The sequence below is a fragment of the Turicibacter sp. HGF1 genome, from assembly GCF_000191865.1.
Taxonomy (GTDB): Bacteria; Bacillota_I; Bacilli_A; order MOL361; family Turicibacteraceae; genus Turicibacter; species Turicibacter sanguinis.
This window is the reverse complement of sequence record NZ_AEXQ01000029.1, coordinates 57,672-111,652: the sequence shown is the minus strand read 5'-3', so window position 1 is coordinate 111,652 and position 53,981 is coordinate 57,672. Positions and strand designations below refer to the sequence as shown.

Sequence of the window (53,981 nt, the reverse complement as noted above, 5' to 3'; positions counted from 1 at the left end):
AAAATGTTTTTTTTTTTTTTTTTTACTAAAATTTATGATAGGATTCGATTTGAATTATAAAATATACCAATTTGAGGAGAAAATAATGAGAACAAATCATCAAAAGACATCAAGAGTTATCATGATGTCATTAGCGATTTTGATTGAATTATTACTTCAATTATTAGTAGGGAATATCGACCACTATTCAGTTGGATGAGTGTGCCTAATACGGTCATTGAACAGGCATGTCTTTATTTAAAAATAGTCGGTGCTTTTATCTAAGTTCAAGGATGATACATGACATTCACTGCTATTTTACGAAGTTATTCATGACTCAAAGAAGTGATGATTTCAGCTATCGTGATGAATCTTATCAATATTCTAGGAAATGCCATCTTAATTAATGGGGTATTCGGTTTTCCACAACTTGGAATTCCCCGAGCTGCCATTTCAACAAAATGTGAGTAAAGTTATTGGTTTATTGATTGTTATCTATTTATTTATAAAAAAATTGATGAACACATCTCATTGAAGACTGTAAAACCGTTTCCAACTGATGTTTTTAAAAAGTTATGAGTGGTCGGGCTACCGGTAGGTGCCCAAGAATTTTCCTATAATTTATCTCAGAGGGTTATTTTAAAATTTATTAATTTATTTGGTACTGCAGTCATTGCGACAAAGGTTTATTGTAGCATGCTAGCTAGCGTTGCCTACGTTTATTCAATTGCTATCTCTCAAGCCAGTCAAATCGTTGTGGGGTATTTAGTGGGAGCGCATCAGTTTGACGATGTAGAAAAGCGTGTCTGGTCAACCTGTTTGATTTCAATTGTCATTTCACTGTCTATTACTTTTATGGTTTATTTAAATAGTGATGCCATCTTTTCACTGTTTACAAAGGATGCACTCCTTATTACGCTTGGCAAACCACTTATTTTTGTTGAATTTTTCTTAGAAATAGGACGTGCGATTAAAATGACCATGACCAAATGCTTAGTAGCAACCGGTGATGTTAAGTTTGCCGTAATTATTAGTTTAATTGGATGTTAGTTAATTGCTGTAGGATTTGGTTATTATATCGGGGTTTTACTAAATTATGGATTAGTTGGAATTTGGATTGCCATGGCTATTGATGAATGTTTGAGAGCCTTCGTTTTTGTGATCCGATTTAAGTTAGGGACGTGGAACAGTAAAGCCTTAGTTGAAATGTCAGAATAAAAAAAGAGAGACTAAGCTCTCTTTTTTTATAGATACATCAGTATAATTCCTTGAACGAGTCCGATGACACCACCTAAAATAAACCCAAGAATTTCAATATGTTTTAATTCTTTTTTAGCTACTTGCAAAATAATGCGTTCGAGTTCACGTAAGTCTAGTGCCATGATATTATCTTCCACAATTTTAGCAATGTTAACACGCAGTTCAATCATGTCTTTAATATTCACAATAATATCGGTCAAGCCATTGTTCACTTCTGTTTCAACTAATTCATCAAGTGGACCTTGAATCATCCCTTTGAAGGGAAACGGAATGATGTTTAATTTTTCATCAATGACTGCTTTAATTTTGCGTTTTACGAAAAATCGAATTTGGGTTAAATCCTCTTCTGTGACTGCTTCATCCATCAGTTCACGAATTGAAATTAACTCATTTGCGACGACTTCCCCAATGTTTTTAGCAATTTCTTTTTTGCGTTTTGGAATTAATCCGACTATCGTAAAACGAGTCAGCGGAATTTTAATTGGCTTGATGGGGCGAAATAAGAGCTTGATTGCAAAAATATTTGTTATCCATCCAATTAAGGCTCCAACAACCGTTAATAAAAGAACGGTAAAAAAATGATTCATGATGAAAACCTCCTCTGTATATCGAGTCATCTAATTTTTATTTTGTTTGATGAAATCTTGGATTTAAGACTTACTTTGCTAGAAGAATAAAAATAAGTTTATCAAACTTCATTTGAGATGTAAATGATAAAGTGTGACATTTATCGATAACTAAAGACAGGTATAGCTTGCATTTAATGGAAGATTTCTTCTATAATGAGTGCAGATCATTAGAAACCAAAGATGTTTAGTTTTAAGTAAAGAAAGGGAAATTATACGTATGAAAAAATATAAATCATTTTTAGTTGGAGTTTGCGTAGGAGGAGTCATGGGAGCTTTCATCACAAAAAAATGGATGGACTCAAAGTCAAGCGTCAATGTTAAACATCAGGATGTCACACCGCAAAAAGAGGAAATTGATTTAGACGAGTTAACTGATGAACTTGAACGTCTATCACAGCGTGTAGATGCTTTACAATAGGAAAATGAGTAAATTTTATAGAATGTGTCAAATAGGGTTGAAACCTTTAATTTACAAGGTTATAATTACAAACAATACTAGTATTTAGTAAATAAAGGGAGTTATATGATATGCAGCTAAATGATTGGTTAATGCTAACCTCGATTGCCTGTGTCATTGTTGCAACGATTAGCGCTGTTTATCTCTTATCTCGACTTCGTCAAGCCATTAATACTCAAACGGAACAAATTAAAACATGTAATCAAAAGATGAAAGAAGTACCGTCAGAGTTGAAGCGAGAAATGAATACAACGGTTCAGGAGTTTAAACAAAAAATTAAAATGGGATGGAAGATTGTTGCTTTCATTCGAAGAAGACGTCAAAAAAGAAAACTTAAAAGATTACAGAAACAGGGGATGAGAGGATGAAAAAACGTTATATTTTTGGATTAGGTGCCTTAGTAGGTGGAGTCGCAGCTTTATTATTAACGCCTAAATCAGGAAAAGAGATGCAAGCTCAGTTACTTCAAAATGTTGAAGATTTACAACAAAAAGTAAAAGAGTTTGATCAAGATGCCTTTAAAGAAAAATGTAAAGAACAACTTGAAGAGATTAAAGCATCAATCAATGAATTTGACTGGAGCCATAGCGTGCAACAACTTGAGGAAAAAGTATCTCAATTAACAGGACGTTTACAAGAATTAAAAACGGTGATAGAAGATCATCAAGTTGAAGAAATGCCTTCTCTTCGTTTGCATGATGAATTAGAGGACATTGAAATGTTAGAGACGTTACAAACACTAGAAGATTTAGAAGAAGTTGAAGCTTCAGAAAAATAATTAAAAAACACATGCACGAGAGCGTGCATGTGTTTTTTAATTGCTAATGATCGCTACGATATACCCTATTGATAGGGTCACAAAATTCCAAATGAGAATTCCACCTGTTGAATAGATGGCATATTTTGTCAACGGAATTTTGAAGATACCAGACATTAATGAAATGAATGTTCGAACCGTTGGCACAACTCGGCCAATCAAACACATCAGAGGACCGAATCGGTGACTAAGCTCAGTGGCTTTATCTAGACTTTTTTGAGTAGAAGGAAATTTTTGATAGAAAAAATCGTAAAGTGCTCCTCCAAATTTATAAGAAACCGCATAATAAGCCAGACAGGCTAAAATAGCTGCTAAGACACTGATTAGATAAATGAAGAAAAAGCTATATGAGCTCGTGTAAATAGAAAATCCGATGGCAGGCATAATGACGATGGCAGGGATCCCCGTTAAATTTAATCCTTCTAAAAAAATAAGCAAAAAGATTAAATAAGGGCCGAATAAATCGAGTTTTTCTAGAATTTCAGTGGTAAACATTTGATTCTCCTCAATAATAAAGATATGGGTTGATTATAACATATTTCCTATTATTTATCACTTAAAGAATAGAAATCCAACAAGTCACCATATTAAAAGAGCGTATCTTCATTGACAAATAAGTTAAAAAACTATAATATATTCCTGATTGGGAATATTCTGATATGGGAATATAAAGGAGATTAAGCCATGTATGTTGAAATATTAAAGGCGTTAGCAGATGAAAAAAGGTTGCAGATTATGTGTCTGTTATTTCATGGTGCGCGCTGTGTTTGTGAAATTGAACCCGCTTTAAAATGTTCTCAATCTTCAACCTCGAAACATTTAATTAAATTAAAACAAGCAGGGTTAATTGAAAGTCAAAAAAAAGGACAGTGGGTGCACTACTATATCCCAGAGAGTGTGTTTTCCAAGTATCCTTTTTTAAAATCACTAATTGAAGAAGTCGAACAGTTGAGGAGTAGATAAAAATGAAAAAAGTAGCTTTTGTATGTGTTCATAATTCATGTCGGTCACAAATGGCTGAAGCCTTTGGACGTGTGATGGGATTAAATGTCTTTGAATCTTATTCAGCAGGAACAGAACAGCGTGACGTGATCAATCAAGATGCCGTGAAAATCATGAAAGAAATTGGCATAGATATGGAATTGAATCAAAGACCAAAATTATTAAGTGATATCCCACAAGTTGATATTGTCATTACGATGGGATGCAATGTGTCTTGTCCAAATTTACCTTGTACTCATCGAGAAGATTGGGGAATTGAGGACCCGACAGGAGAATCTGAGGAGGTCTTTCGTCAAACCCGTGATGTTATTTTTCAAAAAATGGAGCACTTAGTAAATCGTTTAAAACATAACGAAATTTAATGAGGAGGCCAAACGGTGAAAAAAGTGGATTTAACGGAAGGGAAAGTATTGACCGTCCTATTAGCGTTGGCATTGCCCATTATGGGAAGTTCTGTTTTGCAATTGACGTATAGTTTAGTGGACATGTTACTAGTGGGGCGTTTAGGAAGCGATGCGGTGGCTAGTATTGGGACATCTAGTTTTTTAATTGGAATTGGAACGGCTATTAATACTTGCGTGGTCATCGGAACAGGAATTAAAGTTTCACATGCCCTTGGAAAAAAGGATGAACAAGAACAACAGGATTATATAAATGCTGGTTTTCGGTTAAACTTCTTAATAGGGATTATTTTTGCCATGATTTTGATTTTTACTGGAAAAGCTTTTATTTCATTTTTGGATGTTGAGAATGCTTATGTAGAAGTTGAGGGATACAAGTACTTACTTGTTAGTGCCCCAATGGTGTTCTTTTCTTTCTTTAATTTTTGGTATACGCGTCTTTATAATAGCTTTGGGCAAAATAAGGCAGCGTTGAAGATTAGCGCTTTAGGTGTGCTTCTCAATATTGTTTTAGATCCGATTTTTATCTATACACTGAAATTAGGCGTAATGGGTGCTGGATTAGCAACCTTAATTGCGAATGCCTTCATGAGTGGTTTGTTTTTTAAACAATCTCGTACGTTAATCAAACTAGATTACAAATTGAAAATAAAGCAATCGGTTTATTGGGATATTATTTCATTAGGTCTACCAATGTCAACTCAACGTATCTTATTTACGCTTGTAAGTATAGTCTTGGCGAAAATGATTGCAGTTTTTGGAACAAATGCCATTGCCGCACAAAAAATAGGCTTACAAATTGAGTCTATCACCTATATGGTCATTAGTGGATTAAATGGAGCTATTGCAAGTTTTGTCGGTCAAAATTATGGGGCAAAAGCTTATGAACGTATTCAATCGGGGATGAAGGTAGCCATGTGTTTGGGTGTCGGATATTCCTTATTAACGACGATGGTATTTCTATTCATTCCTGATAGTCTAGCCTCATTATTTGTCAGTGAACAGCAAACCATTCAAATGACAGCTGATTATTTAAAATTAGTTGGATTAACACAACTTTTTATGGCGGTTGAAATTATTTGTAATGGTGCATTTGTTGGAATGGGATTACCTAAAATTCCCGCTATGATTGGGATTAGTTTTACATTATTAAGAATTCCGATGGCTTATTTTTTCATACAGTGGATTGGAGTTAATGGAATTTGGATGAGTATTAGTTTGAGCATGTTATTTAAAGGAATTGTTGCATTTAGGATTTATTGTAAAAAAGAAAAGGAAGGTAATTGGTATGTTAATGCAGCTAAAGTCACTCCTTAATTCTCGGGAGTTAATGGAAGGAAAATTTGGAATAGAACGTGAATGTTTACGTGTAAATCCAGATGGATCGTTGGCCCTTAGCCCACATCCAACTGCCTTTGGGGAAAAGCAATTTAATCCCTACATTACAACAGACTTTTCAGAAAGCCAAATTGAAATGATTACACCAACATTTAAAACATTAGAAGAGGCTCATCAGTTTTTAAGTATGCTTTATGATATTGTGAGTGTTGAGGTTGGAGACGAATTATTATGGCCTCAATCAATGCCATGTTTTATTAAACCAAATCAAGAAATTCCGATTGCGATGTTTAGCGATAGTGAAGAAGGTCAAAAGTTAATGACTTATCGCGAATCTCTCCTAAAAAAATATGGTGGTAAACGCCAACTTATCTCGGGATTACATTATAACTTTTCTTTTAGTGAATCACTATTGGTGAAGTTGTTTGGCGCACAACATGATTATTCGGATTTTCGCTTGTTTAAAGATGCAATCTATTTAAAAGTAGTTCGAAATTATATTAGATATCGTTGGTTATTAATATATTTATTAGGGGCATCACCCATTGTTGATGAGAGTTATTGTAGTGAATGTAGTGTTTCATCCAATGAAGTGGCTCCAAAAAGTTTTTCTCGATCAGGGGCGATTTCGTTTCGAAATAGCTTATGTGGGTATCAAAATAAAAAACCAATTTACGTTGATTATACCTCTGCTAAGACGTATGTCAACTCATTAAAGGCTTATATTGAAGCGGGTGAAATTTCAAGTTTTAAAGAATTTTATAGTCCGATACGTCTAAAAGCAATCCGACCGAATCAATTACTAGAGTCACTTATTGAAGATGGGATTGAGTATTTAGAAATTCGCTCAATTGATTTAAATCCATTTGCAAAAGAAGGGATTACGTTAAATGATTTACATTTTATTCAGTTATTTGTGCTCTTCTTATTAGATGAAGAAGAGTCAAATGATCCTAATTGGCAAGAAGAAGCTAATGAAAATGAAAGAAGAGTCGCTGTTTCAGGTTTAGACGAGAAGTTAATGTTACTTTATAATGGAAATGAAGAGAGCCTAAAAACGTTAGCGACGCGTATCCTTAAGAAAATAAGTCTAATCAACGACACGTATGATTTAAATCAAACGTCGATTTTAAATCGAAAACAAGACGAAATCAAAAATCCTAATTTAACCTTATCTGCGAAGATGATGAAAATGGTTCAGGAGACAGATTATTTAAGCGCAAATTTAGAATTAGCCAGAACGTATAAACAAGAAGCGAGTGACGCACCATTTCAATTGCCTGGTTTTGAAGATTTAGAGTTATCGACTCAAATTTTGATGAAAGAGGCTATTAAACGAGGCGTAAAATTTGAAGTGTTAGATCGAGCGGAAAATTTTATTAAATTATCTAATGGGGAGCACTGTGAGTTCGTCAAACAAGCAACGAAAACGTCCTTAGATAGTTATATTACGATTTTAGCCATGGAAAATAAACAGGTAACAAAAGAAATTTTAAGAGATCATCATCTGAATGTTCCAACGGGTGCATTGTACGAAAGCATAGAAAAAGCCCAGTCAGATTATAAATGTTATCAAAATCGAGCTATTGTCATTAAACCCAAATCGACCAATTTTGGAATTGGAATCAGTATTTTTGAAGAGGGAGTCAGTGAATTAGAGTATTATAGAGCTTTAAAAGAAGCTTTTTCACATGATAAAGAAGTCATCGTTGAGGAGTTCGTTTCAGGGAAAGAATATCGATTTTTGGTGATTGAAAATGAGGTGATTGGAATTTTACATCGAGTTCCAGCCAATGTAATTGGAGATGGGGTTCATTCAATTACCGAGTTGATTGAGTTGAAAAATAAAAATCCACTTCGAGGGTATAAGTATCGACGTCCCCTTGAAAAAATTCAATTAGATGAAATTGCTATTCGTTTTTTATACGAACAAGGATACACACCAGATACGATCTTACCGATGAATGTGCAAGTCTTTTTACGAGAAAATTCGAATATCTCCACGGGTGGCGATAGTATTGATATGACTGATGATATTCATGATTATTTTAAAAAGATCGCCTGTGAAGCAACGAAGGCAATCGGTGCTAAAATTTGTGGGGTTGATATGATGATTGAAGATTTTCAAAATCCTGCCTCAGCTTACTCAATTATTGAATTGAATTTTAATCCAGCGATTCACATTCACACGTATCCATTTATTGGTCAAAAACGTGAAGCGGCTTTGGCAATATTAAAAGCTCTTTCGTTAGTTCAATAAAAAAAAAACAGATTGAATTCAATCTGTTTTTTTATTGTGTCACTTCTTCGATTTCAGATAAGATTCCACTTAGTTCTAAAATAAGTTCATCTAACTCAACGTATTTAGTTGAAATCGCATCTTCTGTCGCTTTTTGTTGGCGTTTTGTCTTTTTAAATGCCTCAAGGTTAGAGTCATTTGATTGAATACTTTGGCTAAATTGGGTCATAAGGTCGTTTACCTTTGAAAGCTTCAAGCTAAGTTTTGTTTGAGTCATTCCTGATTTTAAAAATCTAGAAGCTGTTTCAATCCATCCCGAGGTTTCTTGAACCTGAAGTTCTTCATTTAATTGACTTAATGTATCGTTGAGTAAATGGTCATAGTCGGATTGGTTAGGATTTTCAACAAAAGTTGAAATCGCATGGATACAGTTCGTGATTGCGAGTAACGGAAGATCAATATTTTCTGTTTCAAGTGATTGAATTTCATTTTTAATGGTTTCAAGAGGCTCTAAATATGTTTTTTCAAGTGATTCAGTATAGGCACTACTTTCTTCAATTAAAATATTTTTTTGTATTTTTAAAATTTCCAATTCGTCTTGCGCATTTTCGACTTCTTGTCTCACTTCTTCTAAATGATCTTGCAAGATTTGTTGTTGTGAGGTAGCACCAGCTAGTGTTGGAATTGATTCATCAGGGATTAAAGGACTATAAGAAATCGGTTGACCAAAATCATCTAACTTAATGGTGAATAAAGCGCGATTATTCATGCGATTAGCAATGAGTGAGATGTCTTTTTCTTCTAGTAAGTGAAGAGTAGGAGAGGATATTAAAAGGGGAAGGCCCAAGGCGATGACACCAGACACTAATAATAGTTTAATTAATATTTGTTTAGGTTTCATAAAATCCTCCATGTCTAAGTCTAAATGATTTTCTTATATTATGGACGATTATAAAAATTTATAACAGAAAATATAAAAAATAGTAAAATTTAACGTTTTCAATATAGTTAACGACGAAAATCAAATTTAATGAAAGTTTAGAGTCTTAAGATGCTTCATACCAAGAAATAGGCATATCAGAGAGAAGGGTGCAGCTGTATCAATAGGAAGGTCATTTTTTAGTGAGAGACTAATTAACCTAATTTGTCTTTTATATGTTGAATTGGAAAATATTGAAAGGGCGTCGAATATTGAAGAAAAAACAATTATTTTCTATAATAAAAAAGTCTACTTTGGAATGTAAGTAGAAAAGAGGTAAAAAAATGAGTCAACACACAAAGAAGAAGGTTAAAGCAGTTAGTTTAGAAACCTTTGTGTTTTTAGCTATTCTTCTATTTGGCTTTGGTTATATTGCAAGTCAAATGGGAGTCGGAATTATGTTTGAAGTCATCATGAATACGGCCCATGATTTATTGTTAAATACGGTCTTTTTCATTATGGCATTAGCCGTATTGGCAGGTGCTTTAAGTGCTTTATTATCAGAGTTTGGTGTTATTGCCTTGATCAATAAATTATTATCTGTTTTTATTAAACCATTGTATGGATTACCAGGTGCTAGTATTATTGGGGCAATTGCCACGTATTTGTCAGATAATCCTGCCATTATCTCCTTTGCAAAAGATAAGGAATTTCAAAAGTATTTCAAAGATTATCAAATTCCCGCATTGTGTAATTTAGGAACTGCTTTTGGAATGGGGTTAATTGTGACAACCTTTATGATGTCACTTGGAACAGACTATATTTTGCCTGCTTTAATTGGAAATTTAGGAGCAATCGTTGGAAGTATTGTGAGTGTTCGATTAATGATTCACTTTACCAAAAAATATTATCATCATAACTCTTCAACATTAGAGACCATTCCTCAAAGTCAAGATTTAACACAGTATCGTGAAATTCGTGATGGAAATTTATTTCAACGTGTCTTAGATGCCATGTTAGAAGGAGGAAAAGCAGGTGTTGAAATGGGAATGTCTATTATTCCAGGCGTTTTAATTATCTGTACACTTGTGATGCTTTTAACGTTTGGTCCATCTATCGATCCGGTAACGGGGGCATCAGTTTATACAGGCGCAGCTTATGAAGGGGTTGCTTTATTACCTGCACTGGGTGAAAAATTGATGTTTATTCTAAATCCGATTTTTGGATTTACGGACTCACAGGCTATTGCCTTTCCAATTACATCTCTTGGAGCTGTAGGAGCTGCGATGTCACTCGTTCCACGATTTATTCAAGAACAAGTCATTACACCAAATGATATTGCTGTTTTTACAGCAATGGGGATGTGCTGGAGTGGTTACCTAAGTACACATGTTGGAATGATGGATGCTTTGGGTGTTCGAAAATTAAGTAGTAAAGCCATCTTATCTCATACTATTGGAGGGATTTGTGCCGGGATGGTAGCGCATTTTATCTATTTACTAGTCGTTTAAATATCCTAGAAGAGTGAAACCTATCTCAAATTTTGAGATAGGTTTTTTATTTGAAAAGATAATTCAAAAAAATAGAACAGTGGTATAATAAAAATAGAAATTAAGCTTAAAATAAAAATTAATTAGGATTAGAAACAGGTAGAGAATAGTCGGAGGTGTAGTCTGTTGAAAGTGATGACATTTAATTTACGTTCTGATTCTATTTTTGATGGGAAAAATAGATGGCATAAACGTAATCACATTGTATTTGATGTAATAAAAAAGTATAATTGCGATATCATTGGTTTGCAAGAAGTGACCAATAAAATGTATAAAGATATAGAAGAACAATTAAGTGATTATTATATCATTGGACAGCCACGATGCAAACGTTTCTTTGTGGAGCATAATAACATATTAATATCAAAACGACATGAAATTTTAGAAGAAGAGACCTTTTGGTTATCGAATCAACCTAAAAAAGTAGGGAGCTCGATTTGGTATTCAGTGTTTCCACGAATTTGTACAACAGCCAAAGTTAGACTAGATAGTGGGGAGTTGGTTCGCATTTACAACACGCATTTAGATGTTTATTTATCTCCCGCCCGCGGATATGGATTAAAAAAAATTAGTGAATACATCGAAAGACAGCAAGAGATAGATCAAATTCCAGTAGTTTTAATGGGGGATTTTAATGCAACCCCCAATCATCGTATCATTAAGACTTTTACTGAAGGTGAATTGAGTCATAAACGATTTGTTGCTGTTCAAGAGTATGATAAGTCGATTTATAATAAACCAACGATGGGGCGATTTAAAGATTCTGAAAAAGGGATGCATTTAGATTATATTTTCGTGTCAGAGGAATGTGCTGTATTACATGCTGAAATTATTAAGGATAATGTCAATGGACAATATCCATCAGATCATTATCCATTATTAGCTCATGTTCATGTTACACTTTCTTGAAAAAAATTTTTTCGACATAAAAAAGACACAAATCGACATTAAAAATATGTGATAATGAATATGTCTTGAAAAATAAGACACTACCCTAATTTAATTGTTATGAAGTTCCCCCAAAATACTTCATAACATATTCTCTCTTTTCATCCCAATATTTATAAATCATCCCCTGTTTTTGAGGTTCCTTGTGAACCTCCTTTTTTTGTTTTTTACAAGAAATAAACTGAAAAATTTTAAAAACTGATGGCTAAATTAAACACGTCTTGGAAAGATAAAAATAAAGTCTAATAAGTATTTTTTAAAATTCGACAAAAAACTCTAAATAGTAACAAAAGAACACAAAAAAGACACGTTTTTAGAAGATTAATATGCGATAATGAGTATGTCTTGAAGAACAAGACACTACCCTAATTTAATTGTTATGAAGTTCCCCCAAAATACTTCATAACATATTCTCTCTTTTCATCCCAATATTTATAAATCATCCCCTGTTTTATGAGGTTCCTTGTGAACCTCCTTTTTTTATTTTTTATTTATTGTAAATTTAAGGTTTTTATGTTATAAATAGTATATTCAAATAAAGACAGTTCATTCAGACCATCCTGTCTCTAAATAAAACTAGGCTCAAATAGAATGATGATATTGGGCGCTTTTGCGCCCTTTTTTTCTGTAAAAATCAGAAAGCTTCCTTTTATGTGCCGAGTTTTGCGCAAGAAGGAAGCTTTTTTTTTATTGTTGAGGAGAGATTATATGTTTACTTTAAAAAGTGAAATTGAATTTGATGCAGCACATTACTTAAGTGATTATGAAGGGAAATGTCACAATATTCATGGGCATCGGTACCGAGTTGTCATCAAAGTGTCGGCAGACTCACTGCATGAAACGGGACAATGTCGTGGGATGGTGGATGATTTTTCAACTATCAAGCAAGCCTTAAAGAAAATTCATGATTTATTTGATCACCGATTAATTCTTGAAGAGAATGAAGAGGGAAAAGAGCTTGCTAAAAAAAATAGCAGAGACAAAGCTAGGCTTTGAAATATATTTTGTTCCATATCGTCCAACAGCAGAGGAAATGTCGCGTGATATTTATCAGAGATTACAAAATCTAGGAATAAAGGTAACCGAAGTAGAGTTATTTGAAACGCCTAAAAATAGTTGTATTTATACGGAGGTTTAAGATGTATCAAGTCATTGAAAAGTTTATTTCCATTGATGGTGAGGGGCCATGTGCGGGACAGTTGGCTGCCTTTATTCGATTTAAAAATTGTAATTTAAGATGTGATTGGTGTGATACGTGCTATTCATATGATGGAAGTGTTGAAGGGGAAAATTTAAGTCCGCTAGAGATTTATCACTTTGTTAAGGAAAATAAAGTGAATCACGTGACTTTGACAGGGGGAGAGCCGCTGATTCAACCACAGATAGAAGTTTTGATAGGGATTTTAGCAGCCGATAAAGAGTTAACTATTCACATTGAAACCAATGGGTCTGTGAATATCCAGAGATTTAAGAAAAAGTTTTCAAAGTCTAATGTTGTTTTTATCTTAGATTATAAATTACCAAATAGCTTAATGCAATCAAGGATGGATGATGAAAACTTTAAATGGGTGACAAAGACAGATGTTTATAAATTTGTAATTGCAAGTCAAGAAGATTTAAAAGTTGCACATGAAGTGATTAGAGAACAGGGTCTATTAGAACGTTGTCTAGTTTATTTTAGTCCGGTAGTGGATTATATTAACCCAAGTTTGATTGTTGACTATATGAAAGATCATCAATTAAATGACGTGAGATTACAGTTACAATTGCATAAATATATTTGGCCAAAAGAAATGAGAGGTGTTTAAGATGAAGCGACAAATTGATACGAAACTGATTGAGCGCAGTATTAGAGATATTTTAGTTGCTCTTGGGGATGATCCAGAAAGAGAAGGATTAAAAGAAACTCCAAAACGTGTTGCTAAAATGTTTGAGGAAGTCTTTGAGGGGATGACGTTATCTAATGACGAAATTGCAGAGTTTTTTGGAACAACTTTTGAAGATGAAGCGCTCGATGAATGTCAAAATAACTTTGTCATCATTAAAGATATTCCAATTTTTAGTTATTGTGAGCATCATTTAGCCTTAATGTATAACATGCTTGTTACAGTGGCATATTTGCCGAAAGAAAAAATAATCGGCTTAAGTAAGGTAGCGCGAATTGCAGATATGGTTGGTCGTCGATTGCAGTTACAAGAGCGTATTGGTGAGGAAATCGCCGAAATCGTTGAAAAAGTAACAGAAAGTGAGGCGATTTGTGTTTTGATTAGTGGCGAACATAGTTGTATGACTGCAAGGGGGATTAAAAAACAGGGAACGACAACCACCACAGTGACTTATCGTGGAAAGCGAATGGAGGAAGAATCAGACTTGAGACAAGAGTGTTTATTATTAATGAAATAAAGGAGAGAATAAAAATGAAACAGGATAAAGCGGTACTTGTTTTTAGCGGTGGTCAAGATTCAACCACATGCTTATATTGGGCACTTGAAACATTTAAAGAAGTGATTGCTGTTACGTTTGATTATGGACAACGTCATCATTTAGAACTAGAGTGTGCTAAAGCGATTTGTCAGGAACTTGGTGTTGAACATCATGTGTTAGATATGTCTTTATTAAATCAATTAGCACCCAATGCTTTAACACGAGATGAGATTAAGATTGAGTTAGGTGAAGAGGGGCAGTTACCCTCAACTTTTGTACCAGGCCGTAATTTACTATTTTTAAGCTTTGCTGGAGTCTTAGCAAAGGTTAAAGGGGCTAAACATATTATTACAGGTGTCTGTGAAACTGATTTTTCTGGCTATCCAGATTGTCGAGATGTTTTTATCAAGTCATTAAATGTGACATTAAATTTAAGTATGGATGATGATTTTGTGATTCATACCCCACTCATGTGGTTGAATAAAGCACAGACTTGGGAGCTAGCAGACAAACTTGGAAAATTTGAGTATATACGAGAAAAAACTTTAACTTGCTACAATGGTATCATTGGAGATGGATGTGGTGAATGTCCAGCTTGTGTTTTAAGAAGGCGAGGACTAGAAAGTTATTTAACAACTAAAGGAGAGATTTAGATGTCAGGAAGAAAACAAGAAGAATTAAGCGAGATTACCTTACTTGGAAATCAAGGGACAACTTATACATATAGTTATGACCCTGAAATACTAGAAGTGTTTAATAATAAACATCCTAAGAATGATTACTTTGTGAAATTTAATTGTCCAGAGTTCACAAGTTTATGTCCGATTACAGGTCAACCTGATTTTGCCACGATTTATATCAGCTATATTCCTGGAGAAAAGATGGTTGAGAGTAAATCGTTAAAATTGTATTTATTTAGCTTTAGAAATCATGGGGATTTTCATGAAGATTGTATGAATATTATCATGGAAGATTTAATTAAATTGATGGATCCGAAATATATTGAGGTTTGGGGAAAATTCACACCTCGTGGTGGAATTAGTATTGATCCTTACTGTAATTATGGACGTCCTGGAACAAAATTTGAAGAAATGGCTCAATATCGTCTGATGAACCACGATTTATATCCAGAAAAAGTAGATAATCGTTAACTCAAATATCGCCTTTCATCCGACTATGTTTCCCTTTAAAAATGTGGTAGAATATGTCACATCAAAGGAATCGAGGAGGAGGAAAATACAATGACGAAACAAGAAGCCATTCATTTTTTACAAGAACATTTAAAATCGATGAAATATTTGGAATCAGCGATGGGGGTACTCTCTTGGGATATGGAAGTCATGGCTCCAGTCAAAGGGATTGAGTATCGAAGTGAGGTACTTGGATATTTATCGGTTGAGCATCATAAGTTAGCGACAGATACACGTATTGGTTGTGCGCTAAATGCTCTAGAAAATGAAAGTGATTTAATGCAAGTCGAGCAGAAATTAGTTGATTTTTTTAAAGATTCATTTGAAAAAAATACAAAAATTCCCGAATCATTACAACGCGATCTAACGGTAGCAACCTCTAAAGGAGGCCAATACTGGAAACAAGCGAAGGAAAAACAAGATTATAGTATCTTTAAACCGTACTTGCAAAAAGTCATTGATTTAGTTATTAAACAGGCAGAGTGTGTGGGGTATGAAGGACATATCTATAATGCGTGTCTAGATGATTTTGAAAAGGGAATGACGGTAGAGGAGTTGGATCGTATTTTTCCACCGCTACGAGATGGCTTAGTTAAGTTATTAAATCAAATTAAAGAAAGCCGTGTGTGTATTAAACTACATCCAAGTGGGGAGTTTGATAAAGCAAGACAAGAAAAATTGACGAATCAAGTCTTAGACATGATGGGATATGATTATCATGAAGCAGGTCGAATCGATGAAACTGAACACCCATTCACGACCTCTCTAGGAATCGGAGACACTCGAATTACAACACATTATTATGAAGATAATCTTGAGAGTGGTTTATTTAGTTCGATTCACGAAGGTGGACATGCAATTTATGATCAAAATATGCCACATGAACTTTCCGATTATGGTTTAGATGAGGCGCCATCTATGGGAATTCATGAATCTCAATCTCGTTTTTACGAAAACATCATTGGGCGCAGTTTGCCATTTTGGAAAGGTTATTATAAAAAATTGCAAGAATTATTTCCTGAGTATGGTTGGACCACCCTTGAAGAGTTCTATGGAATGATTAATGCTGTCAAACCTTCTTTAATTCGAACAGAAGCTGATGAAGTCACGTATTCATTACATGTCATTATTCGTTACGAAATCGAAAAATTAATGATGAGTGGAGAAGTCACAGTGGATGAACTTCCTGCTCTTTGGAATCAAAAGTATGAAGAATATTTAGGAATTACGCCAACAAATGATTCAGAAGGTGTCATGCAAGATGTTCACTGGTCAGAAGCATTAATTGGATACTTCCCAAGTTACGCACTCGGAAATTTATATGGTGCACAATTTTATCATCAAATGAAAAAAGAGATTCCTAACGTTGAAGAACAATTAGAAGCGGGAGATTTAAGTCAAGTCTTTATGTGGTTAAAAGAGAAAATTCATTCACAAGGAAATCTGTATTCACCAAGCGAACTGGTAGAAAAAGTGACGGGTGAGAAGTTGAATCCGATGTATTTTCTCGATTATTTAAATGAAAAGTATTCAAAGATTTATAAATTATAATTAAATCGTCTTTTGTTGCATATACTCCAATGATGAGCCTTTTGACTTATGATTGGAGTTTTTTTGTTGAGGTGATCAGATGAAATTGAAAGTTGAGAAAATGACAGAACAAGATGCATTTCAAATTTTTGTCTGGAAATATAGTGAGCCTTATGATTGGTATAACTTAGAAGGCGATGAAGCCTGTATCCATGAATTTTTAGAAGATTCGTATTATGTCGTGAAAGATCAAGAACATGGATTAGTTGGATTTTTTTGTTATGGACCATCGGCACAAGTTACAAGTGGGAAATTGTTAGGTTTTTATGCGGATGAGACTTATCTTGATATCGGACTGGGAATGAATCCACTTCTTTGTGGAAAAGGATATGGAGCCTCCTTTTTAGAGTTAGGGATGCAATATGCCAAAGAAATACTAGGAGCCAAAAAGTTTAGATTGACGGTTGCTGATTTTAATGAACGAGGAATTAAAGTGTATCAAAAAGTTGGTTTTTATGAAGTAGGAACGTTTGAAGCAAGAAATAGAGTGGAGCAAATTCGCTTTAAGGTCATGTGTAAATCAAATAATTAATCATTTAATAAAGTTTAATAAAAAAATGAACCTAAAAATTTGAAAAAACATTGAAATTAGATCGGAAATTTAGTTCGCAGATTACATGAGAAAATAACGTGTCATAAGAATAAATTTAGGAATGAATTTAAATAGGATTTAGTTCTCTATTCCGAACAAAATTATGAAGTTAGAATAATGTAATAAAAAACTCAAGTGAGACCCTCACTTGAGTTTTGATTTAAAGATGAACTCATTAATGGCTTCACAAACGCCATTTTCATTGTGACTTTTTGCGATATAGTTACCGTGTGAAAACATATCTTCATTGGCATTTGCCATCACGAAGCTATATTTAGCAACTTTAAGCATTTCAATATCATTGTAATAATCACCAAAGACCATGGTTTCGTCTTGATTAATGTGTAATAAGGATTGGATTTTAGACAAGGCATTTCCCTTGTTGACTTCAAGGTTGGTAATATCGAGCCAAATATCTCCCGAGAGAGTCACCTTAAAATGTGAACCAAATCGGTTGCTTAAAATGGGATAACTGTTTTGCAACGGATGGTTTAAATCACAAATACAGATGCGGTGAATGGGATCGTGGATGTCTTGAAGATTAGAGACCACCTGGATATTAGAGAAGTAGTGCGCTAATATCTCTTCAAATTCGTTTTCGCATGGTGTTGCATACATTCCATTTGGACCAGATAAAATAACCTTGATATGGGTAATGGATTCACATTGCAGCAAGATGTCATCAATCGCTTTTTTTTCTAATAAGCTCATCTGTCGTTGATGATGTCGGCTCACCACAAACGCTCCGTTGTCACAAATGAAATCAAGATAAGGTGTGGCTTCTTTAAAAAAGTCTTTTAAATCATAATAAGATCGCCCACTTGCAATGACGAAGCAAATATTTTTTTGTAACAGGCGATTTAATAAATCGATAAATCCATCTGGAAGCTGTCCCGCTTCGTTTAATAGTGTTCCATCCATATCTGTCGCAATTAATTTAATCATGAAAGGTCCCCCCAGTACTGATCATGTTTATGTGCCTATTGTAGGGGATGACATGATTTTAAACAAGTAGAAGGATGATGAAATGAATAAATTGTTTCAGTTTTTCAAACGTCATTTGCGATTAAATAAAGCATCCAATCCGGATATTTAATGGTGAGGGACGTTTTAAATATTAAGGGAATCAATAGGCTTATTTTAATGTTAGCTATTTTTATTGAATTCATTGGTTAAAACTTGAATCCAACTGTCACGATTATTGGGGCATGTTGAGGTAGAATCATTGACGAAAGAATTTTGTGCTCTTTATCCCGAGATTAAATGGTTTTCAATCACATAAAGTACCCTTTATCACTCGATAACCTCCGGGGAAAAGATGTCATCTTGTCATTTATTCAGGCACAGTCTACTTTGACATAGGAGGATCGAGCTAAAATTTTATCCTCGTTAAAAAGTCGGACAAATCACGGGAAGCTCAGGTTATATGTAAAAAATAGTAAAAAATAAACTAAAAAATAAAATAGTTTTATTCATGTAAAAAAAATGTCGTATTTTGACTAAAAGTGATTCTAAAAAAACACTTGGAAAAAATATATATAAATGGTAATATTGTCACGTGAAAAGTAATAGATTGAAGGAAGATGTGATGAATGACCATGAAATTAAATGTAGCCTTAATTGCACACGACCGAATGAAGGATCAAATGGTAAACTTTTGTTACGCCTATGAACACATTTTAGAAAACTATGGCTTATATGCAACGGGAACAACAGGTGGAAGAATTGAAGCGGGGACAAATTTGAAAGTGAATAAACTGGCATCGGGTCCACTTGGGGGAGATCAACAAATCGGTTCTTTAATTGTGACGGAAGCGATTGATCTTGTTATTTTTTTAAGAGACCCATTAACACCGCAACCCCATGAAACCGATATTCAAGCACTGATTAGATTGTGTGATGTTCACTATGTACCGATTGCGACTAATTTAGCTTCAGCAGAAATCTTTGTTAAGGCGTTAAATCAGGGGGATTTAGACTGGCGAACTTTAAGAAAAATACACGGTTCGTGAAATAAATTTAGGGGGATGTTAAATGTTACAAATTGTAAGTGTCAAACAAAGTCCAGTAGGAACACAAGAAGCGTTAGATTATATTCATCGTGTTTGGAATGGAAATAATCAAGCATCAAATTTTTTTGATATGATTACAAAAGTATCTCTTGGGGATGAAGAGATGGGAAATTTCTATGTGCTACTTCAAGATAATGAGGTTATTGGATGTTGTGGATTAGTCACACATGACGTGGTAACCAGTCGTAATTTTTATCCATGGGTGACGTCTTTGTATATTGATGAGGCATATCGAGGACGTAATTATGGGCAGTTGTTATTAAATCATGTTGGACATCAAGCACAGTTGATGGGATATCAAAAATTATATTTAACAACAGGTAAAACGGACTATTATCGCCGAAACGGGTGGCAGGAACTTGATCAGTATATTAGTCGTAAAAAAACACACGTTTATTATAAAGTGCTTCAAGAACAAAAATAATTATATTTTTTTTACAAAAACAGGAAACCGGTTACTGGTTTCCTGTTTTTTATTGACTTTTAGTAAAAGAAAAGAAACCACAATAAAGCGATAGAATCAAACAAACAAGAGATGATGCAGCCAAAAAGCCACCCAAAACATCACCTAAAAAATGGACGTTTACATACATTCGACTAAATCCAATTAAACAAGCATATAAAAAGCTAAAAAAACTAAGGAGATGGGCCCATGAACGCTTTTGACAATATTGATAAAGTAAGAAGCTACAAAGAATTGCAATGCCAAAACTCATCATGGAATGACCACTTGGAAAACTGTAGCCACTTTCATCAATTAAATGTTCAAAGGTTGGACGTTCTCGCATGTAATGAAGTTTTAATAGTAGATTACTCAATGTTAAGGCTAGAACTGTGAACATGCATAGTAAGCTTTCTTTATATTTTTTGAAGAGAAGAAACATAAGGCAACTAGCACCCGTGACAAACAAAATAGGAAGAGGATTAGCTGACTTCGTTAAGCTGATGAGGATAAAATTAAAAAAAGGCGATCGAATAGAGGTCATCATGTGATAAATTTGGATTTGGATGGGAGTCAAATCATGTGAAAAGATATAGTCTGCTAAAGAAAAGAAAAAAAGGATACTGAGAATAGAAATAATCAATAAGAGACGACTCTTAGGGGTAAAGTGGAATTTTTTCATCGGGAACTCCTTTCAAGATTAGATTTTTTGAAAAATAGTCAGCCTTAAAAGGTCTAATTTTGAAATTTAGATACAAACTAATTCTGTCAGAATGTTTGATGCTTAGGATGGAATGGTTATAGTATAAACTATTTCGTTCTCTTAAATGACTTAAAATATCTCAAATTTTTTAGTTTTTTACCTAAGCGATATTTTGACACTTTTGTTGTAGTCGTGTTAAAAATTTAAAAAATAATTGAGGGGTATTGATGAAAAAGTTATTGTATATAACAGTTAATTCTAAACCAGAAAATGAGTCGGCAAGTAAAATGGTTGGACGTCGGCTCGTAAATCAAATTTTAGCAACCTATCATGATTTCCAACTTGAAGAGTTGGACTTGTATGAGGTTCATGTCCCAAGACTTGAATCCCAATATTTTGAGTCTCGTAACTGCATGATTAATCAAGAGGCCATTAATCAATTACCTAAAAAAGAACAAGAAGAAGTCCATAAAATTGTGAAATTATGTGACCAATTTGTTGAGGCTGATGTAGTGGTTATGGCTGCTCCGATGTGGAGTTTATCGTTTCCAGCTCCTTTAAAAGAGTATATGGATTGCATTATTCAAGTCGGACGCACCATTACATTCGAAGGACACCTTCCAAAAGGATTACTTGATGATAAGTTACGTTCAGTGATCTATGTCCAGTCTTCTGGAGCATCGATTCCGTTTATTTTAAGCCCATTTTTCAATAAAGGTTTAAATTACATCGAAGATATGATGAAGTTTATGGGAATTAAAAAGTTCGAGTCTTTACTCGTTGATGGAACTGGAACAACGGAAGAAGAAAAACAAAAAGCAATCGAAAAAGCAACAAATAAAATAGAAGAGATCGTCAAACATTTGACGTTTGAAAAGTAGGAGGTTTAACATATGCAATTTAAATTAGATGATACGGTTCAACAATTTAAACTTGATTTTAAAGGACTTTATGATGAGATTAAAGTAGATGAAAATTATTTTGAAAGTAAAGAAGGCCATGAAACGGTGGCCATTACGTTAACGAATGAATTAAAAGTTAAAGAATATATTCATTGTGTGGTGACATTCCCTGATGGTGGAGGGTACGATGTTGATTTTGTTTATCAAAATGATGAAGCAACGCCAGGGATTACAAAAGAGCATTATCCAACACTGGCAGAAGTGGTTGAAGGTTGGAAACGCTTCATTAGCTTATATAAATAACCAAAAAAGTTGGAACTTATGAGTTCCAACTTTTTTTGATATAATGAAGACCGTGAAAGGTAGGGAGTCAATGAATATGGAATCATTAGTGAATAAAGAGGGATTGAAAATTGTAGGGTCTTTAATCAAATTAAATCGTTTAAATCAAAAGATGTCTCAAGCGGCCTTATGCGAAGGGATTTGTGTTTCCTCTTATTTAAGTAAGATTGAAAATGGGGAAGTGATGCCTTCACTAGAAATGATTGAATTATTATTTGAACAGTTAGCAATTGAGTACGTGGCGAGTCCTGACTTTATCAAAGTCATGACGGATCGTTTTGAAGAATTTTTTGAAGAATTAAATTTTAATGGCTTTGTTCAATCAAAAGAGATTTTTAAACATCTCGAACAAGAGGAATTAAAATTAATTCACTCGCCTTTAATACTCGATTATTACTTAGTTAAACTCGCTCACTACTGTGCAACAGATGAACGTGAATGTCTTGAAGAAGCGTATCGTCTTTTAACGTCAGTTAAGCCGTTGTTAAACAAAACACAACGCTTTAGATATTACCTATATCAAGGAATTGACCTGCTTTATTATCATCAAGACTATGAATTAGCTAAACAATTTTTTGAACTTGCAAAACAAGAGCTTGAAACTGGCCGTTTGTACGAAATGCTTGCTAATGTTAGCTATAACAAGGCCAGTTTTATCAGGCGTTTCAGTTCGTGAGCGAAGCAAAACGGCGTTATGTTTTAGAAGGAAATTTAGTCAGTTTATCAGGGATATATGAATTTGAAGCGATGCTTGCGTATAAAACAGGTAGTTTTAAACAAGCCATTGAATTGTGTGAACGTTCAGGTGCCTATGCTCATAAAATGAATCGATTCGATTTGACACTGACGCCACTTCTTTGCAAGGCTTTTATCCACTACACACGTCAAGAATCGTTAAAAGTGAGTGAAAGTTTAGAAGAAATAGCAAACATTCAACAACACTTTCAAGCAACATGGCCGGTTTTGATTTTAATTGAATGTTTTGAAGCGAAAACAGTGAAAGACTTTGAAAATATCGAAAAACGATGTCATGAAGAAATGCGAGCGGCCATATTATTAATTGGATTTTGTGTCACAGGTGGTGTATTTAAAAAAGATGAATTATCATCATTAATTCAAAAGTATCAAACAACGCATCGCCGTTTTCTATTAATCGATGAATGGATTTTTTATTTGTTAAAAGAATACTACACTTCAAAACGCCAATATAAAGAGGTAGTAGGTTTACTAAAACGACAACAACTCTAGGTTGAGAAATAAGTCAACAATTTTGGGTGTTAAGGGTGAAGATAGCGTCCGTTTTTCCCAAAGCTAAGCTAGTGATAGGATCAGTAAAATGGTTTATAATGTGAAGCGAGGTGAGGGGAAATGGATTTAATTAGACAAAATAAAAATTTTCGATTAGTATTTTTAGGCGCATTAGTTTCAAGTGTAGGAGATGTGTTGTTCAATTTTGCCATTGGACTCTATATTTTAGAGTTAACACACTCAGCCTTTATGTTGTCACTATATGGAACGATCGGTGGAGTAACGTGGTTACTTCTAGCTCCGTTTGGGGGTGTCATGGTTGACCGAATTCCACGCGTTAAAGTGATTTATTTCACAGATTTTATTCGAGGAATTAATATCTTACTTTGTGGGCTCGTGATGTTAACCGTGGATCATGTGAATATCATCATGGCTTGTCTTTGCTTAAGTTCAGTCATTAGTTCGATAAATGGGGCTTTATTTGGTCCAGCTTCACAGGCGATTATTCCACTAACTGTAGAAGAAGAGCAACTAGTCAAAGCGAATTCTTTAATGTCTTTAATGTACGGCATTAAAGATGTGTTTGGAATGCTGCTGGCAGGGATTTTATACAGTTGGCTTGGACCTATTGTGATTATTTTTATTAATGGGTTTTCATTTATTATGTCAGGAATCACGGAGTTATTTATTAAATTAGATGAAAGTGAGCTACTAAAACGAGCACAAGAAAGTCATGTCTTAACCGATTTAAAAGAAGGGTGTCGCTATATTTTATGTCAAAATAAAGCCATCTTATGGTTGCTCATTATTTTGAATTTTAAAAACTTGGCACTAGGACCTATTCAATCGGTATTAGTTCCCTATTTAATGAATGAGCATCTTCACGTGAATGAAATGTATTTATCCGCTTTATATGTGGCGATGGCGCTAGGAGGGATTTTAGGATCGCTATGGGTCTCAAAAGAAAAAGTTTTAAAAACAAATGAAACCATAAAAAAATCACTATGGACGCTAATAATTTGTGTAGGGATACAGTGGGCGTTATTTGAATTGCTTGAATTAGGGCGCATTCCGTATCTGGGATTCTTTTTGTTCTTATTTATTCTCTTTATTATCTCAGGTGCGATTAATGTGTTACTTTATGTCCCAGTCATGGCTTCATTGCAACGTGTTGTGTCAGCAGAATTTTATGGACGTGTCATGTCTTTATTTACGATGATCTCATCGATTACTTCACCGCTTAGCTTGATGTTTGGCGGGATCCTCATTGATTATGTTGGAATTTCTATGATCTATCTCTTTTCTTTGTTTTTTTTAGCTCTTTCTATTTATTTGATGAAGGAATGGAAAACATTAAAACAACTTTAAGATGAACTGAAGGTAGTCAGTCAGAGTGGATTCATGTTATAATGCTAATCATGTAATCAAGATCAAGCACTTTGGAGGGATCAAATGTGAAAATAGGTTTTTTTGATTCTGGAATCGGAGGCTTAACCGTTTTAAGTGAAGCATTAAAACGATTACCACATCATGACTATTTATACTATGCTGACACGTTGCACGCACCTTATGGACCCAAGCCAAAGGAAGAGGTTCGTGGCTATATCTTTGAAGCCATTGAATTTTTAGTGCGCAAAGGAGCAGATATCATTGTGATTGCCTGTAATACAGCGACTAGTATTGCAGTCAATGACTTAAGAGAGAAATATCAAATTCCGATTATTGGGATGGAACCAGCAGTTAAACCGGCTATTGAATGGGTTCAAGAAAGCGGAAAACGTGTGCTTGTGACGGCAACACCGTTAACGTTAAAAGAAGAAAAACTACATCATTTAATTGAACGATTAGATCAATCACATGTGACTGATTTATTGCCATTACCTGATTTAGTTCGTTTTGCGGAATCGTTTGATTTTTCTCCCGAAACGGTTGTTCCGTATTTAAAAAAACAATTAGTTGATTATCAGATTTCAGATTATGGTGCGATCGTCCTTGGATGTACGCATTTTCCGCTCTTTGCGTCATCTTTTAAAGAGGTTTTTGAACCAGGCATCGAGTTGATTGATGGAAGTGTTGGAACGGTGACTCATTTAGCAAATATAATTGATACGATGAAAGGTGAGACGTCTAAAACACCGACGGTGACATTTTATCAATCGGGAAGAGAAATAACCGAAGCGAATGAAATCAAAGGATTTAATCGTATTCTCAATCAAATAGCGTCTTAAGTTTTGGTATATCTTTGTGACTTTTATCATATCTTTTTTTAGACTAAGATTTTAAGGTTTTGAAAGAAAAGATGAAGAAAAGTCGTGGTGATGAAATGGACTTTCAATCGGTTAATCCTGAATTATTTATTTTAGTTGGAGAATTACTCGGAAATGTTATTGCCAATGAAATTCCATTAAATGTCCAAAATGCGGTTGGAAACTGGCTTCAGTTGGTTGGACAGGCCATTTTAACATATAATGCACAACAACAGTATTATCAACAAGGACCTGGTCGGTATTTTACTCCGGATAGTTTTAATGTGGATAATCCCTTTTGTCAATCGAATCAATCCAATCAAGACGGGATGAGTGTTGAGCAATTGAGACAATTTCAAGAGACATTAGAACAATTAGTCAAAAGAATCGAAACGCTTGAACAAGAGCTAAAGACGATGAAGCAGAGTGGTTAAAATTAACAGTTTTTTCATTCATGAACTCATGATGGTAAGGGTATACTATACTTATCGGAGGTGATCATCATGAGACATTATAGTCATCAAGCGGCTAATCACACTAAAAATCAAATGGATGTTGAATTTGGATCTGAGTTTGCTCCAAAAGATCATTTTTTAGATCAAGAAGCACAACAAGCATTATTATCTGCTAAAGCAGGAGGAACGATTACCAAACGTTTAGTTGAGATTGGGGAACAAATGTTAATGAATGAACCTAAAAAATAAAAGGTTAAAACGATTAAAATGAAATAATGAACCATAAATGACGATGGAACTCATCTGATTTTATGGTTTTTTTATATGATATGTTGAAAAATAACACTTATTAAGATTAAATCTGAAAAGCGTTAATCCCTCTTTTTTCGACGCTGTCATTTTATATAATAATGATTAAAAGAATGAAAGATTAAGTTTAAAAGTGAAAGGGTTAGAAATATGCCTAAAAATCTCGGTATCTTCGTAATCTCGGGGATAAGTTAAGTGAAAGAAATGAAAGTTTAATGTTGAATAAGCGTTAATTATAAAAAAAAGACTTCTTTTTGACACAACTATGACACGATAAAGTCACAATTTTTACACATGAAAACACTTTTATTGGTAAAAACTATTTACTTTAGCAATAATTGGAAATATAATACACAATAACATCACATCAAACTAAGTCGTGATGAAATAAGGAGGGACCATATATGAATAAGAATTATTTATGGTTAGCTACTTGTTGTGCTTTAGTTGCCGGGGGATGTAGTAACAGTAATGATACTGCAGGTAATACAGAAGCGCCAAGTACTAATACATCAACAGAAAATGAAGGGACAGGAAGTACCGAAACAACAGACGTGTATCGTAATGATTATAACTACGTTTATAGTACTGATCCTGATACATTTGATTATGTGTATTCATTTCAAGCAGTTGATAATGAACATACGACTAACTTTGTAGATGGGTTGCTCGAACATGATCGTTATGGAAATTTAGTTGGAGCATTGGCAAAAAGCTATGAAGTAAATGATGATGCAACTGAATTTACGTTTCATCTTCGTGAAGGTGTCAAATGGGTGACAGACGATGGAGTTGAATACGCTGAGGTGACAGCTCATGACTTCGTCACTGGTTTACGACATGCCGTTGAATTTGATTCACAAACCTTATACTTAGTTCAATATACCATTAAAAATTTAGATGCTTATTATAATGGAGAAGTAGAGTGGGAAGAAGTAGGGATTAAAGCAGTGGATGACTATACATTAGTTTATACACTGGAGGCCCCAACGCCATATTTTCACACGATTACAACTTATTCAATTTTAATGCCAGTTAACCAAGAATTCCTAGAGTCAAAAGGAACAGGATGTAAATTAGGTGCTGCAGAACCATCTAGCTGTTCATTTGGGGAAGTTGCACCTGATGGAATTTTATACAACGGGGCTTATTTATTAAGTAACTTTACCTCAAAATCAGTCATTGAATACACAGCAAACCCTGATTATTGGGATGCTGAACATGTTTATATTCCAAATGTAAAATTAGTTTACTATGATGGTTCAGATCCAGATAGCTTATTCACATCATTTGATAAAGGAGAGTTCTCATCAGCCCCAGTTTATACAGATAACGCTGCTATTTATGCATCAGCTAAAGAAAAATATGGAGATAATATCTTCATTTCTCGTACCACCTCAACATCATTCTGGATTTCATGGATTTTTGACCGCAATCAATATGCGTCTCCATTAGATTCATCAGTTGATGTTTCGCCACAAACGGATAAACAAAAAGCAGATACAGCATTAGCCAAACAAAATACAGCCTTCCGTAAAGCCATTATGTATGCATCTGATATTTCATCCGTGAATTCTCAATATGTAGGAGAAGATTTAAAATATGGTCGTTTACGTAACACCTTAACGCAACCTGATTTCTTATTAAATAGTCAAGGTCAAACGTATGGTGAATTGGTATCAGCTGCTTTAACAGCTTCAAATCCAACGGAATATCCAGCTGGATTTGACTTATCAGATGGACAATTAGCTTACTATAATACGGATTTAGCGACTCAATATATGGCTCAGGCGGTTGAAGAGTTAAGTGCACAAGGCGTTGAATTCCCAGTTCAATTAGATGTGATTGTTAATGGTGAATCAGAAAAAGGATTCCGTGCGGCACAAGCTTATAAAGCAACAGTAGAGGCTAATTTGTCGGATGTTCAAATTAATTTAATTATTTCAGATTCTACTAATATGGCAGCGTCTAAAACAGCCGATCAAATGAACTGTGACTTATACATTGGAGCAGGTTGGGGACCAGACTATGGTGATCCTAAAACTTATGTGGACATCGTCGATCCAGATAGTGGAGATATGTTAAAATACTTTGGATTAAACTGGACAGGTTCAGAAGTTGGAGACGATGCAGCAGTTAAAGAAGCGATTGGATTATACGAATTCCAAGCCTTAAAAAATGCAGCAGAGGCTATCGTTGATGACTTAGATTTACGTTATGAATTATATGCAAAAGCAGAAGCTTACTTATTAGAAAATGCTATTCTTATTCCATATATTACACAAGGTGGTGGATATGCGGTATCTCGTGTTGTTCCTTATACTCAACCTTACGCAGCGTATGGTTTATCTGATAATAAATATAAAGGAATGCAAGTTTCTAATGAAGTCATTACGGTTGAAGAACGTGAAGCGTTAAAAGCAGATTGGGAAAGTAAATTAGGTCAATAGTTTGACTAGTCTATATGCGCTTTAAAGATTGGGGCGATGCCCTAATCTTTTTGCATATAGAAAATTTAATAAAGGGGGAATGTTAATGAAACGATACATGCTATATCGATTTTTAAGATCGCTATTTTCAATCTTCATGGTTATCACAATTGTCTTCACCTTAATTTACTCAGTTATCCCGCGTGATCGTGTGTTCTTTTCGGACAGTAATATCGAAAAAATCCAAAAAAGACCAGACGATTATGCAAACTATAAGAATATTCAATGGGAAAAGTTGGGTTATTTAAAATACGATACCATTCAAGATTATTGTAAAGAGTTATATGGAGCCGCAACAACGGAATATAGTAACTGTGTTTTACCTGAGTCACAAGAAACAAAAGATTATGTAGCTTTACGTGAAAAAGAAGGATATGAGGTTCAATATTTTACAGAATCAGGACAAGCTTTTGCGACACGAGACATTCCAATTTTACAACGTGCGCTAAATTGGTGGGGGAATCTAATTAGCTTTGATCATCCGTACAAAGTGCAATCAGAAAATAATCCTGATTTAGAACGTAAAGTTTATATTGGAAAAGATCATAATAATCGTCCTGCTGTGATGTGTACAGGATGTGAAAGTAAATATTTAATTTATTTTGATGGGAATTTTCCATTTATTCATCAAAACTTCATCACCTTTAGTTTAGGAACATCTTATCCAACGTATAATGGCCAAGAGATATTAGATGTCATTTCTGAAACACAAGGCTCTAAAAAGACAGAAGAAATCACCTTACCAAATGGAAATAAAGCAAATTCAGCATTAAATTTATATACGTGTAAATATAAAGATACACTAGATAATATTGATCAAAAGCAATTCGTAGATCATTATGCAAATTGTAAAACGAATAAAACGGATCCATCAATGGTTCAAATCTCATTTACCATCGGATTTATCTCGCTTGTTTTGACGTATATCATTGGGATTCCACTTGGGATTCAAATGGCGAATCATAAAGGAAAACTATTTGATAAAATGGGTCAATGGTATATCATTTTCATGATTTCGATTCCAGGTTTAGCTTATATTGTGTTAGTTCGATTCCTAGGGAGTAAATATGCTGATTTACCAGGAATGTTTCCAATGCTTGGTTCAAGTAACCCAAAATCATATATCTTACCGATTATCTCGCTTACCTTAATGTCAGTAGCAGGACGTATGATGTGGATGAGACGTTATATGATTGATCAAACGACCATGGATTACGTGAAGTTTGCACGCGCTAAAGGATTATCAGAAAATGAAATTTTCTTTAAACATATTTTCAGAAATGCAATCGGTCCTATTGCTCATGGACTTCCAGCGGCGGTTATTTTCTGTATTTCAGGGGCATTAATTACGGAAGCTGTCTATAGTATACCTGGGATGGGGAAAATTTTACCGGATTCTATCAATGTTTATAATAATTCAATGGTCATCGGAATTACATTCTTATTTACAACGTTAGCCATTTTCTCAACCTTCCTTGGGGACTGGTTGTTAACACTTGTTGATCCACGTATTACATTACATGAAAAAGGGGGACGTAAATGATGAGCGATTCAAGATTTGAATTTGTCAAAATAGATGTACAAGCATCTGAACATATTGCAGCACCAGCTTACTCATATTGGCGTTCTGTATCACGCGCCTTCTTTGCCAAAAAAACAACGGTTTTTTTATTAATTGTGGTGATTGTTTTTTCATTAATTGCTTTGATTCAACCGATTTTATCAGGATATGATCCACAAATCGTTCCTAATATTAATGATGCTTCAATGCGTTTTTTAGGACCAAGCGCCCAATATCCATTTGGGACTGATGATGTTGGAAATTCTGTTTGGGATGTCGTTTGGGCTGGAACGAAAACATCGTTAATCATTGGATTTATCGTGACATTAATTAATACAGTCGTGGGTGTTTTCGTCGGAGCTGTTTGGGGATTTTCGAAAAAAGTTGATAAATTTATGCTTGAAGTATATAACATTGTCTCAAGTGTTCCATATATTTTAATTGTCACCGTACTGATGTATGCGATTGGTCGAGGATTTTGGCAACTTGTGTTTGCAATGTGTGTCACTGGATGGTTAGGAACAGCTTATTTTATAAGAACGCAAGTGATGATTATTCGGGATCGTGAGTACAATTTAGCATCAAAATGTTTAGGAACGCCGACTGGGCGTTTAGTGACACGCAATATTTTACCGTACTTAATTTCAGTAATTATGACCATTGTAGCGGGAGATATTCCAGGTGCAATCGGAACAGAGGTAACGCTTTCTTATTTAGGTATCGGACTTGGAGTAGATACGCCATCTTTAGGACGTATGATTAGTAAATACGCGAATTATTTTAATGGATATCCGCATTTATTTTGGGCACCGGTTTTAGTGTTGGCAGTGGTGACAGTTTCGTTATATGTGATTGGACAATCGTTAGCGGATGCATCAGATCCACGTACACACATGTAGAAAGGGGAGTGTAAACATGAGTGTAAGAAAGACCGTTTTATCAGTAAAAGATTTAGAAATTCAATTTAAAGTTCGTGATCGACGTTTAAATGCGATTCGTCGCATTTCACTTGATTTATATGAAGGTGAAACCTTAGCTATTGTAGGAGAATCAGGTTCAGGAAAATCAGTTTTAATTAAATCATTTACTGGAATGCTTGAATCTAATGGGGAAATTGTTGGAGGAGAAATCCTCTTTGAAGGACAAGATATTAGTAAACTAAAAAAAATAAAGAATGGGATGGCATTCGTGGGGCTAAAATTGCAACGGTTTTTCAAGATCCGATGACGTCTTTAAATCCGGTTCGAACGATTGGTTCTCAAATTGCAGAAGTAATCGTTAAGCATCAAAAACTAAATAAAGTAGAAGCAAAAGCGAAAGCCATCGATTTAATGAAACGTGTTGGAATTACAGATGCACAAAAACGATTTGGAGATTATCCGCATCAATATTCAGGGGGAATGCGCCAACGGATTGTCATTGCCATTGCTTTGGCTTGTCGACCTAAAATATTAATTTGTGATGAACCTACAACGGCTCTTGATGTCACGATACAGGCACAAATCTTGCAGTTAATTAAAGATTTGCAAGCTGAGTATGGATTTACAACGATTTATATTACGCATGACTTAGGTGTGGTCGCAAATGTAGCAGATCGCGTCGTTGTGATGTATTCAGGGCAAATTATTGAATATGGAGAGGTTGAAGAAATTTTCTATGAGCCAGCGCATCCGTATACATGGGCGTTACTTTCATCATTACCACAACTTGGAACTAAAGGAAATGAGCTCTTTTCTATCAATGGAACGCCTCCATCACTTTATAATGAGATTATTGGAGATGCCTTTGCCCCAAGAAATCAGTTTGCGATGCAAATTGATTTCGAAGAAGAACCACCATTTTTTGAAATTACGCCCACTCATTTTGCTAAAACGTGGTTACGTGATGAGCGTGCGCCAAAAACGGAAATGCCAAAAACGTTACAAAATTTACATGAAAAACTCGTGGCAATTTATGGAGAGGGCGCAAACGGAGGGGTGAACTAATGAGAGAACGTGAAGTTTTATTATCGGTCAAAGATTTAGAAATTAAATTTAAAGATTTTGTGGCAGTAAAAGATGTGAATTTTGATATTTATAAAGGAGAAACCTTCTCGTTAGTTGGAGAATCTGGATCAGGAAAAACAACCATTGGGCGTGCGATTATTCGTATTAACGACACGTCAAAAGGTGAAATTTTATTTAATGGGAAAAAAATTAATGGACGAATTACGCGAGATATGAATAAATACATTGTTAAAAATATTCAGATGGTGTTTCAAGATCCCGCTGCCTCATTAAATGAACGTGCGACCGTTGATTACATTGTTTCCGAGGGATTAATTAACTTTGGGATGTATGAAAATGAAGCAGATCGGAAACAAAAAGTTATTAAAGCACTTGAATCCGTAGGATTACTTCCAGAGCATGCCACGCGTTATCCTCATGAATTTTCAGGAGGACAACGCCAACGAATTGGAATGGCCCGTGCAATCGTCATGGAGCCAGAGTTTATTATTGCGGATGAGCCGATTTCGGCTCTAGATGTTTCAATTCGTGCGCAAGTGTTAAATTTACTAAAAAAATTACAACAGGACAAAGGCTTAACATATTTATTTATTGCGCATGATTTATCAGTGGTACGATTTATTTCTGATCGAATTGCGGTTATTCATAAAGGACGCATTGTAGAGTTAGCTGAGGCGGAAGAATTGTTTTTAAATCCGTTTCATCCGTATACAAAATCTTTATTATCAGCGATTCCAATTCCCGATCCTCGTCTTGAAAAAAATAAGCAATTAATTGTCTACACAGGCGAAGAGCATGATTATACGGTTGATAAACCTAAGTGGACTGAAATTAAAACAGGACACTTTGTATGGGCAAATGAAGCGGAAGCGCGTGAATATAAAAAGAATGCTAAAGTTAAATAAAGGGTCGTCTTAAAGGTCAGTTACATGTGTTTGTAGCTGACTTTTTTTGCTTTTAACAATTACAAGAAGAGGGAATACGATATAGTAAAGAAGGGGGGATAAGATTGAAACTAAAGAAATATAATCGGCAAAAGGCCATTGATTATGCAAGAAAATGGGCATTAGGACGCAATCCACTCTACCATGATTATGAAAATTATGGAGGAGATTGTACCAATTTTATTTCACAATGTTTACATGCAGGAGAAATTCCTTTTGATGTGAATGGGCGAGATGTTACACAAAAATGGTACTGGTATAGTGACCAGTCTCGAACTCCGTCCTGGACCTCAGCGAGACCTTTGAAAAACTACATCTTGAATAATAACAGAGAATTATCACAGAATTATGGGATTTATGCAAAACCTTGTCAATATGAAGAGTTAGAACTTGGAGATTTAGTCCAAAAAACAGTGAATGGTGAAATTACTCATACCATGATGGTCACAGCGCGTGTTTTTGATAAAAATGGTCAATTGATTGATTATCTAGTTTGTCAACACTCATATGACTTATTAGATTTTCCGTTGTCTCAAAAAGATGGAATTTTAAGTTTTATTAAAATAGTAGGTTATTATGATTGGTAATTTTGGATTATTTTTATTGAAATTTGAAGATATTTCAAATTGAATTCATACATGTTTTCGTGAGATAAAGTCATAATACTATAGTCGACCAAGTCGACAAGATTTTGAAAGTGAGGACTTAATCATGAGAAATAATAACAATGCAAAAAACAATGCAAAAAACCAAGCAAATGCACAAGCTAAAAACCAAACAAATGCAAATGTAGAATTCGCAAATGACTTTGCCAATACAAATGCAAAAAACCAAACAAACAAATTAGCTTCTCAATCAAATACTAAAAATAATTGCCGCTAGTTAGTTAGAATTTATCAAATTGGCAAGAAAAATGAGACAGATAGAGGTCTCATTTTTTTTATGTGTAAACTCTGAAAATGGAAGATTCACATGAAATTAACAGACATTTTTTTGAATTAGACACAAATAATAAGAGTGTCGAGATTCGACAAGAAAATGTGAGGTGTTAATGATGAGTCAAAAAGCGAAAAAATGTGAAGGTAATAATCAATGGGCAGGGCAAAAAGCAGCTGCTAAAGCTACTCAGTATCACGATAAAACCGAGTTTAGTAATGAGTGGGTATCAACGAATAAAGTAGCCGATTGCAATCACCCAACTGAAAAAGAATCACAGGGTGATCAAGAAGAGTCAGGATGCCATTGTTCACATAAGCATTAAAGCGAGGAAATAGCAAAAAACGCTATGAGATTGGTCATAGCGTTTTTTTGTCATTTTCTAGTATAATAAAAATTGACGACATGAAGAAAGGGTGAGGACATGGAATTATTTGTATCAGATTTAGATGGGACTTTATTAAATAAGCAAAGCGAAGTCTCACAGACATCACGCCAAATTATCAATGATTTAATAGATAAAGGGGTGAAGTTTACCGTCGCAACAGCCCGTACACATGCGACTGTTATTGATTTACTAGAAGGATTAAAGATTGAAATGCCAATTGCCATTATGAATGGCGTGGGGATTTTCGATTTAAAAAATAGAAAATACTTGGAGATTGTGGATTTAGCAAAAGATACCACAATGTCTGTTTTAGCCGTTTTTGATAGCTTAAAACTAGAGCCGATGATTTATGGAATTAAGGATGATCAATTAAGTGTTTATTACCGTGAAATTAACAATGAAGTCGCACAAGACTTTTATTTAGGTCGTTGTGATAAACCATTGAAAACATTTAAACAAATTCAAGACTTTACACCATATATTCAAGATGAACAAATCGTAAATATTTTAGTCTTTGATAAGCTTGAGTTAATCGAAGAGGCTTATCGTCAAATTCAATTCATTGAGGGTGTGAGTGCAACATATTATAAAACACGTACAGAGGGATTTGGCTATATGGAATTATATAGTGCAAATGCCTCAAAAGCAAATGGAATCAAAGCGTTAGCAAAATATGCAGACTTTAGTAAAATCATTGGATTCGGAGATAATTTAAATGATTTACCAATGTTTGAACAGGCGGATGAAGCATATGCTCCTGCAAATGCGGTTCCTGAGATTAAAAAAATTGCGACAGGTGTGATTGGTCATCACAACGAAGATGCCATAGCCCTATATTTACAAGAGCGTTATCATCAAAATAATCAATAATTAAAAGAGCTTGGTTAATCTTAAACCAAGCCTTTTTAGCAGAGATGAAAAATACAGGATAGAAATGGATACTATTTGCACAAGTGCATAAACTATAGTATTATATTAGTAACGCGTTGTAGTGGAGGAGGATGTTTATGGCGGTTTCGAAATACTATCGAATCGATGAACCAAATCAAGAAATTGGAAGTATTGAAATCCATTCACAAGTTTTTGAAGTGATTGCACATAATGCAACAGCAGAAATTGAAGGTGTTTCAAAAATGTTTGAAAGTATCTCACAATCCATCGCAGATACTTTTAATAGTAAAAAACATCGTAATGGTGTTGAAGTAGAATTTGATGAATCAGGGTTAACGATTGATGTTTATGTGAGTATTAAAGCCGGATATACCATTAATGAGGTGGCTGAAAAAATTCAGAAAAATATTCATCAAATGATTTATCATATGACATCAGTTAAAACACATGAAATTTATGTTCATGTCGTATCGATTGATTTTGACTAGTAAAATAAACCACTTTTGGTGGTTTATTTTATTTTTTTCTACGTTTTGTTCATAAATGTGATAAGATATATAGTTGAAATTGTAGAAAATAGTATACAATATAAAAGTAGCAACTTAGAAGATTTGAATAGAAAGAGGGATTTTTGTGATTCGTCATGTTATACGTCAATTTGCAGTACAAACATTATATCAAATGGAAGTGGGGCAACTGACACGTGAAGAAGCCATTGAAAATATTGAATTAATGGTGGAAAGCTTAAAAGAAGAGGCGATTGAATTAATGGCCGAAGAAGTGACACCTCATCAAGCATTACAAATGGAACAAACTTTTAAATTAGATGAATTCTATTTTGAGTTAGTTAACGGGGTATTAACACATAAAGAGCAGTTAGATCAAATCATTAATGATAACCTTCGTGGATGGAGTCTATCACGTTTAAATAAAGTAGATAAAGCTATTTTACGTCTTGCGACATATGAAATGAAATATTGTCAAGACACAGCAAAGAAAATTGTTATTGATGAGGCGTTAGAGTTAACGAAAGAATTCTCAGATACAGGAGATGGAAAAGCACGTAGCTTTAACAATAAAGTTTTAGATCAAATTAGTAAACATATTGCATAGGGTGTGAGTCAATTGGAGCAAAAGCAACCATTAACCGTCAAAGCATTAACCAAATATATTAAATTAAAATTTGACTATGATAAAAATTTACAACACTTATTATTAAAGGGTGAAATTTCAAATTTTAAACGTCATTCCAGAGGGCATTTTTATTTCACGCTCAAAGATGATGAAGCTCAAATTAATGCGGTGATGTTTGCCAGTGCCGCTTCGCAAGTTTCATTTATGCCAAAAGAAGGGATGCAAGTCGTTGTAAAAGGGCATATTGCTGTTTATGAGGCTGGCGGATCGTATTCTTTGTATGTAAAAGAAATGACGGAAGATGGGATTGGAAATTTATATGTTGCCTTTACTCAAATGAAAGAACGTTTAGGTGCGGAAGGATTGTTTGATGCGAGATTTAAACAGCCCATCCCCCCTTTTCCTCATGCGATAGGTGTCATTACCTCTCCAACAGGGGCGGCGATTCGAGATGTATTATCGACCATTAAAAGGCGTTTTCCCCTTGTGAAGGTGTATGTTTATCCGGCTCTGGTGCAAGGAGAACAAGCAGCACCTTCAATCGTTAAATGTATTCAACAAGCAAATGAACTCAAACAAGTAGATACTTTAATTGTGGGGCGCGGTGGTGGATCAATTGAAGACCTGTGGGCTTTTAATGAAGAAATTGTGGCCAGAGCCATTTTTGAATCAAAAATTCCAATTATCTCTGCCGTTGGTCATGAAACGGACTTTACGATTGCTGATTTCGTCGCAGATCATCGTGCCCCAACACCGACAGGAGCAGCAGAAATAGCTGTTCCGAATGTCGTAGATGTTTTAAAACACTTGAATCAACTAAATGTGAGGTTAAATCACAATTTTAATGTTCAATTCGAACAAAAAAAGCAATGGCTTTCACAGCTATCGAATCATTATATTATGAAAAATCCTCATGCTTTATTTGAGCAACGTTTAGTTTATGTCAGTCAGTTAAATGATAAACTACAGTACCAATTACAACAACAACTGAGAAAACGTCAACAAATTTTAATGATGCATTCTAATCGATTGATTCAACACAATCCAAAGCAACGAGTGATGAATTATCAACACCAACTCGAATACTTGTCTAAAGCTTTACAAAGTGGAATGAATCAAGAGTTAGCAAATCAAAAACAACACTATGGATTACTTTTAACGAAACTCGACATGCTTAATCCCATGTCTATTTTGAAAAAAGGATACACGGTGACAACGAATGATAAAAACGAAATGGTGACGAGTGTTTCACAAGTAAGTGTGGGACAAAAAGTAACCGTTGCCTTTGATGATGGATCATTTGTTGCAGAGGTTGATGAAATAAAATCGATGTGAAAGGGTGAATCTTAGTGAGTGAACCAAAAATGAATTTTGATGAAGCATTAAGTCAATTAGAACAAGTGGTTCGTCAGCTAGAAGCTGGAAATTTACCACTTGAGCGTTCAATCGAGCTGTATAAGCAAGGAATGTCTTTATCTAATGAATGCCACCAAAAGCTTCAAAAAATTGAAGCAGAAGTTGCAAAATTAGTTGATTCATCAGGAAATGTCACGGATTTCGAGATTCCGGGGGAATAGTTCATGTTATCAACTTATATTGAAACGAATAAAAAACCATTTGAAAAGGTCATGTTTGACTTAATTGAATCAGAACCTATCCCATCAGAATTAAAAGAATCGATGCTTTACTCGTTAAAAGTAGGAGGGAAGCGATTAAGACCTATTCTGTTATTTGCTGTGTTAGAATCTTTTAACCTCGCACCACAAAAAGGATATCACGTCGCAGCAGCACTTGAAATGATTCATACTTATTCCTTAATTCATGATGATTTACCTGCAATGGATGATGATGCATTGCGTCGTGGGAAACCAACCAATCACATTGTTTTTGGTGAAGCAACAGCTATTTTAGCAGGTGATAGTCTATTGACACATGCCTTTAAAGTCATTGCAGAAGACGAACGATTGACGACAAATCAACGATTATCGTTGATTCAAGCATTATCGTTAGCCTCTGGACCTATGGGAATGGTAGCAGGTCAAGTTCTTGATATGGAAGCTGAAGTTAAAGCAGTGTCTTTAGAACAACTCAAACAGATTCATGTGAATAAGACGGGGCGATTAATCGAATTTGCGATTGTAGCAGGAGCGATTATTGCGCAGGCTGATGATGAAGTCATTAACCAGTTGAAACAATTTGCGTATCATCTTGGACTTGCCTTTCAAATTAAAGATGATATTTTAGATGTTGAAGGTAGTACAGCTGTGTTAGGAAAAAACGTAGGAAGTGATTTAGTAAATGGAAAGAGCACTTATGTGTCATTAACGTCTTTAACAGAGGCAAAAAACATGTTAGAAGAAGAAATTAAGTGTGCTAAAGTAATCTTACATAACCTTCCAGTTTCAACAGCTGTCTTAGAAGCTATTACCGATTACATTAAAGACCGTCAAGCTTAATAAAAATGGGGGCGATTAGACTTAATCGTCCTTTTTTTGACGATTTATCTTCATTTATAATGAATAATGGATGGCTACTGGTGGGAAAAAAAGTCGAAGTGTGGTATGATGATAGAATAAAAATCAAATATGGTTATATTTGAGAAGAAAAGATTAATAATAAAGGTGAAAATGAGGTTGGAGTGATAGAGATGTATAACATCAAGGAGATACAAGATCCTACGTTTATAAAACAATTATCGAATCAACAATTGAAAACTCTTTGTAAGGATCTTCGTACGTTCTTAATCGATTCGTTATCTAAAACAGGTGGACATCTGTCATCAAATCTCGGGGTGGTTGAATTAACCGTTGCTTTGCATAAGGTATTTAACTCACCAGAAGATAAATTTATTTGGGATGTAGGACATCAAAGCTATATCCATAAAATCTTAACAGGAAGAGCAAAGGATTTTCCAACATTAAGACAGTATAAAGGGCTGTCAGGCTTTCCAAAGCGAAAAGAGTCAAGCCATGATTGCTGGGAAACTGGTCATGCCTCTACCTCTATTTCAGCTGCAGTTGGAATGGCTTACGCCAGAGATTTAAATGAAGATGATTATCATGTCATTGCTATTATTGGTGACGGCTCATTAACAGGTGGAATGGCATATGAAGCTTTAAATCATATTGGACATACGAATAAGCGTTTAATCGTCATTTTAAATGACAATGAGATGGCAATTTCACCGAATGTCGGAGCCTTACATAATATTTTAGGAACGATTCGAACAACAGATTCATATTTAAATACAAAACGTCAAGTCAAAGCTGTTTTGAAGGGAAATCAGGTGTTAAATGGTGTGATTCACCGTACAAAGGGAAGTGTTAAGCGATTACTTATTGGAAATACACCTTTTGATGCGTTAGGATTTAAATATTTTGGACCCGTTGATGGACATAATCTGAATGACCTGATAAAGAATTTGAATTTTGCTAAAAAAGCGGATAAACCGGTCCTCATTCATGTGAAAACTACAAAAGGAAAAGGATTCTCGTTTGCCGAACAAGATAAGCTAGGAACATGGCACGGCGTTGGAAAATTTAATAAACGAACGGGAAATGTTGCGGGAGATAAAAAAGAAAATCAAATTTCTTGGAGTAAATTGATTAGTAATGGGTTAATGGAGCTAACAGCGCACGATAAACGTTGTGCAGTGATTACACCCGCCATGATTAATGGGTCGGCATTAAATGAATATGCCAAGCGTTATCCCGATCGTTTAATCGATGTGGGAATCGCAGAAGAGCATGCTGTTACGATGGCAGGTGGAATGGCGACTCAGGGAATGAAACCATTTGTTTCAATCTATTCGACGTTTTTAAAACGTTCATATGATCAAATTCATCACGATATTGCGAGACAAAATTTGGATGTTGTCTTTGGGATTGATCGAGCAGGGATTGTTGGAGCAGATGGCGAGACCCATCAGGGGCTTTATGATATTGCAATGCTTCGTCCAGTGCCTAATATGACACTGATGATGCCTCGTAATGGGGAAGAAGCATACAATCTTCTTTATACCGCTTATCAAACGCCAGGACCATTTGCAATGCGTTATCCACGTGGTGATGTTTGGCAAGTTGATCCTCATTATCATGAGTGGAAAATGATTGAAATTGGATCTTGGGAGTGGTTAGCAACCGCTCAGGATGCAGTCATTGTTTCAATGGGGCCGGTTTTAAGTGAATTAGCTGAATTAGTTGAGGAACTAAAGTTAGAAGGCCTTCACATTGGATTGGTTAATGCAAGATTTATTAAACCGTTGGATTATAAAATGCTTGATGAAATAGCCGCCTTACAGGTTCCGATCATTGTTTATGAAGAATCAACGTTAATAGCAGGACTCGGATCAGCCATTTTAGAGTATTACAATGAGACAAACCAAAGGGTTGAGATCAACCGATTAGGAATTCCGGATATTTATGTTCAACACGGTCGTGTCTCAGAAATTTTAGAAGAACTTCATTTAACAATCGAAGATGTTAAATTAGAAGTGATGCGTAGCTTAAAGAAATAGGTCGGTGTAAGTTAATGAAAAAAGAACGAATTGATGTGTTATTGACACAACTTGGATATTTTAATTCACGTGAAACAGCTAAGCGTGCCATCATGGCAGGGCTTGTTTTAGTGGATCAACAACGAATTGATAAACCGGGAGAAAAGGTTCCAGTAGAATCAAATATTACTGTAAAAGGAAACGTTTGTCCTTATGTCAGTCGAGGTGGATTTAAGCTTGAAAAAGCCATTAAAGCCTTTAATTTAGATTTAAAAGATAAAATTATTATTGATATCGGATCCTCAACAGGAGGATTTACAGATTGTGCCCTTCAAAATGGTGCTAAACTCTCGTATGCCGTTGATGTGGGTTACAACCAATTAGACTGGAAAATTCGTCAAGATGAGCGAGTCATTTGTATGGAACGTACAAACTTCAGATATATGACACCGGAAAATCTAACGCATGGTGTTCCTGAATTTGCATGTATCGATGTTTCATTTATCTCATTAAAAATCATTTTCCCAGTTTTAAAACAATTATTAGCAAAAGAAGGGCAAGTGGCAGCGTTAATTAAGCCACAGTTTGAAGCAGGAAAAGATCAGGTAGGTAAAAAAGGAATTGTGCGTGATCCTAAAATACATATCAAAGTTATTCAAGAAATTGTGGATTTCTTAACTGCTTTAGAATTAAGTGTATTAGGATTAACTTATTCACCGATTAAAGGTGGCGAAGGAAACATTGAGTTTTTAGTTCATGTTGGAAACAATGAACAGTTGACAACTTTAATTACTGAAAAAGAAATTATTAATGTGGTAACGGAAGCTCATAGTCAATTATAAACAAAAGAAGCGAAAAGAGGGGAGATGCATATCTCTCCTTTTATTATTTTTGAAACAAATGTTTGTTTTTTAAAAAAACGAGAGTTGAACAAATGTTCTATTTTTGATATAATGTGAAACAAATGAAATGAATTTTGGTAAGAGATATAGCTTATCGTGACATAAGAATAAAATAAAGATAATTTGAACAATATAGTGGGTGATTATATGTTATCGCATTTATCAATTCAAAATATGGCCATCATTGAAGGGTTACAATTAGATTTAAATCAAAAAATGACGGTGTTAACCGGAGAAACGGGAGCCGGAAAATCAATTATTATTGATGCTATTTCATTATTGATTGGAGATCGTGCCTCAACCGATTTAATTCGTCATCATGAAGAAATGGCAGTGGTTGAAGGCATTTTTGAAATTGAGAACAATAAACCGTTAAAATCTTATCTAATCGCACATGATATTCCATTTGAGACGCAATTAATTGTTAAACGTACCATTAAACGTTCAGGTAATGGCCAAATTCGAGTAAACGGAGAATTAATGACAGCCAATCAACTAAAAGAAATTGGTCAATATTTAGTGGATATTCATGTTCAACATGATACACATCGATTATTTAATCAAGATTATAATTATCAATTAATTGATAACTTTGATACATCTGATCAAATAGAGAAGGCTAATAAAGCGTATCAAAAGGCTTTAAAGGGGTATAACGGAGCGAAGAAAAAGTATCTCGATTTTAAAAAAAATGCAGATGAAATTCAAAAGCGAATGGATTTAATTCTTTTTCAAAAAAGTGAAATCGAAAAAGTCAATCTGAAAAAGGGTGAATTAGAAGAGCTTGAAGATCGTCGCCATATCATTTTAAATTCGGATAAATTACATAAATCATATACTCAAATTTTATATAATTTAAAAGGAGATGGCGGTGCCATTGAAAAATTATATGAGGCCTACAATCAAACTCAAATGCTTGCTAACATTGATGAAGAGTTAACACCTTCTGTTTCACAAATGGCGGATATTTATTATGGCTTAGAAGAGTTTTTAATGATGATTAATTCGAAGTTAGATGAATTAAATTATTATCCAGAAGAGCTTGACGAAATTGAATCACGATTAAATGAACTGCAAATGTTAAAACGAAAGTATCGTATGGATATCGAAGAAATCATGACCTACCATGCTCAAATTGTGGAAGAGTTGGCCCAAGTTGAGGATTTTGATCACTATGAGAAAAACCTTCATGAGGAATTAAAAACTGCTCATCGGGACTTAATTGAAGCGGGAGAGGTATTGAATCAACATCGTCAAGAAATTTCAGAGGTGATTAAGACTCAGCTGATTCAAGAATTAAATGATTTACAGTTATTTAATACTCAGTTTGATATTGCCTTTACACGCCATCAAACCGATGAAATAATTCAAGGATTTTATACGATCAATGGAATTTATGATATTCAATTCTTATTAAGTACAAATAAAGGAGAGCCAATGAAACCTTTAAACAAGGTAGCATCAGGTGGAGAGTTATCTCGAATTATGTTAGCCTTAAAAACGATTTTGAATCGTGGTCAATTCATTTCAACCATTATTTTTGATGAAATCGATACAGGAGTTAGTGGTCAAGTTGCTTCAAGTATTGGGGCAAAAATGAAAGAGATTGCCAAACAAAAACAAGTTTTATGTATCACGCATTTACCACAAGTTGCTTCACTCGCAGATTATCATATTCATGTCTCTAAACATGAACGCAATGAACGTACCATTACGTCTGTTAAATATTTAACACTCGAAGAGAGAATGCATGAGATTGCGAGAATGTTAAGTAGTGATAATATTACGGAATCGGCAATATTAAATGCGAAACAATTATTACAAAATCATTAATAAATATGAAGAATTCCTTTTTTTTGAGCGCTAGAGTAGAAAAATTGGAATTCTTTTTTTTAGATATTTGAGATTGAAAGAGCCATAATAATTTTGTAGTTCGTGTCGAATAAAGTTGAAAGGAGGCGCAATATGAATCAAAAATTTAATAAAAATTTAAAAAAAGTTTATAATCTTTTGATATTTGTCTTCTCATTAATCAGTATTGTCGCTCCTGCAAGTGAATATGCATGGGCCAAAACGGATAATGAACAACTTTTACACATTGATGAAAAACGAAAAATCTATGAGGTTTCTCATCATCGATTCGAAAAAACAAACACAGTGGCTTCAGTCGACCGATATATGCTTATTCCGGGTGGTGATGCCATTGGAATCAAGATTCAAACAGATGGATTAGTCGTCGTGGATACTTATTTAGTCAATACCTCTAATGGAGCGATTAATCCGGCTAAAGAAGCAGGAATTGTGAAAGGTGATTTAATTGTAGCTGTGAATAATCAAAAAATTACGACTGTTGATGATTATAAGCAGCAATTATTATTGAGCCAAAATAGTGGTCAATTGATCTTAACTGTAAATCGTCAAGGCAAAATTGAACATGTTACGGTTCATCCGGTGACGTCTACAGAAGGCGTCACCACGACGGGACTTTATCTACGTGATAAGTTAGCTGGAATTGGAACCTTGACATTTATTGATCCAAATTCCTTGAAATATGGAGCACTTGGACATGAAATTATTGATCAAGATACCAATCAGTTAGTGACGGTGAGTTATGGAGAAATTATAAACTCCAATGTGACAGCAATTCGTAAAGCGGCAACAGGTAGACCAGGTGAAAAAGTGGCTGACATTTTATTTGATCAAAAGTTAGGAACACTGGAAAAAAACAATAACTTCGGTATCTATGGTGTTATGGGAAATGCTGATACATTTAGTAAAGAACCGATGCCAATTGCTTATGCGAATGAGGTAAAAACTGGTCCAGCTCAAATTTATACTGTATTAAATGGAAATAAAGTTGAGGTATTTAATATTAACATTACCGAAGTCAATCCTCAAACACAAAAAGCTATTAAAGGATTAAAATACGTGGTAACGGATGAACGCTTGCTCAATGAAACCGGTGGAATTGTTCAAGGGATGAGTGGTAGTCCAATCATTCAAGATGGAAAAATTGTAGGTGCTGTTACTCATGTATTAGTTCATGATGCGACGATGGGATATGGTATTTTTATTGAGTGGATGCTACAAGAAGCGGGAATTGATTATTTAAATATTCAAAGTACAACGAATGTAGCTTAGCTAAATACCCAAATTCGACAAAATTCCACATTGTGAGGTGAATATTCGCTCTTTGTGAATAAAAGACAAAACATGATAAAAAATATTTGTCGAATAGAAAAAGTAAAATTTACAATATTTTAAAAATTTACAAGTAATCATTGAAAAATGTAAGGAACTGTAATTTAATAGTAATATAAACCGTAAAAAATTAGGGGGACAAGAGATGAGTAAATTAAGAGTTCTATTAGCGGACGACAATAAAGAATTAATTACTGTACTTTCAGAGTATATTTCTTTACAAGACGACATGGAAGTAGTGGAAGTAGCGGGAAACGGGAATGAAGTTTTATCGACATTACGTCAACGTGAAATTGATATTTTATTATTAGATGTTGTAATGCCTGATTTAGATGGTGTGAGCGTACTTGAAGAATTACGTGAAAATCCTTCAATGTATCGTCGTCCACGTCATATCATTATGTTCACAGCTTTCAATCAAGAAAAAATTATGATGCGTGCTGCTGAATTAGGAGCTTCATATTTTATTATGAAACCATTTGAAATTAATAAAATTGTTAAAATTATTCGTGACATTAACGTACGTTTTGATGCTGTAGAACCATCAAAACCATCAGTGAACGCCTTATACTCAAGCCGCCCTGTTGTAAAAGAGTTTGACTTAGAGGCTGAAATTACGAATATTTTACATGAAATGGGTGTGCCAGCTCATATCAAAGGATACTTATACTTACGTGAGTCAATTAAAATGGTTTATAACGATATTGAATTGTTAGGATCAATTACAAAAGTATTATATCCAGATGTAGCAAAAAAATATAAAACAACGGCTTCACGTGTTGAGCGTGCGATTCGTCATGCCATCGAAGTAGCATGGAATCGCGGAAATATTGAAGCGATCTCAAATATTTTTGGCTATACGGTAAGTGTATCAAAATCTAAACCAACGAACTCAGAGTTTATTGCGATGATTGCCGATAAACTTCGTTTAGAACATAAAAATAAAGTTGCATCTTAATAATCAAACAAAAAGAGTATTGACCGAATCAATACTCTTTTTTATTTTTTTCTTTAAACAACTCACGTTTAAAACGTTTTTTTAATATACTATCGCAGTGGTAAATCTAAAGAACAATTAGCAATCAAATCGTTAATTGTTCTTAGAAAGGAGAAGCAAGCTAACTAAATAAGGAAATTTAACTAATGAACGTTATGTCTCTTTAATAGAATGGCTTGTAAACGTGAGACAATGAGTGAAAAATATATAAATCATCAGATTTTAACCTGTTCTTGTCCAGTTTGTCATGCAATAAAGCAAAGTTTTTATCCAATTGATTTTTATCATTATCCGATTGATCAAAATTCAGGAATTCCCTCAATTAATATTCCAGTTAAAATTTTACCAGAAAACAAATCATCAAATTCGCCGATGGTAACCGATTATGCTAATAGGAGCTCAGCATGGATAAGTGATGAAGAGGCAGTCTTTTTACAATATGCAACTCATCCTATTTATGAGTTTCGGGGAGTGTGGGTGACAACTGTTCGAAATAGTGACTTTCCAAATAAGGCAGTTTTTGAAGATGGAACATTCGATTTAGAGTTATTTAAACGTGAGTTTTTTTCAATTTTAAAGCATTGTAAATTATTAAATCTAAATGCCATCTTTTTTCAAGTAAGACCTCAAGGTGATGCATTTTACGAGTCTAAGATAAATCCATGGAGTGAATTTTTATCTGGACAACAAGGCGTAAGGCCTGATTGGGGAGATTTTGATCCATTAGAATGGATGATTACCATGACGCATGGTGCCGGTCTTGAATTTCATGCATGGTTTAATCCATATCGCTTAAGTTCTATTTCTAAAGAGGGAAATTCTAAAGAGGAATTGTTAAATCGTCTAGCTCCTAATCATTTTGCAAAAAAAAATCCACAATATGTTTATTTCTTTGACGGTCAAATTTTCCTAGATCCAGGATTTCCTCAAGTCCAAAAGCACGTGATTCAAAGTGTGATGGAAGTGGTCCAAAATTATTCGATTGATGCGGTTCATTTTGATGATTATTTTTATCCCTATTCCTATCTAACGATAATAGATGGTGAACCTAAAGAAATAAGTTTTAATGATGAGAGTCCAGATATCGAGACCTATGAAACGTATCATCAACCTGGACAAAGTATTAAGCAGTGGCGTGAATATAACGTTAATTCACTGATTTATTCCTTGTCCTTGTCCATCCGTAAATACAATCGAGAAACAGGCAAAAGTATCGCATTTGGTGTGAGCCCGTTTGGAGTTTGGGCATCAAATTTTGAACAATCTGTCGGATCAAAAACGTCTCCGTACCAACTTTCTTCATTAGATGAATACGTGAATTCAAAATTATGGGTTGATGAGGAGTGGGTAGATTATTTAATCCCACAAAACTATTGGTCGTTTCACGATCCCTTATCTCCTTTTGGTGAAGTGGCGAATTGGTGGAATGAGGTGGTTAAATCCTCAAGAACACAACTATACATGGGAATTGGTCTTTATTTATACCTAGAAGATAACCAAAATCCTTCTTGGCAAGAGGCTCGAGAAGTAAGCAATCAAATCAAATATACAAGAGTATTATCAAATGTAGAAGGATTTGCTCTTTTTACCTATCGTAATTTGGTTATGAGACCTCAGTCTAATGTAGCCGGTCAACAAGTTTTAAATGTAGCACTTGAGTACCTGAGTTTGGATGTGTTGAAATATAAAAGTTTAATCCCACCTAGAACCTGGTTACAAACTAAAGCAATTCATCCTGTTAGTGGATTGCAAGTTCGACGTTGTGAAGACGATAACTGTTTAGTATTTTATGATCAGCTAGATAATGACAGTCAGTATTATGTTATTTATCGTTGTGAAGGGGCAGTGGAAAATTTTGATTTTAATGAGGCTGCCAATATCTTAGACGTTATCGGACGGAATTATGGAGAGGCGATGCAACACTATACGGATATTGAGATTGATGAAAATCAAACTTATACTTATGCCGTCACGGCTCTTTCTCAAGCCCAAGTCCAATCGCTAGCAGTAGCTTATGTATTCATGCCCTAAATAAAAAAATCATTTACTCCTTAGTAAATAGATTTTTTGTTTTTTATTAGTAATAAAGTATTATTCAGACGCGCAATAACGTAAGCAACCATTGAGATTAATGGAGCCACAACAAACGATAAAGCTAAAATTAATAATAAGATTTTTGTCCCCTTCATTTTGTTTAAATTATGCTTTGCTTTTTTCGCCATATAAAATTCACCTCTAAGACAAAGTTTGCTATAATGTTTAATGTAACTTAATCTATTATAATATAAATAAGTAGAAAAGAAAGAGGATTTACCGTGGGAGAACCGATATTTAGAATTATATTCCATATTGACTTAAACGCTTTCTTTGCCTCGTGTGAAGCCATCCTACATCCAGAGTTGAATCAACAACCACTAGTGATTACAGGTGAGAAACAGTCAAAGCGAGGGATTGTCGTGACAGCAAATTATGAAGCGAGAAAATATGGGATTCATAGCGCGATGCCCTTGATGCAGGCCAAGAAAAAATGTCCTCATTTAGTGGTGGCACCTGTTCGCTTTGATCTATATCGTAAAATTTCGAAGCAATTTATTCAAATTTTGCAGGAATACTCTCCGTTAGTTGAAAAAGCCTCGATTGATGAGGCTTATGTTGATGTGACGCATCACTATCAAAATATGCATCCGTTAGTGCTGGCTCAGCACATTCAAGCACGAATAGCAAAAGATTTACAAATTGGATGTAGTATCGGAGTGGCGCCCAATAAATTTTTAGCCAAAATGGCATCAGATATGAAAAAGCCAAATGGGATTACCGTCCTACGAAAACGCGATTTACAGACGATGCTTTGGCCCATGTCCATTGAAGAAATGTTTGGGATTGGCAAAGCATCGGCACCCAAATTAAGACAATTTGGTATTCATAAAATTGGTGATTTAACGACCATTGAAGATGTCGAAAAATTTCAACAACTTTTTGGAAAGCATGCTCTTAAGTGGATTGAAGATGCGAAAGGTGAAGATAAAACACCCATTAATCCAAATAAATATGAGGAATTATCAAGCATTGGTCATTCAACAACTTTTCCAAAAGATTATAGTTTTGAAATCGAATTAAAACAGCAAGCGAAGTTAATGTGCCAAAAAACGGCGAATCGATTAAAACAACATGGTGTTTATGCCAAGACGGTTAGTTTGCAGATAAAAGAAGCGAATTTCAGACAGAGTAGTCGAAGTAAAACGCTCACGATTCCAGTGCAAACCGTCGATGAGCTTTACGCTGTGATTGAGGAGCTATTTGATGAGCATTGGGAGGGTGAGCCTCTGCGGTTGATTGGCGTCAGTACCTCTAATTTAGTGAAGACGAAGAAAGTGACAGAACAGCTTAATTTATTTAATTCTCAAAATTTTGCTGAAGAAGAAAAACTAAACCAACTATTGCAAAAAATTAAAACAAAACACGGAGAATCCAGTATTTTTAAAGGGATTAAGAAAGGTGAGAATAAAAAATGATGAATTTAGAAGAAAAACAAGTTAGCACTAAAACTTATTATACAAACCCATTTCTAAAAGTGACTGAAGATGAGGTGATTTTACCAGATCAAAAAGAGGCTAAACGCGTCGTAGTCCATCATCCGGGTGGTGTGAATCTAATTGCGTTAGATGAGGAGAACCGTTTGTTATTAGTCGAACAATATCGCTATCCGGTTGGAAAAACAACACTTGAAACACCAGCGGGAAAAATTGAGCCAGGAGAAGAAACAATCATTACAGCAAGACGTGAACTTGAGGAAGAAACAGGCTATACCTGTGATTGTTTAGAACGTGTCGGACGTTTTGCAACATCACCCGGTTTTTGTAATGAATACATTGAAAATTTCTTTGCTAAAAATATTCAAAAATTAGATCATAAGGTCGCAGGGGATGACGATGAGTTTTTAAACTTATACCGTGTGACAAAAGAAGAAGCCATTCAGTATATTGAATCAGGATTTATTTGTGATTTTAAAACGATTTACGCGATTCAGTATTTAATGATGCATCATATTTGGTAAAAATATCGATTTTTAAAAAATTAGGATCAAAAGGAAAAAAGACAATGAGTTAATTTTATAAAAAAATTAAATAATTTTATGAATTATATCATAAACTTCCCACCCTATTACATAAGTTTGAGTATAAAGGGGGGAAGTGCTCATGGTCGCACACAAAAAACGTCGCAAAAAAACATTTAACTATGTCTTATATGTCATGTATGTCCTACTATTACTCGTCTTAATTGGAGATATCATTGGCTCTTCGCTTTACGTTAAGCTTGAACAAGCTTCACAAACATCTTTAATGTCTTATGTTGGAGACAATATTAGTTCATTCGATCCAAATCAATGGTCATTTAATCAATTGTTTTATAAACAATTTATGTATCAAGGAAGTATGTGGGTACTTGGGTTATCTATTATTGGAATTGTGGTCAATTTGTTTTTAGTCTTTTTAAAAGGCGTGATTGCTGGATTTAATGTGTTTTTTATCTTTCAAACCTTATCTCCACTTTCAGCACTAATCACAAGCTTTTTATGGCTATTGCAATATTTATTGATTTTAGGTGTCACCATTTTAAGTGGGTATTTTAGTATTCGTTTTGTCATCTTACTGTTAAAAATTATTTTTGTGAAAAAAAATAATGCGTTACTTCAAAAGCATTTTCTATATTATTTCTATCAATTAGTCATTGTCATGGTTTTAACCTTGGTAACCTCAGGTTTAACTTATTTCATTCAACCGGTTGTGTACCATCAGTTTGAAAAAGCAGGACAAACAGATGCTTTAGAGGCTAAAGAATCGGCAGATGACTTTTTATCGACTCATGAGGGAGCAACATCTGACGTTTGGTTGCAAATTGATGTAAATTTCGATTCAGAAGTGATATAATAAAGATAGAAATTTAAAAACGTAATACAAGATGGTGAAAAGATGAAGCAACTTTCGCAATATGAAACTTTGATTGTTAAATCAGGATCGAAATTAACAAAGCAACGTAAACAAATACTAAAGACGATTGTGACCCATTCTGATGAGCACTTCTCCGCTGAGTCACTTTATGATTTAGTTAAACACTTAGATGATACGATTGGGATTGCGACTGTGTATCGCACATTAGAATTATTCGAAAAATTAAAAATTGTTCGTAATGTTAAAATTAAAAATGATGGGATTAATTATTATGATTTAATGGAGCTAGGGGAAGAAACTCATTTACATCATCATTTAATTTGTACAAAATGTCAAAAAATTATTGAGATGGCAGATGAACTTGAAAGTTATGAGTCATTTATTAAAGAAAAATATGGATTTGATGTGATTGACCATGACTTAACTTTCTATGGGATTTGTAAAGAGTGCCAATCATCAATTCAATAAAAGACTTCTACCCTCGTGTAGAAGTCTTTTTTAAATAAAGGATAGGGAAATTATGAATAAAAATTATCAGTATTATTTAAATGACTTTTTAGCACATCTATTAATCGATCGTGGGTTGAGTTTAAATACCAAGATTAGTTATGAACGCGACTTAACAGAATACCTTCTTTATTTACAAAATCAATCGGTTCATCAGTTGGACGAGATTAGGCGAGAACATGTGCAACAATATTTGATAACGTTATATGAACGGAACCTAAATACAAAATCAGTTGCAAGACATCTTTCTGCCATTCGTTCATTTCATCAATATTTAATGATTGAGAAAATTTCAAATACGAACCCATGTGAACTCATTGAATCACCCAAATTAAAACGTCACTTACCTGAAATCTTAAGCATTGACGAAGTAGAGCACCTGTTGAGTAGCTTTAATACGAAGACAGTGAATGATATTCGGAATAAGGCAATGGTTGAACTGATGTATGCTTCAGGACTTCGCGTCAGTGAATTACTTCAATTAAAGCTTGATGATGTTCACTTATCGATGATGTTTGTACGATGTGTTGGAAAGGGAGATAAAGAACGTATAGTTCCGATTGGTGAAGTAGCGACTGAATTACTTCAGCTTTATTTAGATACCGCGCGTCCAAATCTTTTAAAAAAATCGAATGATTGGTTATTTTTGAATCGGTTTGGAGAAGTAATGACGCGACAAGGGTTTTGGAAAATCTTAAAAAAACAAGCGAAAGAAGCGGGAATTGAGAAGGAAATATCACCTCATAAATTACGTCATTCCTTTGCAACTCATTTAATTGAAAATGGAGTTGATTTGAGACTTGTCCAAGAAATGCTGGGTCATTCTGATATTTCAACGACTCAAATTTATACACACATAAGTAAAGAACATCTAAAAGATGTCTATGATTTATACCATCCGAGAAGTCAAAAAGACGATGTTGAAATTTAATCCTTTTTCTCGCCAATTTAAGGAATTTGAACTATAATAAATATAGATGCAAAAAATTAGAATAATAATAAATGACTAGTTTTAGGCAGAAGAAAGGACGTTGTATATGAAATATAATCGTGTATTTTTAGTTATAATGGATTCTGTTGGAGCAGGGGAATTACCTGATGCCAAAGACTATAATGATACAGGAGCTAATACGCTTAAACATATTGCACAAACAGCAAAAGGATTAAACTTACCTCATTTACAATCATTAGGACTTGGAAGTATTACGGAGATTGAGGGCGTGGCTCCGACAACTCCTGCCAAAGGATACTATACAAAATGTGAAGAATTATCAGTTGGAAAAGATACGATGACAGGTCATTGGGAAATAATGGGTCTTAAAGTGACAGAACCATTTCAAACGTTTACAGATACTGGATTTCCAAAAGAGTTAATTGATGAATTAGAAGAGAAAACAGGACGTAAAGTGGTTGGGAATAAATCGGCTTCTGGAACTGAAATTTTAGATGAATTAGGAGAACATCATCTAAAAACAGGCGATCTTATCGTTTATACATCAGCGGATTCTGTTTTACAAATTGCGGCTCATGAAGACGTGATTTCACCAGAAGAGTTATGGAAAATTTGTAAACAAGCACGTGAAATGACGATGAAAGAAGAATGGAAAGTTGGACGTATTATTGCTCGTCCATTTGTTGGAGCTAAAAAAGGTGAGTTTAAACGTACACCAAATCGTCATGATTATGCGTTAAAGCCGTTTGGACGTACTGTTTTAAATGAATTAAAAGATGCTAATAAAGAAGTCATTGCAATCGGAAAAATTAATGATATTTACGTCGGAGAAGGAATCACTGAATCCATTTTAACGAAGTCAAATGAAGATGGAATGAATCAATTATTAAACGTGATGAAACGTGATTTTAATGGATTAGCATTCTTGAATTTAGTTGATTTTGATGCCATGTATGGACATCGTCGTGATCCACTTGGATATGCGAAATGTTTAGAAGAATTCGATGTTCAACTAGGTGATGTATTATCACAAATGAAGGAAGATGATTTATTAATCATTTCAGCCGATCATGGGAATGACCCAATTGCAAGCGGAAGTGATCATACACGTGAATATATTCCGGTATTAATGTATTCTCCATCCATGCAAGCGGGTGGGGAGTTACCGATTGGAAAAACGTTTGCAAATATTGGAGCAACAGTTGCTGAAAACTTTGAAGTGGAGTTGCCAGCAATCGGAGAAAGTTATTTAGCATCGTTAAACTAAGGAAATTAAAGCTCAAGGACAAGTCCTTGAGTTTTTTATAGGAAGTCGGGGTGAAACCAATTTGGAATCCAAAGATAGACGAGATGAAATTTTAGAGCATTTAAAGCAAGCAGGTCATCCAGTTAAAGGAAGTGAATTAGCTAAAATGTTTGCTGTTAGTCGTCAAGTTATCGTTCAAGATATTGCTTTGATTCGTGCGAAGGGGATTTCAGTCGTGGCAACACCTTCTGGGTATATGATCCAAACTCCTATTACAACAGGTGTATTGAAGACTATCTGTTGTAAACATGGTCAACGTATCGAAGAAT

At 34.5% G+C, this 53,981-nt stretch carries 63 protein-coding genes (1 of these 63 only partly in view); 57 read left to right on the top strand and 6 right to left on the bottom strand.

Annotated features, from left to right (window positions below):
- Positions 1 to 324 precede the first annotated feature (324 nt).
- Entirely contained in the window at positions 325 to 450 is a 126-nt protein-coding gene (locus HMPREF9402_RS14835) for a hypothetical protein (RefSeq protein ID WP_262949471.1), read from the top strand.
- A 108-nt stretch (positions 451 to 558) separates the two neighbouring features.
- Complete coding sequence (locus HMPREF9402_RS03415) at positions 559 to 1,029, top strand: MATE family efflux transporter (protein ID WP_006785523.1); 471 nt, start codon at positions 559 to 561, stop codon at positions 1,027 to 1,029.
- Between the two features lie 194 nt (positions 1,030 to 1,223).
- Here the strand turns inward: HMPREF9402_RS03415 and HMPREF9402_RS03410 are convergent, their stop codons facing one another.
- Positions 1,224 to 1,826, bottom strand: a complete 603-nt coding sequence (locus HMPREF9402_RS03410) for a DUF445 domain-containing protein (protein WP_009606451.1) — start codon at positions 1,824 to 1,826, stop codon at positions 1,224 to 1,226.
- 259 nt (positions 1,827 to 2,085) lie between these two features.
- Between HMPREF9402_RS03410 and HMPREF9402_RS14350 the strand changes: the two genes are divergently transcribed.
- The 3 genes from HMPREF9402_RS14350 (at position 2,086) to HMPREF9402_RS03400 (ending at position 3,103) form a co-directional block, all read left to right on the top strand.
- Positions 2,086 to 2,286, top strand: coding sequence for a hypothetical protein (locus HMPREF9402_RS14350; RefSeq protein ID WP_139058174.1), 201 nt, complete (start codon positions 2,086 to 2,088; stop codon positions 2,284 to 2,286).
- A 110-nt stretch (positions 2,287 to 2,396) separates the two neighbouring features.
- Positions 2,397 to 2,693 (top strand): hypothetical protein, encoded by a 297-nt coding sequence (locus HMPREF9402_RS03405; protein WP_006785526.1) that lies wholly within the window; start codon positions 2,397 to 2,399, stop codon positions 2,691 to 2,693.
- Positions 2,690 to 3,103, top strand: a complete 414-nt coding sequence (locus tag HMPREF9402_RS03400; protein WP_006785527.1) for a YtxH domain-containing protein — start codon at positions 2,690 to 2,692, stop codon at positions 3,101 to 3,103. The genes HMPREF9402_RS03405 and HMPREF9402_RS03400 overlap by 4 nt, the downstream gene beginning before the upstream one ends.
- A 36-nt stretch (positions 3,104 to 3,139) precedes the next feature.
- Here HMPREF9402_RS03400 and HMPREF9402_RS03395 read toward each other — a convergent pair whose 3' ends face one another.
- Positions 3,140 to 3,637 carry a DedA family protein gene (locus HMPREF9402_RS03395; RefSeq protein ID WP_006785528.1) on the bottom strand — a complete coding sequence of 166 codons (498 nt, stop codon included), beginning with the start codon at positions 3,635 to 3,637 and terminating at the stop codon, positions 3,140 to 3,142.
- A gap of 189 nt (positions 3,638 to 3,826) precedes the next feature.
- Here HMPREF9402_RS03395 and HMPREF9402_RS03390 point away from each other — a divergent pair, with 189 nt between their 5' ends.
- Genes HMPREF9402_RS03390 through gshAB form a run of 4 tightly spaced genes read left to right on the top strand, consistent with a single transcriptional unit; the run spans position 3,827 to position 8,143 of the window.
- Positions 3,827 to 4,105, top strand: a complete 279-nt coding sequence (locus HMPREF9402_RS03390) for an ArsR/SmtB family transcription factor (RefSeq protein ID WP_006785529.1) — start codon at positions 3,827 to 3,829, stop codon at positions 4,103 to 4,105.
- 2 nt (positions 4,106 to 4,107) lie between these two features.
- Complete coding sequence (locus HMPREF9402_RS03385; protein WP_006785530.1) at positions 4,108 to 4,506, top strand: arsenate reductase ArsC; 399 nt, start codon at positions 4,108 to 4,110, stop codon at positions 4,504 to 4,506.
- A gap of 15 nt (positions 4,507 to 4,521) precedes the next feature.
- Positions 4,522 to 5,862: an MATE family efflux transporter gene (locus HMPREF9402_RS03380; protein ID WP_006785531.1), complete on the top strand. Its 1,341-nt coding sequence runs from the start codon at positions 4,522 to 4,524 to the stop codon at positions 5,860 to 5,862.
- Positions 5,863 to 5,875: 13 nt separating this feature from the next.
- Positions 5,876 to 8,143, top strand: coding sequence for a bifunctional glutamate--cysteine ligase GshA/glutathione synthetase GshB (gene gshAB, locus HMPREF9402_RS03375; protein ID WP_202944062.1), 2,268 nt, complete (start codon positions 5,876 to 5,878; stop codon positions 8,141 to 8,143).
- Between the two features lie 31 nt (positions 8,144 to 8,174).
- Here gshAB and HMPREF9402_RS03370 read toward each other — a convergent pair whose 3' ends face one another.
- Entirely contained in the window at positions 8,175 to 9,023 is an 849-nt protein-coding gene (locus HMPREF9402_RS03370) for a hypothetical protein (RefSeq protein ID WP_009606429.1), read from the bottom strand.
- Between the two features lie 362 nt (positions 9,024 to 9,385).
- Between HMPREF9402_RS03370 and HMPREF9402_RS03365 the strand changes: the two genes are divergently transcribed.
- The 10 genes from HMPREF9402_RS03365 to HMPREF9402_RS03325 all read left to right on the top strand — a co-directional run bounded on the left by HMPREF9402_RS03365 (position 9,386) and on the right by HMPREF9402_RS03325 (position 17,275).
- A complete protein-coding gene (locus HMPREF9402_RS03365; RefSeq protein WP_006785535.1) occupies positions 9,386 to 10,552 on the top strand; it encodes a CD0519/CD1768 family membrane protein in 1,167 nt (388 codons plus the stop codon).
- A gap of 174 nt (positions 10,553 to 10,726) precedes the next feature.
- Positions 10,727 to 11,500 carry an endonuclease/exonuclease/phosphatase family protein gene (locus tag HMPREF9402_RS03360; protein WP_229040087.1) on the top strand — a complete coding sequence of 258 codons (774 nt, stop codon included), beginning with the start codon at positions 10,727 to 10,729 and terminating at the stop codon, positions 11,498 to 11,500.
- Positions 11,501 to 12,247: 747 nt separating this feature from the next.
- On the top strand, positions 12,248 to 12,535 hold the full coding sequence (locus HMPREF9402_RS03355; RefSeq protein ID WP_009606427.1) for a 6-pyruvoyl trahydropterin synthase family protein: 288 nt from the start codon (positions 12,248 to 12,250) through the stop codon (positions 12,533 to 12,535).
- Positions 12,480 to 12,677, top strand: coding sequence for a 6-pyruvoyl trahydropterin synthase family protein (locus HMPREF9402_RS15010; protein ID WP_443259900.1), 198 nt, complete (start codon positions 12,480 to 12,482; stop codon positions 12,675 to 12,677). The genes HMPREF9402_RS03355 and HMPREF9402_RS15010 overlap by 56 nt, the downstream gene beginning before the upstream one ends.
- A gap of 1 nt (position 12,678) precedes the next feature.
- Entirely contained in the window at positions 12,679 to 13,347 is a 669-nt protein-coding gene (gene queE / locus HMPREF9402_RS03350) for a putative 7-carboxy-7-deazaguanine synthase QueE (protein WP_006785538.1), read from the top strand.
- 1 nt (position 13,348) lies between these two features.
- A complete protein-coding gene (gene folE, locus HMPREF9402_RS03345; RefSeq protein ID WP_006785539.1) occupies positions 13,349 to 13,942 on the top strand; it encodes a GTP cyclohydrolase I in 594 nt (197 codons plus the stop codon).
- On the top strand, positions 13,921 to 14,616 hold the full coding sequence (gene queC / locus HMPREF9402_RS03340) for a 7-cyano-7-deazaguanine synthase QueC (protein WP_262941925.1): 696 nt from the start codon (positions 13,921 to 13,923) through the stop codon (positions 14,614 to 14,616). Before folE ends, queC begins: the two co-directional genes overlap by 22 nt.
- A complete protein-coding gene (gene queF, locus HMPREF9402_RS03335; protein ID WP_006785541.1) occupies positions 14,617 to 15,114 on the top strand; it encodes a preQ(1) synthase in 498 nt (165 codons plus the stop codon).
- Between the two features lie 90 nt (positions 15,115 to 15,204).
- Positions 15,205 to 16,704: a carboxypeptidase M32 gene (locus HMPREF9402_RS03330; RefSeq protein WP_006785542.1), complete on the top strand. Its 1,500-nt coding sequence runs from the start codon at positions 15,205 to 15,207 to the stop codon at positions 16,702 to 16,704.
- Between the two features lie 79 nt (positions 16,705 to 16,783).
- A complete protein-coding gene (locus HMPREF9402_RS03325) occupies positions 16,784 to 17,275 on the top strand; it encodes a GNAT family N-acetyltransferase (protein ID WP_006785543.1) in 492 nt (163 codons plus the stop codon).
- A gap of 204 nt (positions 17,276 to 17,479) precedes the next feature.
- On the opposite strand, the gene HMPREF9402_RS03320 is transcribed toward HMPREF9402_RS03325, so the two are convergent.
- Positions 17,480 to 18,280, bottom strand: coding sequence for an HAD family hydrolase (locus HMPREF9402_RS03320; RefSeq protein ID WP_009606455.1), 801 nt, complete (start codon positions 18,278 to 18,280; stop codon positions 17,480 to 17,482).
- A gap of 647 nt (positions 18,281 to 18,927) precedes the next feature.
- On the opposite strand from HMPREF9402_RS03320, the gene HMPREF9402_RS03315 reads away from it, so the two are divergent.
- On the top strand, positions 18,928 to 19,347 hold the full coding sequence (locus HMPREF9402_RS03315; RefSeq protein ID WP_006785545.1) for a methylglyoxal synthase: 420 nt from the start codon (positions 18,928 to 18,930) through the stop codon (positions 19,345 to 19,347).
- Between the two features lie 22 nt (positions 19,348 to 19,369).
- Entirely contained in the window at positions 19,370 to 19,831 is a 462-nt protein-coding gene (locus HMPREF9402_RS03310) for a GNAT family N-acetyltransferase (protein WP_009606472.1), read from the top strand.
- A 49-nt stretch (positions 19,832 to 19,880) separates the two neighbouring features.
- On the opposite strand, the gene HMPREF9402_RS14745 is transcribed toward HMPREF9402_RS03310, so the two are convergent.
- Positions 19,881 to 20,249, bottom strand: coding sequence for a phosphatase PAP2 family protein (locus tag HMPREF9402_RS14745; RefSeq protein WP_229059681.1), 369 nt, complete (start codon positions 20,247 to 20,249; stop codon positions 19,881 to 19,883).
- A 530-nt stretch (positions 20,250 to 20,779) separates the two neighbouring features.
- Between HMPREF9402_RS14745 and HMPREF9402_RS03300 the strand changes: the two genes are divergently transcribed.
- The 29 genes from HMPREF9402_RS03300 (at position 20,780) to HMPREF9402_RS03170 (ending at position 48,029) form a co-directional block, all read left to right on the top strand.
- Positions 20,780 to 21,433: an FMN-dependent NADH-azoreductase gene (locus tag HMPREF9402_RS03300; RefSeq protein WP_006785548.1), complete on the top strand. Its 654-nt coding sequence runs from the start codon at positions 20,780 to 20,782 to the stop codon at positions 21,431 to 21,433.
- A 12-nt stretch (positions 21,434 to 21,445) separates the two neighbouring features.
- Complete coding sequence (locus HMPREF9402_RS03295; RefSeq protein ID WP_006785549.1) at positions 21,446 to 21,757, top strand: hypothetical protein; 312 nt, start codon at positions 21,446 to 21,448, stop codon at positions 21,755 to 21,757.
- 76 nt (positions 21,758 to 21,833) lie between these two features.
- Positions 21,834 to 22,472 (top strand): helix-turn-helix domain-containing protein, encoded by a 639-nt coding sequence (locus tag HMPREF9402_RS03290; RefSeq protein WP_009606463.1) that lies wholly within the window; start codon positions 21,834 to 21,836, stop codon positions 22,470 to 22,472.
- Positions 22,469 to 23,044, top strand: coding sequence for a hypothetical protein (locus tag HMPREF9402_RS03285; protein ID WP_009606440.1), 576 nt, complete (start codon positions 22,469 to 22,471; stop codon positions 23,042 to 23,044). Before HMPREF9402_RS03290 ends, HMPREF9402_RS03285 begins: the two co-directional genes overlap by 4 nt.
- Positions 23,045 to 23,164: 120 nt before the next feature.
- Positions 23,165 to 24,412, top strand: coding sequence for an MFS transporter (locus tag HMPREF9402_RS03280; RefSeq protein WP_006785551.1), 1,248 nt, complete (start codon positions 23,165 to 23,167; stop codon positions 24,410 to 24,412).
- A gap of 86 nt (positions 24,413 to 24,498) precedes the next feature.
- The gene (gene murI, locus HMPREF9402_RS03275; protein ID WP_006785552.1) at positions 24,499 to 25,272 is read left to right on the top strand and encodes a glutamate racemase; all 774 of its coding nucleotides are present in this window, start codon (positions 24,499 to 24,501) and stop codon (positions 25,270 to 25,272) included.
- A gap of 71 nt (positions 25,273 to 25,343) precedes the next feature.
- Entirely contained in the window at positions 25,344 to 25,724 is a 381-nt protein-coding gene (locus HMPREF9402_RS03270) for a hypothetical protein (protein ID WP_006785553.1), read from the top strand.
- A gap of 69 nt (positions 25,725 to 25,793) precedes the next feature.
- Complete coding sequence (locus HMPREF9402_RS03265; protein WP_006785554.1) at positions 25,794 to 25,994, top strand: hypothetical protein; 201 nt, start codon at positions 25,794 to 25,796, stop codon at positions 25,992 to 25,994.
- A gap of 464 nt (positions 25,995 to 26,458) precedes the next feature.
- Positions 26,459 to 28,504, top strand: coding sequence for a peptide ABC transporter substrate-binding protein (locus tag HMPREF9402_RS03260; protein ID WP_006785555.1), 2,046 nt, complete (start codon positions 26,459 to 26,461; stop codon positions 28,502 to 28,504).
- An 85-nt stretch (positions 28,505 to 28,589) separates the two neighbouring features.
- Positions 28,590 to 30,086 (top strand): ABC transporter permease, encoded by a 1,497-nt coding sequence (locus HMPREF9402_RS03255; RefSeq protein WP_006785556.1) that lies wholly within the window; start codon positions 28,590 to 28,592, stop codon positions 30,084 to 30,086.
- The gene (gene oppC / locus HMPREF9402_RS03250) at positions 30,086 to 31,003 is read left to right on the top strand and encodes an oligopeptide ABC transporter permease OppC (RefSeq protein ID WP_229040076.1); all 918 of its coding nucleotides are present in this window, start codon (positions 30,086 to 30,088) and stop codon (positions 31,001 to 31,003) included. Before HMPREF9402_RS03255 ends, oppC begins: the two co-directional genes overlap by 1 nt.
- 16 nt (positions 31,004 to 31,019) lie before the next feature.
- Positions 31,020 to 31,331 carry an ATP-binding cassette domain-containing protein gene (locus HMPREF9402_RS14740; protein WP_006785558.1) on the top strand — a complete coding sequence of 104 codons (312 nt, stop codon included), beginning with the start codon at positions 31,020 to 31,022 and terminating at the stop codon, positions 31,329 to 31,331.
- Positions 31,328 to 32,089 (top strand): ABC transporter ATP-binding protein, encoded by a 762-nt coding sequence (locus HMPREF9402_RS03245; protein WP_006785559.1) that lies wholly within the window; start codon positions 31,328 to 31,330, stop codon positions 32,087 to 32,089. Before HMPREF9402_RS14740 ends, HMPREF9402_RS03245 begins: the two co-directional genes overlap by 4 nt.
- Positions 32,089 to 33,015, top strand: a complete 927-nt coding sequence (locus tag HMPREF9402_RS03240) for an ATP-binding cassette domain-containing protein (RefSeq protein WP_006785560.1) — start codon at positions 32,089 to 32,091, stop codon at positions 33,013 to 33,015. The genes HMPREF9402_RS03245 and HMPREF9402_RS03240 overlap by 1 nt, the downstream gene beginning before the upstream one ends.
- Positions 33,016 to 33,119: 104 nt before the next feature.
- Positions 33,120 to 33,641: an amidase domain-containing protein gene (locus HMPREF9402_RS03235; protein WP_006785561.1), complete on the top strand. Its 522-nt coding sequence runs from the start codon at positions 33,120 to 33,122 to the stop codon at positions 33,639 to 33,641.
- Positions 33,642 to 33,765: 124 nt separating this feature from the next.
- On the top strand, positions 33,766 to 33,936 hold the full coding sequence (locus tag HMPREF9402_RS14450) for a hypothetical protein (RefSeq protein ID WP_009606431.1): 171 nt from the start codon (positions 33,766 to 33,768) through the stop codon (positions 33,934 to 33,936).
- Positions 33,937 to 34,108: 172 nt separating this feature from the next.
- Entirely contained in the window at positions 34,109 to 34,315 is a 207-nt protein-coding gene (locus HMPREF9402_RS03230; protein ID WP_009606454.1) for a hypothetical protein, read from the top strand.
- Between the two features lie 99 nt (positions 34,316 to 34,414).
- Complete coding sequence (locus tag HMPREF9402_RS03225; RefSeq protein ID WP_006785563.1) at positions 34,415 to 35,248, top strand: Cof-type HAD-IIB family hydrolase; 834 nt, start codon at positions 34,415 to 34,417, stop codon at positions 35,246 to 35,248.
- A gap of 137 nt (positions 35,249 to 35,385) precedes the next feature.
- Positions 35,386 to 35,757 carry an Asp23/Gls24 family envelope stress response protein gene (locus tag HMPREF9402_RS03220; protein WP_006785564.1) on the top strand — a complete coding sequence of 124 codons (372 nt, stop codon included), beginning with the start codon at positions 35,386 to 35,388 and terminating at the stop codon, positions 35,755 to 35,757.
- A gap of 145 nt (positions 35,758 to 35,902) precedes the next feature.
- Entirely contained in the window at positions 35,903 to 36,382 is a 480-nt protein-coding gene (gene nusB, locus HMPREF9402_RS03215; protein WP_006785565.1) for a transcription antitermination factor NusB, read from the top strand.
- A 12-nt stretch (positions 36,383 to 36,394) separates the two neighbouring features.
- The gene (gene xseA, locus HMPREF9402_RS03210) at positions 36,395 to 37,738 is read left to right on the top strand and encodes an exodeoxyribonuclease VII large subunit (protein WP_009606430.1); all 1,344 of its coding nucleotides are present in this window, start codon (positions 36,395 to 36,397) and stop codon (positions 37,736 to 37,738) included.
- A gap of 14 nt (positions 37,739 to 37,752) precedes the next feature.
- Positions 37,753 to 37,980, top strand: coding sequence for an exodeoxyribonuclease VII small subunit (xseB, locus tag HMPREF9402_RS03205; RefSeq protein WP_006785567.1), 228 nt, complete (start codon positions 37,753 to 37,755; stop codon positions 37,978 to 37,980).
- Between the two features lie 3 nt (positions 37,981 to 37,983).
- Positions 37,984 to 38,859, top strand: a complete 876-nt coding sequence (locus HMPREF9402_RS03200; RefSeq protein WP_006785568.1) for a polyprenyl synthetase family protein — start codon at positions 37,984 to 37,986, stop codon at positions 38,857 to 38,859.
- Between the two features lie 191 nt (positions 38,860 to 39,050).
- Positions 39,051 to 40,919, top strand: a complete 1,869-nt coding sequence (gene dxs, locus HMPREF9402_RS03195; RefSeq protein WP_009606445.1) for a 1-deoxy-D-xylulose-5-phosphate synthase — start codon at positions 39,051 to 39,053, stop codon at positions 40,917 to 40,919.
- A 14-nt stretch (positions 40,920 to 40,933) separates the two neighbouring features.
- Positions 40,934 to 41,740 (top strand): TlyA family RNA methyltransferase, encoded by an 807-nt coding sequence (locus tag HMPREF9402_RS03190; RefSeq protein WP_006785570.1) that lies wholly within the window; start codon positions 40,934 to 40,936, stop codon positions 41,738 to 41,740.
- 207 nt (positions 41,741 to 41,947) lie between these two features.
- Positions 41,948 to 43,633, top strand: a complete 1,686-nt coding sequence (gene recN, locus HMPREF9402_RS03185) for a DNA repair protein RecN (protein ID WP_009606462.1) — start codon at positions 41,948 to 41,950, stop codon at positions 43,631 to 43,633.
- A gap of 132 nt (positions 43,634 to 43,765) precedes the next feature.
- Positions 43,766 to 44,941 (top strand): SpoIVB peptidase, encoded by a 1,176-nt coding sequence (spoIVB, locus tag HMPREF9402_RS03180; RefSeq protein WP_006785572.1) that lies wholly within the window; start codon positions 43,766 to 43,768, stop codon positions 44,939 to 44,941.
- Between the two features lie 205 nt (positions 44,942 to 45,146).
- Positions 45,147 to 45,959: a sporulation transcription factor Spo0A gene (gene spo0A / locus HMPREF9402_RS03175; RefSeq protein WP_006785573.1), complete on the top strand. Its 813-nt coding sequence runs from the start codon at positions 45,147 to 45,149 to the stop codon at positions 45,957 to 45,959.
- A gap of 231 nt (positions 45,960 to 46,190) precedes the next feature.
- Positions 46,191 to 48,029 carry a glycoside hydrolase family 10 protein gene (locus tag HMPREF9402_RS03170; RefSeq protein WP_230310250.1) on the top strand — a complete coding sequence of 613 codons (1,839 nt, stop codon included), beginning with the start codon at positions 46,191 to 46,193 and terminating at the stop codon, positions 48,027 to 48,029.
- A 20-nt stretch (positions 48,030 to 48,049) separates the two neighbouring features.
- Here HMPREF9402_RS03170 and HMPREF9402_RS14445 read toward each other — a convergent pair whose 3' ends face one another.
- Positions 48,050 to 48,220 carry a hypothetical protein gene (locus tag HMPREF9402_RS14445; RefSeq protein ID WP_009606480.1) on the bottom strand — a complete coding sequence of 57 codons (171 nt, stop codon included), beginning with the start codon at positions 48,218 to 48,220 and terminating at the stop codon, positions 48,050 to 48,052.
- 93 nt (positions 48,221 to 48,313) lie between these two features.
- Between HMPREF9402_RS14445 and HMPREF9402_RS03165 the strand changes: the two genes are divergently transcribed.
- The 7 genes from HMPREF9402_RS03165 to HMPREF9402_RS03135 all read left to right on the top strand — a co-directional run.
- Complete coding sequence (locus HMPREF9402_RS03165; RefSeq protein WP_009606444.1) at positions 48,314 to 49,510, top strand: DNA polymerase IV; 1,197 nt, start codon at positions 48,314 to 48,316, stop codon at positions 49,508 to 49,510.
- Entirely contained in the window at positions 49,507 to 50,052 is a 546-nt protein-coding gene (locus HMPREF9402_RS03160; protein ID WP_006785577.1) for an NUDIX hydrolase, read from the top strand. The genes HMPREF9402_RS03165 and HMPREF9402_RS03160 overlap by 4 nt, the downstream gene beginning before the upstream one ends.
- Before the next feature lie 142 nt (positions 50,053 to 50,194).
- Positions 50,195 to 50,926, top strand: coding sequence for a stage II sporulation protein M (locus HMPREF9402_RS03155; RefSeq protein ID WP_006785578.1), 732 nt, complete (start codon positions 50,195 to 50,197; stop codon positions 50,924 to 50,926).
- 42 nt (positions 50,927 to 50,968) lie between these two features.
- A complete protein-coding gene (locus tag HMPREF9402_RS03150) occupies positions 50,969 to 51,415 on the top strand; it encodes a Fur family transcriptional regulator (protein WP_006785579.1) in 447 nt (148 codons plus the stop codon).
- A 52-nt stretch (positions 51,416 to 51,467) separates the two neighbouring features.
- Positions 51,468 to 52,385, top strand: coding sequence for a site-specific tyrosine recombinase XerD (xerD, locus tag HMPREF9402_RS03145; RefSeq protein ID WP_009606459.1), 918 nt, complete (start codon positions 51,468 to 51,470; stop codon positions 52,383 to 52,385).
- Positions 52,386 to 52,491: 106 nt separating this feature from the next.
- Positions 52,492 to 53,673, top strand: coding sequence for a phosphopentomutase (gene deoB / locus HMPREF9402_RS03140; protein WP_009606428.1), 1,182 nt, complete (start codon positions 52,492 to 52,494; stop codon positions 53,671 to 53,673).
- Between the two features lie 61 nt (positions 53,674 to 53,734).
- On the top strand, positions 53,735 to 53,981 hold the start of the coding sequence (locus tag HMPREF9402_RS03135) for a transcription repressor NadR (RefSeq protein ID WP_006785582.1). 269 nt of this gene lie beyond the right edge of the window; 247 of the gene's 516 nt are visible here — the first part of the coding sequence; the start codon lies at positions 53,735 to 53,737; its stop codon lies beyond the right edge, outside the window.

Bases quoted from the DNA above. Each gene is read 5' to 3' on its own strand.
- HMPREF9402_RS03410 (WP_009606451.1), bottom strand. From the start codon at position 1,826: ATGAATCATTTTTTTACCGTTCTTTTATTAACGGTTGTTGGAGCCTTA.
- HMPREF9402_RS14350 (WP_139058174.1), top strand. From the start codon at position 2,086: ATGAAAAAATATAAATCATTTTTAGTTGGAGTTTGCGTAGGAGGAGTC.
- HMPREF9402_RS03405 (WP_006785526.1), top strand. From the start codon at position 2,397: ATGCAGCTAAATGATTGGTTAATGCTAACCTCGATTGCCTGTGTCATT.
- HMPREF9402_RS03400 (WP_006785527.1), top strand. From the start codon at position 2,690: ATGAAAAAACGTTATATTTTTGGATTAGGTGCCTTAGTAGGTGGAGTC.
- HMPREF9402_RS03395 (WP_006785528.1), bottom strand. From the start codon at position 3,637: ATGTTTACCACTGAAATTCTAGAAAAACTCGATTTATTCGGCCCTTAT.
- HMPREF9402_RS03390 (WP_006785529.1), top strand. From the start codon at position 3,827: ATGTATGTTGAAATATTAAAGGCGTTAGCAGATGAAAAAAGGTTGCAG.
- HMPREF9402_RS03385 (WP_006785530.1), top strand. From the start codon at position 4,108: ATGAAAAAAGTAGCTTTTGTATGTGTTCATAATTCATGTCGGTCACAA.
- gshAB (WP_202944062.1), top strand. From the start codon at position 5,876: ATGGAAGGAAAATTTGGAATAGAACGTGAATGTTTACGTGTAAATCCA.
- HMPREF9402_RS03370 (WP_009606429.1), bottom strand. From the start codon at position 9,023: ATGAAACCTAAACAAATATTAATTAAACTATTATTAGTGTCTGGTGTC.
- HMPREF9402_RS03365 (WP_006785535.1), top strand. From the start codon at position 9,386: ATGAGTCAACACACAAAGAAGAAGGTTAAAGCAGTTAGTTTAGAAACC.
- HMPREF9402_RS03360 (WP_229040087.1), top strand. From the start codon at position 10,727: ATGACATTTAATTTACGTTCTGATTCTATTTTTGATGGGAAAAATAGA.
- HMPREF9402_RS03355 (WP_009606427.1), top strand. From the start codon at position 12,248: ATGTTTACTTTAAAAAGTGAAATTGAATTTGATGCAGCACATTACTTA.
- HMPREF9402_RS15010 (WP_443259900.1), top strand. From the start codon at position 12,480: ATGAAGAGGGAAAAGAGCTTGCTAAAAAAAATAGCAGAGACAAAGCTA.
- queE (WP_006785538.1), top strand. From the start codon at position 12,679: ATGTATCAAGTCATTGAAAAGTTTATTTCCATTGATGGTGAGGGGCCA.
- folE (WP_006785539.1), top strand. From the start codon at position 13,349: ATGAAGCGACAAATTGATACGAAACTGATTGAGCGCAGTATTAGAGAT.
- queF (WP_006785541.1), top strand. From the start codon at position 14,617: ATGTCAGGAAGAAAACAAGAAGAATTAAGCGAGATTACCTTACTTGGA.
- HMPREF9402_RS03330 (WP_006785542.1), top strand. From the start codon at position 15,205: ATGACGAAACAAGAAGCCATTCATTTTTTACAAGAACATTTAAAATCG.
- HMPREF9402_RS03325 (WP_006785543.1), top strand. From the start codon at position 16,784: ATGAAATTGAAAGTTGAGAAAATGACAGAACAAGATGCATTTCAAATT.
- HMPREF9402_RS03320 (WP_009606455.1), bottom strand. From the start codon at position 18,280: ATGATTAAATTAATTGCGACAGATATGGATGGAACACTATTAAACGAA.
- HMPREF9402_RS03315 (WP_006785545.1), top strand. From the start codon at position 18,928: ATGACCATGAAATTAAATGTAGCCTTAATTGCACACGACCGAATGAAG.
- HMPREF9402_RS03310 (WP_009606472.1), top strand. From the start codon at position 19,370: ATGTTACAAATTGTAAGTGTCAAACAAAGTCCAGTAGGAACACAAGAA.
- HMPREF9402_RS14745 (WP_229059681.1), bottom strand. From the start codon at position 20,249: ATGTTCACAGTTCTAGCCTTAACATTGAGTAATCTACTATTAAAACTT.
- HMPREF9402_RS03300 (WP_006785548.1), top strand. From the start codon at position 20,780: ATGAAAAAGTTATTGTATATAACAGTTAATTCTAAACCAGAAAATGAG.
- HMPREF9402_RS03295 (WP_006785549.1), top strand. From the start codon at position 21,446: ATGCAATTTAAATTAGATGATACGGTTCAACAATTTAAACTTGATTTT.
- HMPREF9402_RS03290 (WP_009606463.1), top strand. From the start codon at position 21,834: ATGGAATCATTAGTGAATAAAGAGGGATTGAAAATTGTAGGGTCTTTA.
- HMPREF9402_RS03280 (WP_006785551.1), top strand. From the start codon at position 23,165: ATGGATTTAATTAGACAAAATAAAAATTTTCGATTAGTATTTTTAGGC.
- HMPREF9402_RS03270 (WP_006785553.1), top strand. From the start codon at position 25,344: ATGAAGAAAAGTCGTGGTGATGAAATGGACTTTCAATCGGTTAATCCT.
- HMPREF9402_RS03265 (WP_006785554.1), top strand. From the start codon at position 25,794: ATGAGACATTATAGTCATCAAGCGGCTAATCACACTAAAAATCAAATG.
- HMPREF9402_RS03260 (WP_006785555.1), top strand. From the start codon at position 26,459: ATGAATAAGAATTATTTATGGTTAGCTACTTGTTGTGCTTTAGTTGCC.
- HMPREF9402_RS03255 (WP_006785556.1), top strand. From the start codon at position 28,590: ATGAAACGATACATGCTATATCGATTTTTAAGATCGCTATTTTCAATC.
- oppC (WP_229040076.1), top strand. From the start codon at position 30,086: ATGAGCGATTCAAGATTTGAATTTGTCAAAATAGATGTACAAGCATCT.
- HMPREF9402_RS14740 (WP_006785558.1), top strand. From the start codon at position 31,020: ATGAGTGTAAGAAAGACCGTTTTATCAGTAAAAGATTTAGAAATTCAA.
- HMPREF9402_RS03245 (WP_006785559.1), top strand. From the start codon at position 31,328: ATGACGTCTTTAAATCCGGTTCGAACGATTGGTTCTCAAATTGCAGAA.
- HMPREF9402_RS03240 (WP_006785560.1), top strand. From the start codon at position 32,089: ATGAGAGAACGTGAAGTTTTATTATCGGTCAAAGATTTAGAAATTAAA.
- HMPREF9402_RS14450 (WP_009606431.1), top strand. From the start codon at position 33,766: ATGAGAAATAATAACAATGCAAAAAACAATGCAAAAAACCAAGCAAAT.
- HMPREF9402_RS03230 (WP_009606454.1), top strand. From the start codon at position 34,109: ATGAGTCAAAAAGCGAAAAAATGTGAAGGTAATAATCAATGGGCAGGG.
- HMPREF9402_RS03225 (WP_006785563.1), top strand. From the start codon at position 34,415: ATGGAATTATTTGTATCAGATTTAGATGGGACTTTATTAAATAAGCAA.
- HMPREF9402_RS03220 (WP_006785564.1), top strand. From the start codon at position 35,386: ATGGCGGTTTCGAAATACTATCGAATCGATGAACCAAATCAAGAAATT.
- HMPREF9402_RS03200 (WP_006785568.1), top strand. From the start codon at position 37,984: ATGTTATCAACTTATATTGAAACGAATAAAAAACCATTTGAAAAGGTC.
- dxs (WP_009606445.1), top strand. From the start codon at position 39,051: ATGTATAACATCAAGGAGATACAAGATCCTACGTTTATAAAACAATTA.
- HMPREF9402_RS03190 (WP_006785570.1), top strand. From the start codon at position 40,934: ATGAAAAAAGAACGAATTGATGTGTTATTGACACAACTTGGATATTTT.
- recN (WP_009606462.1), top strand. From the start codon at position 41,948: ATGTTATCGCATTTATCAATTCAAAATATGGCCATCATTGAAGGGTTA.
- spoIVB (WP_006785572.1), top strand. From the start codon at position 43,766: ATGAATCAAAAATTTAATAAAAATTTAAAAAAAGTTTATAATCTTTTG.
- spo0A (WP_006785573.1), top strand. From the start codon at position 45,147: ATGAGTAAATTAAGAGTTCTATTAGCGGACGACAATAAAGAATTAATT.
- HMPREF9402_RS03170 (WP_230310250.1), top strand. From the start codon at position 46,191: ATGAGTGAAAAATATATAAATCATCAGATTTTAACCTGTTCTTGTCCA.
- HMPREF9402_RS14445 (WP_009606480.1), bottom strand. From the start codon at position 48,220: ATGGCGAAAAAAGCAAAGCATAATTTAAACAAAATGAAGGGGACAAAA.
- HMPREF9402_RS03160 (WP_006785577.1), top strand. From the start codon at position 49,507: ATGATGAATTTAGAAGAAAAACAAGTTAGCACTAAAACTTATTATACA.
- HMPREF9402_RS03155 (WP_006785578.1), top strand. From the start codon at position 50,195: ATGGTCGCACACAAAAAACGTCGCAAAAAAACATTTAACTATGTCTTA.
- HMPREF9402_RS03150 (WP_006785579.1), top strand. From the start codon at position 50,969: ATGAAGCAACTTTCGCAATATGAAACTTTGATTGTTAAATCAGGATCG.
- xerD (WP_009606459.1), top strand. From the start codon at position 51,468: ATGAATAAAAATTATCAGTATTATTTAAATGACTTTTTAGCACATCTA.
- deoB (WP_009606428.1), top strand. From the start codon at position 52,492: ATGAAATATAATCGTGTATTTTTAGTTATAATGGATTCTGTTGGAGCA.